Origin of the sequence: Pseudoalteromonas sp. MMG006, assembly GCF_018101025.1 — a bacterium.
GTDB lineage: Bacteria > Pseudomonadota > Gammaproteobacteria > Enterobacterales > Alteromonadaceae > Pseudoalteromonas.
In genome coordinates this window covers 1-57,671 of the sequence record NZ_JAGJEJ010000022.1, presented here as the reverse complement: position 1 = coordinate 57,671, position 57,671 = coordinate 1, and the positions used below count along the sequence as shown (strand labels likewise).

General features: G+C 39.1%; 23 protein-coding genes and 3 pseudogenes (1 of these 26 running past the window's edge). 12 read left to right on the top strand and 14 right to left on the bottom strand.

Annotated elements, in window-relative coordinates; genetic code table 11:
- From J8L73_RS16755 to J8L73_RS16740, 4 genes are all read right to left on the bottom strand, one after another.
- On the bottom strand, nucleotides 1–252 hold the beginning of the coding sequence (locus tag J8L73_RS16755; RefSeq protein ID WP_211018796.1) for a TraV family lipoprotein. Its footprint begins 468 nt before the window's first position; only the first 252 of its 720 coding nucleotides appear in the window; its start codon is at nucleotides 250–252; the stop codon falls past the left edge of the window.
- Nucleotides 253–258: 6 nt separating this feature from the next.
- Nucleotides 259–993 carry a DsbC family protein gene (locus J8L73_RS16750; protein WP_138533981.1) on the bottom strand — a complete coding sequence of 245 codons (735 nt, stop codon included), beginning with the start codon at nucleotides 991–993 and terminating at the stop codon, nucleotides 259–261.
- A gap of 286 nt (nucleotides 994–1,279) precedes the next feature.
- Nucleotides 1,280–1,588, bottom strand: a complete 309-nt coding sequence (locus J8L73_RS16745; protein WP_211018794.1) for a hypothetical protein — start codon at nucleotides 1,586–1,588, stop codon at nucleotides 1,280–1,282.
- 15 nt (nucleotides 1,589–1,603) lie between these two features.
- Nucleotides 1,604–2,755 (bottom strand): DGQHR domain-containing protein, encoded by a 1,152-nt coding sequence (locus tag J8L73_RS16740; RefSeq protein WP_211018792.1) that lies wholly within the window; start codon nucleotides 2,753–2,755, stop codon nucleotides 1,604–1,606.
- Nucleotides 2,756–3,048: 293 nt separating this feature from the next.
- Between J8L73_RS16740 and J8L73_RS16735 the strand changes: the two genes are divergently transcribed.
- From J8L73_RS16735 to J8L73_RS16725, 3 genes are all read left to right on the top strand, one after another.
- Nucleotides 3,049–6,504 carry a phosphoadenosine phosphosulfate reductase family protein gene (locus J8L73_RS16735; RefSeq protein ID WP_211018790.1) on the top strand — a complete coding sequence of 1,152 codons (3,456 nt, stop codon included), beginning with the start codon at nucleotides 3,049–3,051 and terminating at the stop codon, nucleotides 6,502–6,504.
- Between the two features lie 70 nt (nucleotides 6,505–6,574).
- Nucleotides 6,575–6,847, top strand: coding sequence for a hypothetical protein (locus J8L73_RS16730; RefSeq protein ID WP_211018788.1), 273 nt, complete (start codon nucleotides 6,575–6,577; stop codon nucleotides 6,845–6,847).
- A 17-nt stretch (nucleotides 6,848–6,864) separates the two neighbouring features.
- The gene (locus tag J8L73_RS16725; protein WP_175079680.1) at nucleotides 6,865–7,122 is read left to right on the top strand and encodes a hypothetical protein; all 258 of its coding nucleotides are present in this window, start codon (nucleotides 6,865–6,867) and stop codon (nucleotides 7,120–7,122) included.
- Nucleotides 7,123–7,187: 65 nt separating this feature from the next.
- Here the strand turns inward: J8L73_RS16725 and J8L73_RS16720 are convergent, their stop codons facing one another.
- Nucleotides 7,188–7,391, bottom strand: a complete 204-nt coding sequence (locus tag J8L73_RS16720; RefSeq protein WP_211018786.1) for a hypothetical protein — start codon at nucleotides 7,389–7,391, stop codon at nucleotides 7,188–7,190.
- 465 nt (nucleotides 7,392–7,856) lie between these two features.
- On the opposite strand from J8L73_RS16720, the gene J8L73_RS16715 reads away from it, so the two are divergent.
- Nucleotides 7,857–8,573 carry a hypothetical protein gene (locus tag J8L73_RS16715; RefSeq protein WP_211018784.1) on the top strand — a complete coding sequence of 239 codons (717 nt, stop codon included), beginning with the start codon at nucleotides 7,857–7,859 and terminating at the stop codon, nucleotides 8,571–8,573.
- 49 nt (nucleotides 8,574–8,622) lie between these two features.
- Here the strand turns inward: J8L73_RS16715 and J8L73_RS16710 are convergent, their stop codons facing one another.
- The gene (locus J8L73_RS16710) at nucleotides 8,623–9,714 is read right to left on the bottom strand and encodes a ParB family protein (RefSeq protein ID WP_175079678.1); all 1,092 of its coding nucleotides are present in this window, start codon (nucleotides 9,712–9,714) and stop codon (nucleotides 8,623–8,625) included.
- 2 nt (nucleotides 9,715–9,716) lie between these two features.
- A complete protein-coding gene (locus tag J8L73_RS16705) occupies nucleotides 9,717–10,928 on the bottom strand; it encodes an AAA family ATPase (protein ID WP_247659692.1) in 1,212 nt (403 codons plus the stop codon).
- Nucleotides 10,929–11,150: 222 nt separating this feature from the next.
- On the opposite strand from J8L73_RS16705, the gene J8L73_RS16700 reads away from it, so the two are divergent.
- Together J8L73_RS16700 and J8L73_RS19420 are read left to right on the top strand one after the other, a co-directional pair.
- Nucleotides 11,151–11,609: a hypothetical protein gene (locus J8L73_RS16700; protein WP_211018782.1), complete on the top strand. Its 459-nt coding sequence runs from the start codon at nucleotides 11,151–11,153 to the stop codon at nucleotides 11,607–11,609.
- A 327-nt stretch (nucleotides 11,610–11,936) separates the two neighbouring features.
- Nucleotides 11,937–12,168, top strand: a pseudogene (locus tag J8L73_RS19420) (IS30 family transposase); the annotation flags it as partial.
- 118 nt (nucleotides 12,169–12,286) lie between these two features.
- On the opposite strand, the pseudogene J8L73_RS16695 reads toward J8L73_RS19420, so the two are convergent.
- The 3 genes and pseudogenes from J8L73_RS16695 to J8L73_RS16685 all read right to left on the bottom strand — a co-directional run bounded on the left by J8L73_RS16695 (nucleotide 12,287) and on the right by J8L73_RS16685 (nucleotide 16,171).
- Nucleotides 12,287–13,326 (bottom strand): annotated as a pseudogene (locus J8L73_RS16695) (IS481 family transposase).
- Nucleotides 13,327–13,680: 354 nt separating this feature from the next.
- Complete coding sequence (locus J8L73_RS16690; protein ID WP_211018780.1) at nucleotides 13,681–14,475, bottom strand: 4'-phosphopantetheinyl transferase superfamily protein; 795 nt, start codon at nucleotides 14,473–14,475, stop codon at nucleotides 13,681–13,683.
- A gap of 467 nt (nucleotides 14,476–14,942) precedes the next feature.
- Nucleotides 14,943–16,171, bottom strand: a pseudogene (locus J8L73_RS16685) (IS4 family transposase).
- 327 nt (nucleotides 16,172–16,498) lie between these two features.
- Between J8L73_RS16685 and J8L73_RS16680 the strand changes: the two are divergent.
- Nucleotides 16,499–16,717: a hypothetical protein gene (locus J8L73_RS16680; protein ID WP_211018778.1), complete on the top strand. Its 219-nt coding sequence runs from the start codon at nucleotides 16,499–16,501 to the stop codon at nucleotides 16,715–16,717.
- Entirely contained in the window at nucleotides 16,704–17,822 is a 1,119-nt protein-coding gene (locus J8L73_RS16675; protein WP_211018776.1) for a serine hydrolase domain-containing protein, read from the top strand. The genes J8L73_RS16680 and J8L73_RS16675 overlap by 14 nt, the downstream gene beginning before the upstream one ends.
- Here the strand turns inward: J8L73_RS16675 and J8L73_RS16670 are convergent.
- From J8L73_RS16670 to J8L73_RS16655, 4 genes are all read right to left on the bottom strand, one after another.
- Nucleotides 17,798–18,556 carry a thioesterase gene (locus tag J8L73_RS16670; RefSeq protein ID WP_211018774.1) on the bottom strand — a complete coding sequence of 253 codons (759 nt, stop codon included), beginning with the start codon at nucleotides 18,554–18,556 and terminating at the stop codon, nucleotides 17,798–17,800. The genes J8L73_RS16675 and J8L73_RS16670 overlap by 25 nt on opposite strands.
- Before the next feature lie 99 nt (nucleotides 18,557–18,655).
- Complete coding sequence (locus tag J8L73_RS16665; RefSeq protein ID WP_211018772.1) at nucleotides 18,656–19,822, bottom strand: cupin-like domain-containing protein; 1,167 nt, start codon at nucleotides 19,820–19,822, stop codon at nucleotides 18,656–18,658.
- A gap of 26 nt (nucleotides 19,823–19,848) precedes the next feature.
- Nucleotides 19,849–21,105, bottom strand: coding sequence for an HlyD family efflux transporter periplasmic adaptor subunit (locus J8L73_RS16660; RefSeq protein ID WP_211018770.1), 1,257 nt, complete (start codon nucleotides 21,103–21,105; stop codon nucleotides 19,849–19,851).
- 11 nt (nucleotides 21,106–21,116) lie between these two features.
- Nucleotides 21,117–22,790: an ABC transporter transmembrane domain-containing protein gene (locus tag J8L73_RS16655; protein ID WP_211018768.1), complete on the bottom strand. Its 1,674-nt coding sequence runs from the start codon at nucleotides 22,788–22,790 to the stop codon at nucleotides 21,117–21,119.
- A 312-nt stretch (nucleotides 22,791–23,102) separates the two neighbouring features.
- Between J8L73_RS16655 and J8L73_RS16650 the strand changes: the two genes are divergently transcribed.
- The 4 genes from J8L73_RS16650 to J8L73_RS16635 all read left to right on the top strand — a co-directional run.
- On the top strand, nucleotides 23,103–35,954 hold the full coding sequence (locus J8L73_RS16650; protein ID WP_211018766.1) for a non-ribosomal peptide synthetase: 12,852 nt from the start codon (nucleotides 23,103–23,105) through the stop codon (nucleotides 35,952–35,954).
- The gene (locus J8L73_RS16645; protein WP_211018765.1) at nucleotides 35,942–48,391 is read left to right on the top strand and encodes a non-ribosomal peptide synthetase; all 12,450 of its coding nucleotides are present in this window, start codon (nucleotides 35,942–35,944) and stop codon (nucleotides 48,389–48,391) included. The genes J8L73_RS16650 and J8L73_RS16645 overlap by 13 nt, the downstream gene beginning before the upstream one ends.
- Before the next feature lies 1 nt (nucleotide 48,392).
- A complete protein-coding gene (locus J8L73_RS16640) occupies nucleotides 48,393–51,605 on the top strand; it encodes an amino acid adenylation domain-containing protein (protein ID WP_211018762.1) in 3,213 nt (1,070 codons plus the stop codon).
- Nucleotides 51,602–57,671: non-ribosomal peptide synthetase (locus J8L73_RS16635; RefSeq protein WP_211018760.1), on the top strand; the 6,070-nt coding region annotated here is incomplete at its 3' end. The genes J8L73_RS16640 and J8L73_RS16635, both read left to right, overlap by 4 nt.

Genomic DNA, 57,671 nt, shown 5'->3' with positions numbered 1-57,671 from the left:
GTAAATGACTTTCTGGTTTGCTTCTGAATTTGACTTTATTTCACCTTCGTTTTTTGCATATTCTGCAGTCATCATGTGCTCAAGGTGGTCTTGATTGTTGGTTAACTCATAAACCTCCATCGGCCCTTTACAGAGACCAAGTTCCGGTTTACCTGCACATGAAAATTCCTCTTCACCAATCGTAAATGCTGAACACCCAGAAAATAATGAGGCTATGGCTAGAATTGAGCTGATTTTAAAGATTTCTTTCATTGCTAGTTACTCCATCTCAAGCCATGCATCAAAATCGCTTGGTAGCCCATTAAAGGTTAAACCATCTTCACGAACTAGGAATGGGGTTCCTCTAGCCTCAAGCAATCCCATAACGATAGGTGCTTTTTGAACAGCCTTTGCATCGCAGTCTTCTCTCATTTCTGTTGCTAGTTTTGTCTTGTTCATAAGGTCGATGACAGCTTTAGATTTATCAACAGCGCAATTTAGGCGTTTGGACTCAAGTAAAGATTGGCTGCCCAGCATCGCTGTTAGTACAAAGTCGACATTGTACTTTTCTGGAGATTGCTGAATTTTATTGAACAGGGCGTGGCAGTATCCGCAATTAGGGTCAACGAATATTGTTGCTTGCTTAGGTATGTCTTGGTTACCAAATGATAGTGTTGCAAGCTCATCTAGTTTTACGCCCATTTTTTCAAGAGGAACACGGTGAGCATTCCTTGCTTCGCTCAACTCATCAATAGTTCGTCTAAACCATGTATCAATTAACTGCCCTTGAAAGACAAAGCGGCCATTCTTAGATACAAAATATGTTTGTCCTGATTTAGTCTTAACTAGCATTAAGTTTTCAACAGGGAGTTCTTGAATACCTTCGATATCACCTTTTTGAGAAAGAGTTTGTTTTAATTCTTTCGGATTAATTGATTTCGCCATTGAAGATACGCTTAAAAGACTTACAGTTGCTAATAGACCAATAGCCGTAATTTTTTTCTTTAGTGACATTGTGACTTACTCTTTAATTGACAGACATGTCATTGTAATCTTGGCTATAGAATGAAAAGGGGAGATTAATTACTGATTTTTGCTTTTTTTCATGGATTTGAGCAAAGCAGAGTTTTACTAGCTCGATGGGTGATATACTTGTTTAATCAACAAATTAAGGTGAATTTCGCATATTTAAAGCTCTAAATACTTAGTTTTAGGCATGATAAAGCCTTAGGTTGGTAAAATACTGATCTAAGGTTAAGGTTGATATATACCAACCTTAACGAATAAAGTTTGTCACATATCAATACTTCAAAATGACATGGTGTTGTCGAAATGAAACATCTTCGTAATCTTCCTCATCGAATGCATTACACCATGAATTTATGTGCTCACTTGTAATTGGCTCTTGTAAAGAACCACTTTCCAAAACTAACGGTAAGCTTCTATGGGCTATTCGTTGCATTATACAGCGTTCAATTGATAGATCGATGGTAATGATAGTGAGCTTTTCATTTTCACTATTTAGGAAGTCATCGAGTGTTTTATTAAGGTGGAGTGACGCAACAGGGAATCGAAGCGCCTGCAAGTCAACTTTAGTTTCTTGTTTCATATCTCTACCTTATGATCAAGCTGACAATTCAGGGCAAGGGTAAATTCTTAGTTTTCTACAGATCAATGACCCAATTCGCGTATCCGTATTCTTGATTATTTTTATTGTGCCTTTATCTTTCATAGTCACATTAGCTTCAAGCCAGAATGAATCACTTTTATCTTCTATAGGTATGCCGTTTAGATTGATTCGTTCCCATGCTATCGAATTATCTAATAACATTTCATCCATTAATGAACGACCTACATAACCCAGTGCATTTGCAAAAATTGCTCGTGTAAACATTGCCTTATCATGGTCTTGAGTGTTCGTAATGTTCTCAATTGGTAATAATCTGAAAATGCAGGTTAAATAGCTTCTGCATAAGTTAAGGGCATCTTCGTATTGAGCTTCATCTGTTATTTGTTTTGATGCAGTGCTATTTGTTAAGTTTAAGAACTTTTGCATCATTGTAGTGAATTGTTGGAATGTCCAAATATGACCTGCTTTTATTTTTCCATGGAGAGCAATTTTGCTTTTTAGCTTATAGGAATCTACTTGTAGTTCTAGACAGTCATTCATTAAACGACTTAACACAGTGCTATTGTCAAAATGCTTACTGATAGAAGAGTTCGGCTTAGTTAATTTCACATGATAGTCGGCAAAAAGTTGTCGAATAATTTGTACGGCTTTTGGGGTAGATAGACTTTCTGTTTGCGTTACTATTAATTTAAAACTAATAGTATGATCTTCAAACTCTGCATTGCTTTCATCAGATAATAACCAATCAATGAATGCTTGTCGGCCTTGTCCGTCTGCTATAAATCTATCTGCATTCCTTTCTAAGGTCGCTTCAATTATCAGCTTATTACCAACAGTTACTGAGTTTTTTAAAGAGAGGGAGTTAGCAAAAAGCGTTATATTTGGGAATACAGTCCCTTTGGATGTAGTCCAGTACTGCTTTAATCCATTTACTCGCTTTGAATCAACGTCACGTTGCTTCTTATCTACTTCCCCAATTTCCTCTGAGCCTTTCTCTGCTTTAAAGTGATCCACCAGCTCTTTAAAAGTCATGACACCTTCGTAACATTGAACGCCTTGTTGCTCAATACCCTCTTTACTTTTAAAAAGCACTACATGAAGCGGCTTGTTACAAGGAGAAGTAATAGTCTCGTTTTGATTATTCATTTCGGTTCTCTTTATGTTTCGATTAAGACCATAGTAAGTCCGAATCCATAACGCGCACTTTTGAGATAATTAACCTCGAATAAGTGGCGAATTCACCCTGAATAATTTGAGTCAACTTCATGTAAGCATCGGATAATAAGTGTTTTTTTTATGTTTTTTGGCTGGCGAATATTTAAGGTTTTCTATAATTTATTAAGGTTGGCTTTATGTTTTTCCGAGTTAATATTTTGGCGAATTCACCCTGAATAATTAAGTGTAAATATATTTTAGTTATTGTTCTGTATGACTTTTTTTTGAAAAATAATCGTGGAGAATATTTAGTTATCATTTCATTCAAAGCGCGTTCTATATCCTATGTGACAATAGTTACAAAGTTTAGGTTGGAGTGTGAAGTGAGTGTTTTCAAAGTTAATCCAATAGACATCATTGATAGCGTTGTTGTTGGAACAGTTAACCAAGTAAGTAGAGAGAAATTAGTTGCTCAAGCCTTTTCTTCATCTGTAGCTGATATAAGAGCTCTAATTGAAAATGAGCGAGCAATAATTACTTCTTTATGTTCTTTTGGGAAAGACTCGACAGTTACATTGCTAATTGTGATGGAGGCTTATCGCCAAGCTATTGCAGCAAAAACCATTGAACCAGAACGCCCATTGATCGTTTCGACAGTTAATACAAAAGCAGAAGCGATACCTATGCAAATGTTTGTTAACTATGCCAGTAAGAGAATGCTTGAATATGCTAAGTCTGTAGGTATCAATATTCAGTTTAAATTAGTCCAACCATCATTGAATAATGAATTCTTCATTAGGTACGTTGGTGGCCAGAAAATTCCAGCAACACCAACCCGCTCTGGTGATTGCTCAGTAATTTTAAAGGTTAACCCTAACGAACACTTTGTTAACTCTCTTGTAGAGTCTATTAGGCACTCAAAGAAGTATGGCAACTATGCTAGTTCACCAATTGTTTCTTGCTTAGGTTCTAGGGAAAAAGAGTCTTCGCGTAGGTCAAAGAATATGGAGCGCCATAATCTAAAAGGTAAGTCTGCAGAAGATTTAATGAACTCAATGACGTCACAGTCTGTTGGAAACTCAAAAGTCTACAATTATGCTCCAATTCGTGACTGGGAGACTGATGATGTATTTCTTTTGCTCAGCTTGGCTGGTTCAAAACCACTACAAAGATCTTGCTATGACATACCAGGTTTCTTATCAAACTTTGGTCTTTTAATCGAGATATACGGTAATGGTACAAGTGAGACTTGCGAAATTGCTACAGGGCAAAGTGGTGGGGCTGGTTGCAATGGCAAAGCACGCTACGGGTGTTCTATTTGTACTATCGTTTCAAAGCAAGATAAAACAGCTACTAACCTTGCAAAGTTGAAACGCTGGGAAGTGCTAGGTGTAGAAAATACATTAAGGCTAAGAGATTGGCTATTTAGAATTAGCTCTAACATGAGTGAGCGAGCGCTCCACGCTCGGGCGTTTGATCCTGTAGGGTATAATCGTGTTGCTTTGCAACCGAATACTTTAAAACCCAAGCATTTAGATAAAATTGTAAGGTACGCTTGCCAGCTAACACAAGAAAGCATTTCTCATTCAGAGCGTTTCAAATCTTTAGTAGAGCAGGGGAGAGAAGCTGAGCATGAAGGTGTTCAGTGTATTCAAAACGATGTAACTCTACCCCCTAAAATAAAGAGAGCTTTTTTAGAAATGTATAAAGAAGCTTTACTAAACCCTCAGAACCTTAACTACTACTTTAGTGAAGTACATGCCGTACTTTTATCTTTTCGGTGGTCTTTGGATGGTATCGGAGCAGCACCATTTAGGCCTTTAGCGATTTGGAAACAGATTAAGCAAGGAAAAGGGTGGATACCATACCCAAAATTGAATAGTGAGATGAGTGACGCTGATATCGGTAAAATTCAAGGTTATGAGGCTTTATCTGAAGCTGTGATGATGCCAGTGTTAAGAGATGAAGATGCCCATAAGCATGTATTTGATCACGTATCATTGATAGACCTTTGGACCCGCCCTTTAGATGCAAGTGATATTTTTGATGAAGATATGAATTGTAGTATCAAAAGAGGCTCAGACCATTCCGCTAATGTCACGGCTATTTATGACCTCAATATATCAGCGGGTAAATTAGATGGCGCTTTATCGACAGCACTGACGGTTGATGGTGTAGTTTCTTTACACAAACCAACAATCAAAAAGGTTCTATTTGAAGGAAAGGTTGTCTCTGGGAAGCTTTTAGAGCTGATATTGAATACCGGATTAGAGAATGAAGTTGATAGTTACTGTATTCAAAAATTCGAAAGTCTTTTGGTGTCGGTACCAGACTTTGAGCTTAATTTTGAAATGTTTAACAATCTTGTTGGTGAGAGAAAGTTAACTCGTAGCTTAAAGTACTTTGAGAAAACCAATTTAATTACCGGATACAGTGAAAGCGCTAGAAAAGTACCTGCAAAAATCAATTTTACTCAACGAGTATCTAAGGTTAACAGAAAAAAAATATCACGTGGCAATACAAGAATGGTGTTTTATCCATTAAGTGTAGATAGCCGGTATCATCAAGCACATAAGCAGGAAAAAGAGATGTTCAAGCTTTGCTTTGATACTCATACGCAAAAGCTGATATCAATGCATGATAAAGACTTCCTGAACAGTGATGAAGCGCGAGAAAACATCTTAATCTCACAAGAAACCGTTGCTTGCTGGAAAGAAGCTGGTGGACTTGATAGGGCGCTTGAGCTGCATAACGACTATATGCATAGATTAATTAAGTACCGCCATATTCGAAAGTCTAATAAATACGATGTTCGAAAGTACCCAGGCACGCAAGCAGCTGAGCTTTTGATTACAGAGGGTGGTGTTACTATTGAGCGAAAGTATCTATCTCAATTTCAATTTTTGCTAAAGCGTACTCAAGTAATGGATTCACTTTCTATGTTTAAGTACCAATCAATGCCAATTGACGTAGTCAAAGCCTCTGAAGGCGCTATAGCTATGAGCCAGCATAGAAGAGATAAAGCTGAGGTTCTTGACGTTATCCGTAAGTACAGAAACCAGCAAAGGGGAAATGTTAGATCAAACCTCCTAAGTTTTGACGTTAACATTGACGAAACTCTTAACGCTCTAGATGAAAGTGTAAGCATCGTAATCAATGAATCAATTCATAAGCAAAACCTACATCTTCTTAAAGCTGAGTTTAATACTCATTCAGTATCAATAAGAGATAGAAGTAATGCTGCAAAGCTTTGGCTTATGATGCATTTTGATGGAGTGAGCAAAATTGAAGACTTGTTTAGCAGAATTATGACCAGCAAGGACGTTAGTTTGGTCAATAACAATCCTAAATTAAAAGTTCAATTAACCACAAAAGCCATCAAGCGATTAAAGAAAATCAATAAAAGAATTTTGAAGGCTCAACAAGTTTGGCAGCCTGCTTTAGTAGCTTTAGCAGAATTCAATAACATGACCTTTAGAGATAAAGGGTCTGCTAAGTCCGAGTTCTCTCGTTTAGTTCATGGTGCTATTGGTTCTAATGTAGATAAATGGGTGTTAAATGAATGGAACCCGCGACTTGATACGCTCCTAAGCGCGTTTCAATCAGCTCAAAAGAATATTAATAGTACAGCTGCTTTGTTTGATGATGTAGTTACAACCATCAACAAGGTCAGTGATACCGGTGCACATAAGGTGGTAGCAAAAATGACTTTTGCCCAAAGGCTGGCATTGTTAAGTTAATTTTTCAAAATGAGCGCAAAATTCATCTGGTGATATTGTCGAAAAATCTTCAATTATAAAAGGTTTGAAAATGGCATCGACAGAAAAAGCTGCTGAATTAATGTTAGAGACAGGGGAGTTTTATACGGCCCAATCCCTCGGAAAAGCACTTTCTATTTCAGCAAATAAAGCGAGCGCACTCCTATATAACATCCGTACAACCAATAAGTATAAGACGGTTGATACTGGTGTCCCTAATCGTAAAGTAAAGGTGGTATCTATCTATGGTCGTAAATCCAGTATGAGAAGCCTACAAAACCAGGCTTTGCTTTTCACTAGACCACCTATGCTTGCTAATGAATGACCTATTTGGAGGACCTTATGTTATCAGTTAATGACGCAGCTGAATTAATGCTCGAAAATGGTGGATACTTCACAGCAAAAAAACTTGCTAAGCACTTTGATGTAAGTACCCGTAGAGCTTCAAGTTGGTTGGGGGTTATCAAGAGTGATGTTAAGTATCGTACAACAAATTGGGGGGAGTCGGTTAAATTGCTTGGCATTGGATCTCGTACAATTTGCATGTCTCAACTTCAGAATAATGCATTAATGTTTAAACGCCCTTCGGTTCTGTTATGAAAAGGGGGTATATTAATCTAAAGTGTCGTGGAACTTAACTCCATAGGCGCTTTAGATTAATTCCATTACTTATCTGACTTTCGTTTTGCATCTAGCTCGCGTTCAAGTTTATACACTTTGTTTTTAAGATCTCGACCAATACGTTCATGTATTTCATCTTGTCTTTGGCTTCCATCGGATCTATGGGCGTCATGATCTTCCCATTGCTCTAATTCACGCTTTGCTGACTCTAGGTCTTGCTCTAACTGTTTTATGGTTTTTTCTGACATATTTAACTCTCTTAAGAATGCTGAGCTATTTTCGAGGTGTGATTAGCTCTAATTGGTATCCTGTTTATTTATTGGGGTCAAATATTTAAATTCAACTGCCAGAACAAAACTAGGCTGTCTAATATTTCATTTATCGCTTGATTTAAATTTGCTTGGGTTACTTCAGCTGAATCCTTGTTTAGCACATAGTGTGAGTGCCCATATAGCTCAAAGCCGGATAAAGTATCACGCAGTAGAATAGAGGCTTAAGCTGGTTGCTATTGGCTATGTACAATTTGTAAGTCTCAATTTCTAAACGGAGGGCAAGGGTAGAATATAGCAAGCAATAGGGAACCTGACCTTATTGAAATGTGTTTAATTTGAACAAAAAATGGTCGAACGATGTTCAACCGGTACAAAAGAGACTTATATTGTTTGTCAAATTACATGCTGTATTTCCATAGTATTTATTAAGTGAAGAAGGTAATGAATTTCTCAGTTCCCAAACTTGAAAGTTATTTTAAATCCGCCAATGACTCTGAAGGTCTTAAGCTTTTGACAAACCTCATGACGAGTTTTGATAACATTAAAAATAAAATATCGATATTGCCAGATTATGTTATCGTTGATGAAAAATGCATTGATTTGTTGACTTTATTCAAGAGTTTGAACTGCCATTTGAATATGGATTCTCGCTTAAAGCATTCGCGACATATATTTTTTAGTATCAAAAATGAAGTTTTAGATTCTTTACTTTGCCTTATAAAACTTGATGGTATTAGTCATGGAATTAGAGTTGAGTTTATTAAATTCGCTTTTCTAGTTTTAGAAGGTACTTACGAAGACATTAAATTTGATGAATTAGTAAATGATGCATTCATTTTTCGTTTTCTTAAAAAGGAAGAATTGATTAAGCCGGGGAGACTTGTGAGGCATCGGCGTGTTCCAGAAATGCATACTCAAATAAACTCTGATAAGGACAAATCATTTGACCCATCTGACGATGAAATCGAACAGTTCTTTAAAGAAAATCGAACACAGTTCTTTAAATTGATGATGAGTGGTAAAGCAGAGAGCTTTAAAGATCCTATGGCCGATTTTGATAGCAAGAAATTTTATCATTACTATCTAACACTTGAAGAGCAAAGAAATATGATGAATAGTTCTCAGGCTGAAAAAACCTATTTAAACGTGGAAAGGTGAGAGGTCTTATAAAGCAGGTGAGTTACAAACTCACCTGTGTATGTGCTTTCTATTGTAAACTTTCACTAAGTATGTTTGAAATTGCCTCATCTAACTTCTCTTGAATATCCTTTGGAACTCGGCCAAATTCATAAGAAAAGTTTCTTCCTTTCACTTTTTTGCGAGCAAACTGATCTTTATTTTCAAATTTGAATAATGTCGTCACAACTGGTTTATCTGTTGTTGGCTTGAAGGACTTAGACTCATCAGCTATTAGTTTGCTGAGTTTGTCTTTAAGGTCTTCTTTGATAAAGCCACCGCTAACTTTTAGCTCATTCACTTTACTTTTTAGCTCTTCAGTGAAATCACTTAGTTGATCACCTAATAAAGCCTGTGTTGCCAATAGCGCTTTATAGTCACTGTGGTTGAGCAATGAAATATCTGGAAAAACAGAAATTAAATCACTATCGATTGTTGCGGCCTGTAGTGCTTTACTTACCTTTGATTGACTTAAGCCATGACGTTCCGCTAACTCAGCCTGGTTCAACTTCTTGCCATGTTCAGCTAAGTACGCCTCTTTGTCTCGCTCTAAGCGTAATCCAATTTCACGTAAGCTGTGCTCTTTAACTGACTGTAGTGATGTAGCGAGAGCTTTTGCATCGCTTAGACTGATTTCGTCATCAGTAACTAGCATTGAGAAAGTTTCTATAGCACCGCTTTTCTCAAGTACATAGGCGCGACGGCGTGAACCATCAAGAACGTCAATCTTGTTATCCGGCAGACGTCGACCAATTGCTGGGTAGAACTGTTGATTATCTAATGTTGATAAGTCTTGAAGCGACTCTTCTGTTAATAGTGATTGTTCGCGCCCATTGATTTCAAAAGTGACGACTGTATTTGATTTAAGCTGCTCATATGACAACGTAACCGGTGTGAATGTGGCTTCTTGGCCTGACTTTAATGTCCAGACTTTACTTTGACCTACGCTGACTACTCCCAGATGCTTAGAGAGCACTTCATCAAGTGGTGTTTCACTCTTTTCAGCTTCAATTCTCAAGCGCTTGGCCAAACTCTCAAGTTGGTTCTTATTGCTATCTGCAATAGCTTCTTCTGAGCCTGCTGTGTTGCCGAGTGGAGAGACTGTACCTCTTTTTTTAGCCATTTTTATTGCTCCTTCTCTTGTTCGCGCCACACTTTTTGAATATCGCGGTGTAGTTGGCTGGTAACTTCATATCCATTTTGTTGTGCATTCTGGAAAGTCATTTTGGTTTTAGGGTATTCACTTTTAGACATATCAAACATGGTTGATAGTAATGATGAAGCTTGTCTCACAGCTTCACTATTGTTGAACTCTGTTGAGTAAAGGTAAGTTGAAAAACTATCATAGAGGTTGTTCTGTAAATCAGTAGTGGTTGAACTCTCTTTATGATTTGTAAGTAGTATTTTCATAAAGTCATAACCAGGGTGTTTCGCATTTTTTAGCAGCGTCCATACTTGCGGGATATAACTAAAATATGAACACGTAGCATCAATATCATTTTCAGTAACAGATAATGGGAAAATAACACTCGTACCAGCGTAATACGCGTTGTATGTCGCGTAGCCTAGTGATGGAGGCGTATCTATGATAATGATATCGAATTCATCTTTAACTTGTTCAATGATGTCGTGCAGTATTGAATAAGGTGAACTTAGTTGTTGGTTGAATACTGCTTCATGGAACCAGCCCTCAATTGCTCGGTCTGATTGTGAGGCTGGTAAAATACGCAAGTTAGGAATAGTTGTCGGCAAAAATGCTTCACTGATAGCTTCTTTAAGCGTTTCGTTTTCATCAAGCTCATAGTTCCCCATAATTAAGTCACCAACAGATAAGCAGCCTTCTTGCGCTGACTCAGGAGCGTAATACATTGATAAAGTGCCTTGGCCATCCATATCAATTAAGCCAACACGATAGTTTTGATGAAACTCAGTTGCCAAACCCGATGCAGCTGTCGCTGCAGTAACAGTCTTACCAACACCGCCTTTTTGATTTTGAACAACTATAACTTGTAGGTCTTGGCTTTCACTGCGAACAAATGGTAATTGTTTTTTAAGTTCATCAGGAAGTGAATCTCGTACTTTGTAGACTTCTTCGATATCCAATAACCACTGACTCTCTTCATGTCTTCTTGGATTAATTTTTAGAGCTTTGCAGTACTTATCTAACGTTCTTGCATCAATATCTAAGTACGCCACTGCTTCAGCTTTAGTAAACACTCTAAGCTCTTTGCGGTGGTTATTTAGAAGGCGTCTATTACGGCGTTGGATGTACAGTTCTGAACCTTCTTTTAGCTCGTCAAACGAGATATCGGTAGCTTCTACTTTAGAGATAGTCATTGTGAACCTTACTGAATGTGTTTTTTTATAGTGTATGCTTTAATTTTTAGATGGTAAAGCAAAAATTAAAGCATGAGCTAATTTTTAATGCTTAAAATAATATCTCAAATTCTTCTTAAAAAAGCCTGTTTTTCTTATAAATTTTGATTTTTTCACGCTGTTTAGCGCGATTTACTGGATAGCATAGCATGGTCGTCAGTTATTAATTATCTGGTGTTTTCTATGGATTGTCAGCAATACTCAATGGCCGAGCGATGGCTTAATTTATTTGAGCTGTGTTTGGGTTTGATGTTTTTTAGTGCAGGAGCTTTCTATGCTTATCTGTTTTGTATGACAGGTAAAACTGATTTCATACTGCTTTTTGTGACGTTCATAGGCTTTGTAGCTGGTATAGCAATGATAGGGAGAGCCATCATTTGTATGTCTGCTTGGCACTCACATCACAATCAAAGGAGTTGTAATCGAATGTTTACTTTAAAACGAATTGGGCATGATGACGTCAAATTAAGTGATGTTAAGACGCTTGAAGATACAGTTAAAAAACTAGTTTCGTCATATGCGTCTATCCGTATTACTAAGAAGAGTGGGTTGAATAATGTTATCTTCGTTACCGTTGAAAATGGGGTTGTAAAGGATACATATACGGGAGAATTGATAGACTTTGAAGCATTGGGCAGTTAACACCATGAAAGTGTTTATATATTGGCTAATTCAAAACCCTAACATCTTAGCTATGATTTTATTAGCTTTCCTCTTACTCACCGCGATTATATTCATAATTTTATGCTTTAACTTTAGCCTGGCTTTAGGGTTGCTTTATTTAGTGTGTGAATACGCGGCTGTACGCTTCCTACTAATGCCTTTCATTAGTGAAGTGCTGCGCCCATAGCTAGCGCATTAATAGAATAGCTTGGTACGCTCCATGAGCATGCTAATAGCTCTAGACTCCCTGTTTTTAACTTTAGGTGATAGTAAATCTTTGAATTGCGCTGTTTCAAATACATGAACTTTTTTGACCCCCAAAGCCCTTGGCAAAGAGGCATAAATGAAAACACTAATAGCTTACCAGACTATACTTCCCGAAAAAGAGGTGTGTTTAGCCAAGCATTCTCAGAGTAGGTATAATGACGTGGCAAACCAGTTAAATAACCGTCCTAGGAAAATATTGGACTTTAATACACCATTACAGGCAATTGAAAAGGGTGTTGCGTTGACAAGTTTAATCTACAGAGTTTTTTAACAGCGCATTGTCGCTTTTTAGCTGTTTAACTTGTTTTTCTAGTTCTTGAATACGGATTGGTTCAAATATAAGTTGTAGTGGTTCTGACAGATACCAACTTTGATGGGTGTCTGTCAGATTAGGTTTGGGCTAAATTCTTTTCAGCCCAAATCGATTTACCATCAAGTAATGTTTCATTTGGCGTCCTGCCGCAGCACATTTTCCCCTGATGAGTTCTTTCATTGTTGTAGTAATCTAGCCATCCGTCCAGATCTGATTGAAGCTCATCAAGGCTAACATAAAGCTTTTTGCGAAATGTAACCTGATAGAACTCCTGCAATATGGTTTTATGGAATCGCTCACAGATGCCGTTAGTCTGCGGTGACCTGGCTTTGGTTTTCGTATGTTCAATATCATTGATAGCCAGATAGAGCTGGTAATCATGAGTTTCAGCCTTACCGCAGTATTCAGTTCCCCTGTCAGTTAATATCCTGAGCATTGGCAGCTCCTGAGCTTCAAAATAAGGCAAGATTTTATCGTTTAATATATCGGCCGCAGTGATTGGCGTTTTGGTCGTGTACAGCTAGGCGAAGGCGATTTTGCTGTAGGTATCAACGAAGGTCTGTTGGTAAATTCGGCCAACGCCTTTGAGGTTGCCGACATAGAAAGTATCTTGAGAGCCTAAATAACCTGGATGTGCAGTTTCAATTTCACCGCAAGCCTCATCATCCTGCTTTTTCGCTCAAGCGCTGCAACTTGCTCTTCGGTCAAAATGATATTTTCTTGTGCTACTTTCTCTTCTAATGCCTTAAGGCGTAACTTAAAGTTATGGAGGTTATGCCTGAGCCAAACCGAGCGCACTCCGCCAGGGGAAATAAATTGACCTGTCTTATGCAATTCATTACTCGCTCGAAGCTGGCCATGGGCTGGAAGCGCTACCGCATATTCAACAACAGCATTCTCGACATCAGGATCAACTTGATTCTTTTCGTTTGGAACTCGGCGAGACTGACTAATTAAATTATCAATTTTGCCATCTTCGATTAATTCCTGATACCGATAAAACGTATCTCGGGACAGGCCCATTACCTTACAAGCCTTGGAAACATTTCCAAGCTCTTCTGCTAAGTTTAACAAACCGACTTTGTGTTTGATGATTGGGTTGCTAGTATGAAGCATGAGAGTTACCTTTTTGTTTGATTTAAAGATTCGACACCTTTAATCAAAGTTGGTAACTCTCATCTTTTCAAATAGATGCGTCAGAACTCGTCCGTTCTAATTCATATAAGTGCACTCGCTTTTAACGTAACACCTTGTAGTTCTTTTCGGTATAGGCTTACCCAGCGTTGAATTGATGATAATCCTATATTCATCTCTGCTGCCGAATCTTTATTTTTATAGCCGTGAATAATGAATAGCTCCGCACATTCACGTTTAAATTCTACTGTTAATGTTTTTCTTTGGCATTTTGACCTCGTTACTTCGTGAAATTTTACCTCTAACAAAGTCTTTAGCTAAATCATACCGTTACTGTTATCGGTATAGTACACACCTTGTAAGAACCATCCCATTCTCTATCTGGTAGTGACAACTGATAGCAGAAGGTAAATCGTGCGCTAGTATAAATGCCGAGTCTAGCTTAAAATCTAGCCTAGCTAGCTTACTGTTAATATTTATCAAACAAGCTTTCTCAAATCCAAAATACTCCCCTACTTGACTAAATATTCCTTTAAATAAGGACTCTTTAGCAGAAAACAAAATTGTAGTTGCCACATGGTCTGAAATTCCGACAGCTTTTAATTGTTGAAGTTCATGAGTGTTATGCACCTGAAGAGCAACATCTTGCGCCTGGAGTGGGGTTAATATCACCTCTAAATCAATTCCAATACCATAAAACACATTTGCATTTCCCACTGCACATAAGGCGCAGTCAGAAGTGTGACTAATACTTCCCACAATGTTTTCAGGCCATAACGGTTCCCTGTGTTTTCCACTAAGAACAGTGTATGCAGCCATGTCTTGTTTCGATAGTTTTTCTAGTGCTTTAAGAGCGCAGTATCTTCCGACTAAGTACTCTGCTTGCCTCTTGTTAACCGCAAACTTTAAATTATCGCCTTTAACCACGTTGTATTTACGAAACAACCCTGTATTGTATTCGCTATAGTCAAACTGAGCCCCTACTACTGAAAGGCCTGTGTCACCGCTCCAATGCCCTATCTCCGTTATAAAATTATCTAATCGACAAACGTTGACCTGCTTCCAGTTACCATAACTCAAAAATAACTTTTGACTGTAGTTTGTGCTTTTTAAAATCGATTCAGTTCCCATAAAGCTATGATAAATAAAATTTTAATACAATTGTACCTTAAATAGTGGTGAAGACAATCCACAAACGAGAAAATAGCTACAAAATTCTCTTTTAACAAACTCTATAATCTAAAATCAGCAGTAAATTTATAATCTAAACAATAAAAAATTATTTAGATTTTTAGCAGTTTTCAAAGGTTTTTTAGCCTTCAAACTTTATTAAAGGTGAGATAGTTCCCAAAACGTCAAAATTTCGGTAGTTCAGCAATTACGTCTCACCAAGTCACCACGTAATTCATTTGGTGAATAATTATTACTTTAAAAGAAAAGCTGGTTTAAAGCCTGTCAATGATGTGAAGAAAAGTCATATCGTTTGGTTATAGCTGTTTATATGTTAATCCATGGTTATACAAGGAAACATTAAATGAAAAACTTAAAAATCATGACTATGCCAACTGATAAGTTAGCAGTAACTCATAGGTTGGACATTAAGAAGTAACCGGCTCTAATCCATATTGTAATCGACCGATTTCTTTATCTCTGTCTGGGTTCGCTCGTTTGGCATATTTCGACAGGAAATTAATTGTCCTTCGCCATGTTCGTTTTAATTTTGATAACGCACTATGCGTTATCGATTCCATTAGCTGATAAAACCAGCCGTGAGTATTTTTTGCCACCATAAAGGTCGATTACTCAATACATTTAAGCTGTTGAATACTGAACCCTATGCGTCGCTTAACCAGTTGCGATAACAAGCTAGCCCAAATCAGCCCCTCCATCATAGTGGCCTTACGTGTATTGAATTTCCTTAAGTTACAGTAAGATTTCCATTCTTTAAAAAGCAGCTCGATTTGCCAGCGTAAGCTATACAACTTGATTATCGCCTGTGCACTAAGCTGTTTCCTATCCAAGTTGGTAACCCAATACGTTGGCTTATCCTTACCTGCTGGCCAGCTAGCAATCATGCGATATCCCGTTTTACCCTTTACATCCATATCGACAACGCCACTGCGGCGAATATGCTTTTTAACTTGCTTCAGCTTCTTTTGTGTAAACCGTTTTAGGGGCTTGCCTTTACCATTAACCCCTGCCAACACCAGGGGATTACAGGTTTTCTTGGCGCGTACTACGTAAAAGCTGCCCGCCTGACTAATTGCTTCCAAATACGAAAGCTTAAAATAGCCCCGGTCTGCCATAAACAAGGTTTTCGCTTCCGGCAAATAGTTGTACTCCGCCTCGCTATCGGCACTTACTGCAATCTGCTCCGGATATCCTTGCAAGACATCCCAGCCTACATGAACTTCGATGGCGGCCGGACTGATGGTAGTAAAACGCCCCTTAAATGTTTCCTGCAAACCGTTATGTACCGCAAAGGAACTACCATCTTGCAGCACGATTCGCTTAAAAGCCGATAACTCAACCTCTGCGCCAAGAACCTGTTGTTGTTACTGACTCATTGCCATACCAACCTGGCCCTTCATCATATCGACAAACTCAGGTTCACTGAGTTGGTTATGAAACGGTTTGTACTGTACATCCGTTTCAGTTAGCTTAACAAAGTAGCGATGTAAATCAGTTAAGGCGTCAACCGATTTATCACCTAATGCTGTGATTAACAACACCACTAAGTCAAACGGCTTGATGATTCGTTGCCGAACACAAAACTTGCTACTTTTCCAATTTCGTTAATTTTAAATTCATTTAGGACTTCAGTTATTCGCTGTAACTCAGTATTCTATTTGGGCACGCTCTGTTTTGTTTAATTTTGATGATTGTTTGACGATAACCATCAGATCAAATTCAGAGCATGTTTTCAATCTTTTTTCTCTTAAGAACCAACCTATGAACAGTAACTAAATCACCTTCCCAATGTTCAACAGTCCTAGTCTAGGGGAAGAGCATAAATTAATAAAAAGCACCTAAAAAAGTCTCCAAGTTTATTTGAGTATTACACTTCTTCACTTGAGTCTACAGAAGCGCTTTAACAGCGCATTGTCATTTTGTATTTGTTCAAGGATTTTACATTGCATTTATGGGAATTTTCATGTTAAATAAGAATCTCTTTTTTGGTTTTCTTATTGTTTTTTTACTGCCCATGGATGAAGTTTTTAGTCATATAAAGATGCTAATCGAGCAAATGGAGTATTTTTCTTCTACTCATAATAATACTGTTGATTCTAGCCAATACTCTAAAGTGAATTTATCAGGGGAAAACACTGAGGATGCAATATATGAATTGATGAGAATCTATGAAAATAATTAACCTAATATTTGGCGTTTTTTTCTCATTTTCAATTTGTGCTGCTAATGTTGAAAATATTAGCGACTTAAAAAAAAGCACAGAATCAAAGATTGACGCTATATTTGCGCCAATGAACAATGGTTCACAGCCTGGCTGTGCTGTAGGCGTATTCGATAAAGGTGGTGTAGTTTACGCTAAAGGATTTGGTCTTGCCAATTTAGAGTTTGAAGTTCCTATCACGCCCGATACTATTTTTGATATTGCGTCTACATCAAAACAATTTACTGCTACCTCTGTGTTAATGTTGAATAAGCAAGGATTACTTTCTTTAAAGGATCCTGTTCGAAAGTACATTCCGGAATTGCCCTCAGTAACTGCAGATATCACTATTGAACATCTACTCCATCATACAAGTGGAATTAGAGATTATATTCGGTTGTTTTGGTATAACAAAAAAAGTATTAGTGATCTCGTTAAAAAAGAAGATATTTTAAAAATAATCGTTCAAGAGCAATATGTGGACTTCAAGTCAGGACAAAAATATGTGTACAGTAATTCAGGTTACTTTTTACTAGCATTAATTGTTGAACGAGTGTCTGGAATACCATTTAGTAGATTTGTTCAACAAAGAATTTTTACCAAGTTGGGTATGGATAAAAGCGCCGTTATTGAAGACCCTCGTGTTGTCATCGCTAACAGGGCAAATGCGTACAAAATGAAGAAAAATAACGCTTATTATAAAGATCAGTCTGATTGGTATTCTGTGGGAGATGGTGGGGTGTTTACCTCAATTAATGAGATTGCTAAGTGGGAAAAAAATGCTTTTCATCCAATAACTGAATTTACGGAAATCAATCAACAATTATTAAAAAAAGGACAATTAAATAACGGTAAGCAAATTAGGTATGCTAGAGGCCTGAAACATGGCCGTTATGAAGGATATGATACCATAAGGCATAATGGGTGGTGGGCCGGATATAAAACCCAATTATTACGTATTCCAGAGTTACAAGTTTCTACAGCTGTGTTTTGTAATTTTGAATCAGCAAATCCAGTAAGATATGCGCTTGAAATCTTTGATGTGCTATTTGCAGATATTTATCAGAAAGCAGAGGAAGATTCGTAACTTGGGGTGATTACTTTTGCTATTTCTTGCACTACAGAAGGCCCCTGTCGATCAATAAAGAAGTGATCACCATCGAACATAGTAGGTTCACCGCTAGATTCAAAAAACTGGAACCAAGATTTATATTCAGAGTGAGTAATTGCATCTTCTAGGCCTCCAAATACAAAAGCTCGAATAGGAAATTTACATTTCATATTAAATCTATAAGTGTCTGCTATTTGAAAATCAGCGCGAATGATAGGCAATATTAGCTGCATTAACTCGTCATTCTTTAGGATCTCGTTTGGAGTTCCACTTAGTTTTCTTAGCTCTTCTTTAAATTCATGTTCAGGAAGGTCAAAACTTGTCTTTTCTCTAGGGGCTTGATGAGGACCTTTGCTTCCTGAAGCAAAGAAATTTTGCGGTAATGGCAGTTTTCTTTGATGCAACTGATTAATAAGCTCAAACCCCACTCGACTTCCTAGACTATGACCAATAATAGTATAAGGTTTATCGATAAAAAGAGTAAAGTGGGCAAGCAAATTTGCGACTAAATCATGCATAGTCGTATATCGAGATTCGTTAAGTCTAGCGCCTCTCCCTGGTGGCTGAATAATGACAAGTTCAACATTCTCGGGTAAATACTTAGTCCAGTTATAGTAGGTTTGGTTTCCTCCTCCTGCATAGGGAAAACAGAATAATCTGTGTTTTGCATTAGGCTTTGGACACGGAAACAATAACCATTTTGAAATCAAAATTACCTCGGTTCAATAATTTGTTTTGAGATTGGTGCAGAAAAAAAAGGAAAAGATAAAGCACTAACGCTTTATCTTATACCGTAATAAAGGAAACTGTTAACTGTAGGCATCAGACAGCTCTTTACTATTTTTCCAATGATCGATTATACGATTTATGTCTTTAGTGATGGATTCACCTTGAAGAGGTGGTGTTGTTTTTCTGTATGCACCTATGACGTGATACTTAATAAGTTCTTGGTCAAAAGCGTATTGATCGTCAATAACGGCTTTACCACTACCATACTTTTTCACCAACTCTTGTGCAGAAACTATGTTTCTCTTACCTACTGACTCAGGTAATTCTTCATTGTCGTCAAGTTTTTCTAATAGTTCTGTTACCCTTCTCTTGAAGCCACAGCCAATAAGATTCACAAATAGGTGTCGAGCGAAAGATTCAAAGTTTCTTTCATTGGTGAGTCGTTGCCAGTACTCATCTTTACTTTGATCAAAGGACATAAAGTAATTGGCCGACACACTATCGGTTAATGAAGTAATTTGGTGAGCCCAAAACGCTGGGATATAAATCATGTCTCCTTCATCAAGTATAATATCGTAATATGGAGCGTCTTTGATTTTCGGGTGTGCATTTATCGATTCTTGATCGTCTAAGTCAACAGGAGACTGAATAGCGTACCCTTGGTTCAGATTGTAATATAAGCAGTTGTCATGTTCATTGGAAAACAAGCGTACTCTTTTTTTGCCGGTTACCATGAATATTAGGTTGTCCGCTGCATCTGAGTGATTAAACTCATAGTGGCCTTTCGGGCCTAACCAAAGCGCAGGGCCTCTTACTATATTATCAGTGATCATCACGTTTTTTAGATCTTCAAACAAGCTGTTGTTTTCATCGTCCTGATCAATGAGGCCTTTGTTCATTACCGTAACGTAGTACTGATGTCTTTTGTCGTAATCTGGAGAAGACGGGTAGTAATAGCGTTCAATAAAGTCAGCTGGCATTGGCACATAATTATGCACAATTTTGCCTAGTCGATAATCTGTTTTATCTTTTATATCACGCATATGGAAATTAGGCTTGATAGCTTTGAAATAAGCATTCATACCTTCCCAGTCCCACTTTTTATTGTCAAACTTATTTTTAAATGCCTGTCTAAATACCACGGCTTTGCCTGGAGTGTAATACTCTTCAGCAAACTTCTTGCAAAGCTCTTCCGAGAAATCTTCATTAAACTCATCCAGGCTGAGTTTGTTGGTTAATATATCCATAACAATTCCTTTATTTTTATAATTTGTTAATAAAGAAGTTTTTTGTAGAGGTAGTAGTAAACTGGCACAGTATTAGTGATTATTTCAGCATTAACTGATAGTCCAGGAGCTAGGTTCATTTCCGGTGAAAAGTGTTCAATTTTTATTTGTGTCTCTACGAAACCATCCATAACGGATTTGGTTTTTTGAACTGAACCTGTGATATAGCCATAATCTAGGTAGGTGTATGCATCTAAGGTAATTTGCACTTTTTGACCTGACTTAACATATTTAAGGTCAGACTCTTGGATTTTACCTATCGTATAAAAAACATTTTCCTGAGGCACTATTTCTAGTACGCGCTGTCCCTTTGGTATGATATTCCCTAATTCCTCATCGAAATTATTTAGTAGCATTCCAGAAAAAGGGGCTTTGATAACTAACCCATCGATGACTAAATTTAACGATTCTTGTTCTATTTTTAGCGTTGCATTTGTGTTACGAGTTTTACTGATTTCATTTTCGATGTTGTTTATTTTTATTCTGATTGAACCAAGTTGTTGCATTGATTTCACCGAATAAAGATGTTCTAGTTCAAGTCTTTCAATGGTATTTTTTAGTGCATTTATTTCTTTTTCTGTATCACTAACATTGACGTTGTAGCGAATTACACGTTCTTTAATTCGGTTGTAGTAAGACACCGATACATGGGAATTTTGTACAGAATTCTTAACCCCTTCAAGTATTTCACTTTCTCTTCTTCGCAAATCTAACAAGCTCGCCAGATGATTCTGAACATTTTCCAGCAGTATTTTGTTTTCTTCTATTTCTCGTGAAAGTAATTTGTGCTCTTTTTCATGAATAATTTCAGATGTACCCAGCTCGTCTTTGAGGAGTTGTTTTTGACTTTCAAGAGAACTAATCAGCTCCTCCCCAAGTGCTAACGTAGCGATATTGGACTCAAGCTTTGCCTGTAAAACATTACTTGAAAGGTTTGCTACAATATCGCCTTTATTAATAATTGAGCCGTCTTCGACTTCTAACTGGTAACTATTCAATTCTTCTGGGGCATAGTAGATAAAATCAGGAACGCTTGTTGCCAAGCGTGCGTCAGTCAAAACAGCGGTTTCTTTGATTTGATAAAAAAGTAATATTGGTATTACAGAGATTACAAGTGCCAAGATGATTGTTTTAAAAACTCGATATTTATTGCCCCAGACGCGTTTTAGGTTTACTTCATTGTTATCTATGAACTCCACAAAAGTCGGCGATTGTTTAGTCTTACGTGTCGCAGAAATAACCATTTTTGCCACCTTTATTCACTTTCTGTTTTCATAGGTTGAACTCGTTCAAAATCATTGCTGCGAACATCAAATACTGCAGTAGGGAACAATACTCTTGGTTTTTGGTGTGTGGTAAACAGGACAATTTTGTCTTTTATATCTGCAATCATTTGTTCTGCGGCAACGCGCCTATTGATATCCATGCCTCTAAATATTTCATCAAAAATAAGAATTTGTTTTTCGGAAAAATAAACTCTGAGGAAAAAGATAGTTTGCTTCTGCCCTTCAGACAGTTGTATGCCAGAGGTTCCACCTAACTTGGTATTCCAACCTTTGGGAAGAGACTCGATAAACCCTTTTGATTCTAACAACTCTAAAGCGGTAGTCAGAGCATCAATTTTTTCTGGACGTCCAAGAAATATGTTAAATAGTACAGAACCTTCAAAAATCACATCTCCTGGTCCTGTATAAGAGGTAAGCTCACTCATTTCGTTCGTATTACTAACCGCTCGATTATTGACGTAAAGAGTGCCAGAAGAAGACTTAGTCATTCCTGATAAGTACAAACAAAAGGTTGTTTTTCCTGCGCCCACCGCTCCTTTCACATGTACAATATCTTGACGATAAAAAGTTGCTGAAGGAAAACTTAACTCCTTGTTACTTGACACTTTTATTTTTACTGAGCTAACACCAATGCTGTTTAGTTTTTGTTCGCTTAATTTGTTTTTACCTGCCGTATATTCGAAATCTTTACTGTCTTTGAGGAAGTCATAGATTCTGCGAACTTGCACACCTTGTCTTTGTAGCTCAACTAAAGAAGTAAAAATTTGAGAAATAAATTTAAATATACGATCAGATAAAGCTAATACGGTTACGATTTTACCAATTGTTGTATTTAATCCAGTAAACATCAGATACACGAGTAAACATCTAACAGTATTCAAAGCAATAAATTGTATCGTGGCGACAAAGGCTTGCAGTTTTATTCTAAAAAAGTGAAGTTTGTTTTCTAGGTTTAGATATTGGATAAGGTTTTTAGCTGAGGTTTGATAATAATGCTCAGTAAGTCCTGATGTTTTTATTGACTGAATATTTTCGATAATAAAAGAGGCGTTTGTGAGGAAGTTAGAGCGTTTGTTGAATCTTTCTTCTTCTGTTACTTTTACGAAATTGGATGTGACTCTGTATGTTAAAAACAAAATCACAGATGAGACCATAACAACAAGAAACGCTTGCCAAGAAATGATTAAAATAACCAAAGAACAGCACAACATTGCAAGTAAATTAGACCAAAATTGAACAAAGAAAGTAACTAAATAATTTTTTACACTTTGCGTCTCATACATTCTTTGAATTAATTCACCTTTTTTATATGAATGTATGCTATCAACACTGCTGTAAATTAGCTTATTGAGCATTTCGAGCAGAAGTTTGACATTCAAATACTTAAAAAGAATGCCATTTATAACACCACTAAAATACGTTAGCCCAACTCTAAGGCTATCGTAAATCACGAAAAATAGAATAAAGATATAAAGTGCTTTGAGTTCACCATTTGGAATGACGCTATCAATTAAATATTGAACAAATAAAACTGCGAAGGAAGTTAATACAATAGCGCTAACACTAACTAAAAGGAGGTTGTAAATCAGTGGTTTGGCTTTTGGGTTGTTGATTAATATCTTCTTAATCACGGTACTTCTCAACGAATAATTCCTTTAATCGGGCAGCCATGCTACCAGAAAGATTTTGTTTTTGATAGAGGAAATTGGTGCACATTTTGTGTTGGGTAAATGTGTTTTTCAAGTTACACTGTTTCGATATTGTTACTGTTGTACTTAGTTGGCAATGTTCTTTTTTTGTTGTTTTAGTGTTAGTACGCAGTATTTGGATGCAATTGCCGTCTTTTTTGGTGGGTGAGTTAAACGAATTGATGCCTACATCTGTGTTTATTTATCATCATAGTGTGGGTGGTTGTTGATTATTGTAATAAACTTATAACACGGATGGCATAGACGTTGAAAAGAGTTGGACTGACACTTGCCCAGCAAGACATTTATTTTGATCTCCAGAAACACCCTCAAAGTTCGCAATATAATGTAGGAGGATATTTAGACCTTTTATCTGTTGATATTGACAAACTTAGGTCTGCACAGAAATCGCTTGTTGAATCTGAAGAAGTGTTTGGGTTGCGTATTCAAACTGATGAGGATGGAGTATATACGTCTGTTACCAAAGATCGTAATGACAGTCTTCCTCTGTGGGACTTTTCTTTTCACCATGACCCTGAAAAAGAAGTATTAGCTTGGATCAGAAGTAAGCAGTTAGTTCCTTTTGAATATGAAAATGTACAACTTGTCACCGCTCATCTGGTGAAACTAAGTGATGAGAGGTATTGGTATGTCGGCTTTGCCCATCACTTGGCTTTAGATGGGTGGGGGGTATCTAACTGGGTGACGCGTCTCAATGAAATATACGATGGTGAGGTGCCTACTTCAGCAGATTACACTCTGGCAGATGTCATTGATGAAGAGCAAAAGTATTTAGACAGTAGTCGCTACGAAAAAGATAAAGCGTATTGGGCTGCTAATTTAAACTGGCAAGATGTTAAGTTTTTACCGAAGAACTATGAACAACACAAACAGGAGCGTGAGGTACTAGGAAGCAATATCCTGCCAGTTAGTCATGAAAGACACTGTCAAATAGTGACACTTGCAAAAAACTTAAATGTCAGTATCGCACATCACTATATTGCGGCTTTTTTCTGTTTTTTTTCTAGGGTGTACGATCGCAGAGCTCTCGTCTTTGGCGTACCTATTCACAATCGAAAAACTCCAGCACAAAAATCTATGTTGAGTACTTTTTTGAGCATTGCACCTTTAGCGATAAATTTCGATGAAAAAGACAGTTTTGCCGATGTAACAGAAAAAGTGCTAATTAAACAAAAGAAGCAATTCCGTCATCAAAGGTATCCTTTCGGACATTTGTTACGTGATGTTGGTGAAGCAGGTAACGATGATTCGCCGTTTGATGTGATTATTAACTATTTAAAGCTAGAGTCGCAGCAACACTTTGAGCACAAAACTGACCTAGTTTATTTAACTAACGATAATGACCCAACGCCCCTAAATATAACGGTTTGGGAATATGGTGATGAGCCTAACGTTGAAATTAAATTTGATTATAACCAATCTTATTTCTGCGACCAAGAAATTGCATTATTGATACAGAGATTTGAACATTTTTGGAAGCAGTTGTTGGCATCTCCAAGTCGTGCTATTGCTGAATTGCAAAAACTTCCTGAGGCTGAATTACAGTTATTAAACCAAATTAACGAATCAAATGGTAGTGTAGGCGAAGACTCCACAGTTGTTGAACTTTTTGAACAGCAAGCTAGGCAAGAGCCAGATAAAATAGCAGTTGTAGCACATTCACAGGAGATATCTTACAAAGCGTTAAATTTGGCTGCAAATCAGCTATCGAATTTAATGTTGCAGTTGTATGGTTTAGGGAATTACAAAGTTGGAATATGCATTGAACGAAGCAATCAATTAGTTATAGCTCTTCTAGCTGCGTTAAAAGCGAATTACTGCTACATCCCTATAGATCCAGAGCTTCCGGAAGAAAGAGTTCGTTATATGCTGAGTAATGCAGGAGCGAGAGCGATACTGACTACTCGAAAGCAGCAAAAACGATTTGCCAAAACTGAAATGCCATTGTTAGTCATCGACGACTATGCCACAGAAAATGATATTTCAAACCAATCGACAGCAAATGTTGTATCTAATGAACACTATTCAGAACGAAATTTAGCTTATATCACTTATACGTCTGGCTCGACTGGGAAACCTAAAGGCGTTGAAATAAGTAATCAAGCTTTTTATCACTTCATACAAGCATCACACTCAGTTTTGGCGAGTTATGCAACTAAAAATTGGTTGGCGTTAACTACGATTTCGTTTGACATTGCCATGCTCGAAATTTTCTTGCCTCTGCTTTCAGGTGGCACGGTACACATGCTTGCCAGTGAAATGGCAAAGGATGCTAATGCTCTGACTGAATACATTGATGAGAATCAAATTGAAGTGTTACAAGCAACGCCGACAGGTTGGGAAGTTATCTGTAATAGCACTTGGACAGGAAGTCAGCGGTTATTATCTGTTTGTGGTGGTGAACAACTCAGAGCAGAGCTAGCCGCACAAATTAGGCGTATTTGTGGTCAAGGGGTGGTGCATTGTTACGGCCCAACAGAAGCGACTATTTGGTCTCACATGACACATCTTGCACCTGAGCAAGACAATGTAAGGATAGAGGGATTACTGCCAGGCTATCGCCAATTTGTCGTTAACGAGAAACTGGAGTTGCAACCCGTAGGTTGTGTCGGAGAATTGTTACTTGGTGGAACTGGCCTTGCGGAAGGATATGTTGGTAATAAACAGGCCAGCGAAGAGAGTTTTATAACTTTTTCTTCTGCTTCTAATGAAGTTGAAAGAGTATACCGAACAGGTGACATGGTAAGGGTAACTCACAGGGGACAGCTGGAGTTCATTGGCAGGAACGATAGTCAAGTTAAGATCCGAGGCCACCGCATAGAAACAGAAGAAGTTGAAAATGCGCTGTTGAAACTAAATTTTGTCAGAAGTGCAGCCATTATCGTTGAATATGCAACATCTGGTCAAAAGAGCTTGATTGGTTTTGTTACTGTTGAAAATTCTCAATTATCGGATTTGGAACCTAGTGAGATTCCTGAGCTTGTACGAGAACAGCTGACATTAAGTTTACCTACTTACATGATCCCCAAAAATGTTATTGTACTCAAAGAAATGCCACTGACGGCAAATAACAAACTGAATCGAAAAGAGTTGGCAAATTTAGTGACAATCAGTGTTAGCAAAGAAGCTTACACAGAGCCAAAAACTGAATTGCAAAGTAAGTTGTGTAGATTATGGGCTGAACTGCTTCAAAAAGAGCAGATAGGTATCCTAGATAACTTTTTTGAACTCGGAGGCGACTCCTTGCTTGCTGCAAAGTTAGCAGTAGAGATAAACAGTCGTTTTGGACTTAATGTTCCCGGTTCACTTGTTTTTAAACATGCCACTATTGAGTCTTATAGCTTCGCAGCAGCGAAACTAGCATCGCGACCCAACCGACAGCCGATTGAATTAGTTTCTAGAACAACGCCTCAGCGCTTATCTTTTGCTCAGCAATCACTTTTTATCTTACAAACTTCGAATAGTAATAGCGCTAATTACAACATGGTTAACTGTGTGCGATTACGCGGTTTGGTTAATATTGAATTGTTCCAATCTACACTGAAACAGCTAGTAGAAAAACACCAAGTATTAAGCAGTACAATTACTGAAATAAATGGTGCTTATTATCTGGCTTGTGAGGGATATCGTTCAGAGGTATTTGATGTCGTAGATTTACGCAATACTTCCTTTGGTGAGCAGCAACGACGCTTGTCAACACTACTGTATGAAGAAGCTAACCAAGCATTTAATTTACAAAAACAGTTACCGATTAGGGCTAGCTTGTATTTATTGGATGAAACAACATCAGTTGCTTTGTTTAAAGTTCATCATATTGCTTCTGATGGTTGGTCTAACGACTTGTTATTGCAACAATTCTGCGATAGCTATAACAGTGGTGGAGCAAATGATAATTGGTTAGAAAAACAGACTTTACAGTATATTGACTTTGCAGCTTGGCAAAGACAATGGTGTCAGCGGGAGGAGGCGGGGGCATGTACTCTATTTTGGCAGAACTATTTAACCGGAGCTGGAGAGCAGCACGCATTACCAGTTTTGCAACCGGAGCGAGCTACCCTAAGAAATGTTGCCCCAGAGCAACTGACAACAAGTTTAAATCATCGTTTAACTAAATCGCTGAAGGAACTAAGTAAACAGCATAGCGTAACGCTATTTTCCTTGTTAGAGACTACTTTTGCATTATTGGTTTGTAGATTAAGCAATGAAAGTGACATTGTCATAGGAACACCTGTTAGCAATAGACCTGCAGAGTTACATGATGTCGTCGGTTTGTTTGCCAATAGTCTCCCGATTCGCACTCAAGTACGTCAGGATGATGACTTTTCAACTTTATTGTTACGTAATTCATCGTCTATTAAAGATGCAATTCAGCACGGAACTTTGCCATTTGAAGAAATAGTAAGAGCTACGTCGAAACGACATAGCATTGAGCAACATCCGCTATTTCAATTATTTTTCACTTTTCAGCAAAAAACTGAACAATTTAAACTCAATGGACTGGAAGTTTCTGAACAGGCTATTTCACACAATTTATTGAAGTTTGAATTGGAACTTCACGCTTTTGAGAGCTCTACTGCGACAAAAGTTAGTACTACTAAGGAGATTGAGCTTGTTTGGCGATTTGATAGCAATCTTTTCAGTACTGAGTTTATCGATCAACTGACGAAATCTTACCAATTGTTATTGCAAGGGATAGTTGATGGTAAGCATGACAATGTTTGGCAGTTGCCAATAGCTAGAGCTGAAAGTGTTATGCTAAAAGGAGAGTTAAAACCGCACCCGCCTCATGAGCAATACAAAGCTATCCATACTTTAATTAGTGAACAGGCTCAGCAAACTCCCGACCACCCAGCTATTTATTTTAATGGTAGCGTCTTGAGTTATTCTGAGCTAAACACTCAGGTTAATAAATTGGCTAACTACCTTATCGATAGAGGAGTTGTGTCTCAGGATATTGTCGCAGTTTTTCTCCCTCGTTCAACTGAAATGATAGTATCAATTTTGGCCATATTAAAATCTGGTGCAGCGTTTTTACCTATTGATATCTCATCGCCATCAAATCGACTTAAACATATTTTGGATGATGCTTGTGCCAAGCATATATTAATCCAGCGAACTACAGTCAATTCGTTATCTCTGGACTTCTTTGGTAATAAAGAATTGATACATTTAGATTGCCCTAAAGTGGTTCACGATATTAACAAATGCGCTGATATTACCCCTGAAATTGAGTCATTTACACAACACAACCTGGCTTACGTTATTTATACCTCTGGCACAACAGGAACTCCAAAAGGTGTAGCGATTGAGCACCTTAGCTTGTCTAATTTGGTAGTTGCACAACATCCTATGTTTAAGAACAGGCTTTCTAGTCGAGTATTGCAGTTTGCAGCAATTTCTTTTGATGCAGCTGTTTCGGAGTGGGCTACAACTCTTACTCAGGGAGCTACTCTCTACGTTATTGAACCAAATCTGACCAAAGATCCTAAGGCATTGGGAACATTTATTTTAGAGCATGGAATAACTTGTACTACTTTGCCACCGAGTCTTGCTCCACTTTTATCGGATGATGCGTTAAACCAACTTTCAGTGCTTACACTTGCTGGAGAAAAGCCTAACTCTACATTTTTACAATACGCCAGCAAATTCTCTAATTTGAGTATTTATAATGCTTATGGGCCAACCGAAGCGACGGTTTGTACCACCTTTAAAGAGCTAACAAAAGGTGAGTATTCGAATAATCCTAGTATTGGAAAACCAGTGGCGAATACTTCACTTCTAGTATTGAACTCTCATCTTCAACCACAACCACAGGGCATATCAGGTGAGTTGTTTATTAGTGGTGTGGGTTTATCTAGAGGGTATTTAGGACAGCCTCAATTAACTGAAGAAAAATTCATTGAACTCCCTTGGAATGCTTACGGTTGCAATCGATGGTACCGCACTGGAGATCTGGTCCGAGTTAATGGTGAACAGGAGCTTGAGTTTATTAACCGTGTCGATAGCCAGATTAATCTTAGAGGTTACAGAATCGAACCTTCAGAAGTGGTAGAGCAATTATTACGTTTGCCTGAAATAGAAGACAGTGTTGTTTTACTTTCGTCTTCGCTAGAAACTCAAGAAGAAAAAGTATTGGTTGCTTATGTTGTATGTCATTGTAGCGAAGAAGAACAAAACTCTTTGTTACAGGTTTGGCTGGACGCTCTTAGTGTTCATTTACCTGAGTATATGATCCCTAGACATTTTGTTTTTCTTTCTCAACTACCACTTAATGTAAATGGAAAAGTCGATCAAGAAGCGCTCTTAGAAAATAGAAACTTCACTTTGATACGCAATGAATATGTTGTACCTGATAATCAGATTGAAGATGAAATTTGCACGGTGTGGGCGGATGTTCTTAAGGTTAGTCAGGTAGGGGCATCTGACAACTTTTTCTCCATGGGGGGAAGTTCTTTAGATGCCATGAAGGCTGCGGGGCTGCTCGAAAAGCGAATCAAAAAAGAGGTTTCAATTAGAGACATTCTTGAGACGAGAAGTGTTAGAAGTTTGGCTCAACGAATATCTTCTTCTGCTTTCAGTATATTAAACAAAATAGAGCCAAGAGAAGACCAGCAGCAAGAAGCGCCTCTATCTTATGCTCAACAACGTTTGTGGCTGCTAGATCAAATGGATGAAGTAGGCGACAGATATAATATTGCTACTGCCTTAAAGTTATCAGGTAAGTTGGATGTTGATGGAGTTCATTATGCGTTGACACAAATCGTAGAGCGTCATCAAGTGCTGCGCACTTATATTGTCGCGGAAGGCGACCAAGTGAAGCAACGCAGCCATGACAGTGAGCGCTTTTCAGTAAGCCAGAGCGATTTAAGTGCTTTGCCTTTGGACGAGCAAGAACTCCGTTTACAAGTGCTTATGGCAGAAGAGTCTGCGCGAAGTTTTGACTTGTCAGCAGACTTGATGATACGAGCTCGTTTATATCGCTTGTCAGCTCAAGAGTATGTGCTGCAAGTAACCATGCACCACATAGCGTCAGATGGTTGGTCGATGAAGATATTGGTCGATGAATTCCGACATTTTTACGCTCAATCAGAACGAACGGATAAAGCAGCGGCCCTATCATTGCAGTACGCTGATTATGCGAAATGGCAACGTGACTGGTTGCAAGGAGACGTACTGTTAAGACACCAAAACTATTGGCAACAACAGCTTTCTGACCTACCAACAGAGCATGGCCTAGCGCTTGATTTCCCACGCCCTAAAAAGCAAAGCAGCAACGGAGGTTGTTACCGAGACCAGATTTATGTCACGACAGGAGACGCATTACAGGCGTTGTGTCGTCGTCACGATGCCACACTGTTTATGGGGCTGCACACCGTATTTAGTGTGTTGTTAAGTCGCTACAGCCAGGAGTTGGATATTGTTGTCGGCAGTCCAGTTGCCAATCGTGAACAATCGGAAGTCGCAGAGCTCATTGGCTTTTTTGTGAATACTTTGGTGTTGCGTAGTGATCTTTCAGGAGAGCCTGATTTTGTGTCATTACTGGAGCGTAACCGTCGTGTGCTGCTGGATGCGTATGAACACCAGCAAATGCCGTTTGAGCAACTGGTAGAGTTGTTACAGCCTGAGCGCAGTTTAAGCCACAGTCCGTTATTTCAGGTGATGTTGATCTTACAAAATAATGATTCAGCAGAGCTGTCTTTACCAGAGGTTGAAGTGACGACACTGGAGCCTTTGTTGAATGTAGCGAAATATGACCTGACTTTGGTTGTAGAGGAAAGCGAACAAGGGCTAAGGCTAAATTGGGAATACAGCAAGGATGTGTTTACTGAGGCAACGATAACGCGAATGGCAGGTCATTATAAGCAATTGTTGGCGTCGTTGTTGGCTTACCCGAGTGAGAATGTGTTTGACGTTGAGATGTTAACACCGAGTGAACAAGCGGCGAGATACGACGCATTATTACCAGTGGAGCTTTCGGGGTTTTCAGATGTTTACTCTTTATTTTCAGAGCAAGTGCAAAGCAATCCGGATGCGGTAGCGCTTTGGCATAGAGGCGACTCGCTGAGCTACAGTGAGTTGGATAAGCAAGCGAAGAGTTTGGCGGTTTACCTACGAGAGGAGCATGAGGTTTCAGTAGGGGAAAGGGTAGGTGTATTTATACCTCGTTCCTTTGACACAGTGGTGGTGATATTGGGGCTGTTTAAGGCAGGCCTTGTTTATGTTCCGCTGGATGAAAGTGCGCCAGATAGTAGGCTGAATTATCAACTTGAAGATGCTGGGGTGAAGACGGTGTTGACGGACAGCAGTTTGTTAGCACGATTGCCTTTGGAAGTAAGAGGGATTTGTCTGGATGAAGAGACGGTAAAACGGGCAGTGATGGCGCCACAGGGGGTGTTAGAAGAAAAGGATTGGCCGTTACTCACAGCAGAGAGTCTGGCTTATATCATTTATACGTCAGGTTCAACAGGGCAGCCTAAGGGAGTGATGGTAGAGCATGGTCAGTTGAGCAATGTACTGAGTTCGGTAGAAGATGTGTTATCGATGTCAGCGACAGATAGATTAACGAATTTGGCATCGAGTGGGTTTGATATTTCGCTGTTGGAGCAATTGTTACCTTTATTATCAGGAGGGTCAGTGCAATTGCAGAGCAGTGCAGAAGTTCGAGATGTAGGACAACTGGTTAGAGAGATGCAACAGGTGAGTGTGTTGCATGCGGTACCAAGCTTGATGCGAGCTTGGTTAAATGAGGTAGAGCGACAGAGAGTCGATTATCCACAGTTGCGGTGTTTGTTGGTTGGGGGAGAGGCCGTGCCGAAAACCCTAGTTCAGGATGTGCGAGCGTATTTTCCGGATGTTCGCTTAGTGGAATTTTACGGTCCGACAGAGAATACGATTATTAGTACGTATCACGATAAAACGCAGATGCAATCGTCGATGCACTGTATTGGTAGAACATTTAGGCACGTACAAAGCTGTGTCGTTGATGGTAATGGTCGTTTAGCGACACCTGGTTCAGTGGGAGAGTTGTACTTAGGTGGTGGAAGTGTGAGTCGAGGGTACTTACACCGCCCCGAGTTGACAGAAGAGCGATTTATTAATTGTGACTTTTTAGGGCAAGGTGAGAGTCGTTATTATCGAACAGGCGATTTGGTGCGGTTGTTGCCAGATGGGACATTGGAATATGTAGGTCGTAATGACCAGCAGGTTAAAATACGAGGTTATCGTGTTGAGTTAGGTGAGATAGAAGAGAAACTACTTGAGTGCACAGGGGTAAAAGAAGCAGTAGTTAGAGCGCAAGATGTATCAGGGCAAGGAAATACATTGGTGGCGTATGTGACTTTGCTGGAGGAAGAAGGTTCGAGTAGGGGAGCAGAAGATAGGTTAAGGCAGTCATTATCATCGGTGTTACCAACGTATATGTTGCCAGCGCATTATGTGATGATGGCTCAATTACCGCGTAATGAAAATGGCAAATTAAGATTATCTGAGCTACCAGCGCCTGAATTGAAGGGAGAAGAAGGAGAGTATGTAGCGCCAGAGAGTGAGCTTGAGCAATGTTTGAGCAAGGTGTGGTCAAATGTGTTGGGTGTTGAAAAGGTAGGATTGAATGACAACTTCTTTACACTAGGCGGGCATTCGTTATTAGTTGTAGAAGCCATCTCGGCGTTAAAAGAATTAGGCGTAGAGGTATCTGTAGCAGAGTTTTTTGGTGCTGAAACGTTAAGTGGCTTAGCACAAAAAATCGACACTAGTAGCAAAGGTCTTATCAAACCAAAGCACAAGATATTGAGTGATAAGTCTGTTTCGGTAGACGAAAAACAAATTGCTCCGGTTAATTTAAATGAAGAGGAAGTCAAGTCTATAGCAGATAAAATCGGATGCGAAACAGAACAAATAGAAACAATTCTTCCTCTAAGTTCTATTCAAGAAGGCATTCTTTATCATCACTTGTTAAATCCACAAGAGGATATGTATGTGATCCCTGCACTTTTTAAACTGGATAGAAATGTAAGATTGCCCCAGTTTGTCAATGTATTAAATCAAGTTATCCAACGTCATGATGCCCTGAGAACTGTATTTATATGGCAAGGATTAGACTCTCCAAAGCAAATTGTCTTGCGAGAGGCAAAGATAAAACCTGTAAGCATATCTCTGACGGGGCATGGTAGTCCAATTAGCCAATTAAAAGCGAAGTGTAACAAACAGAGTTGTCTTAAAGAGCTTAGCCAAGCACCGCTGTTGGAACTATTTACATGTGAAACCGAAGAAGGTGATTTTGTTTTAATTAACATGCATCACTTAATTTCAGATCACATAGGGCTGGAAATTCTTCGTTCGGAAATTAATGCACTATTAGCCAATGCAAAATTGACATTGGTTCAGCCGACCCAGTTTAGTGACTTTATAACTCATAGCCACAACCACTCCCAAAAGAGACTGGCAGAGTACTTTTTTAAAGAAAATTTTGTGGATTTTTCAATAGCGTCAATGCCTTATGATATGACTCAAGTTAACTGGGATGATCTTGAGTCTAAAGTGACACGAGTAAAATTAACTGAATCGTTAAGTCAAAGTATTAGAAAAGCTTCAGCTTTGTTAATGATGAGCCCCGCAACATTGTTTCACAGCGCATTCGCTTTGGTGATTAGCAAGCTTTGTCAATCTGACGATGTTGTATTTGGAACGGTACAGTCTGGTCGACTTTCTGGTCTAAAAGGCGTAGAAAATATTATGGGCGTATTGATAAATACGCTACCTATTAGAATTAATCTCAGAGATCAAGATGTACTAGGATTACTTACCGAAACCAATGACTTTTTGAGAGAGCTTGTCGCTTTTGAACAAACTTCACTTGCTGAAATACAAAAGTTAAGTGGGATTGAGTCAGGCCAGCCACTGTTCACATGTTTAATGAACTATCGTCACTCTTCGACACAAGATAGTGCATTATCAGGTACTACCAATTACCTAGAGTTTATTCACTCTGTTGATAGAACAAATTACCCGGTAAACGTTAATGTGGATGACTTGGGTGAGCTATTTTCAGTCGAAGTACAAATAGACAGTGAATATAATGTAGAGCTCTTTGTGTCTTATCTGACTGAATCACTTATATTTATTAGTGACGCCTTGCATCGAGATATTTGTCGTCCAGTTGCTAATTTGGGACTTCTCTCTTCTCAAGAGCTGCTTTTACAGCACTCTTGGGCTGAAGGGGAAAAAGTTAAATTTAGCTCCGATAATTTGGTACTGCAATTTTTGGATCAAGTGCGGCGCAATGGAGAAAAAATAGCTGTACAAAGTGGAGATTTGCAGCTTACGTATCAACAACTCTACAGCCTGGCTATTCAGTTATCTGCCAGATTAAAAACTGAAGGTCGTTGCGGTAAAGGCGACCGTGTTGGTCTATGTTATGTACCTTCGATAGAAGGGCTAACATCAATTTGGGCAATTATATTATCAGGAGCAAGCTTTGTTCCATTAGATCCAGATTCGCCAACCACCAGATTAAATTACATTGTTGAAGACGCAGATTTAAAATGCATTATCACTGGGACTGACTTGCTAAGTTTATTCTCTGATTATCAATACAAGGTTGTGACTTTTGACTATACAAATCTGCCATTACAGCAGGTTGAGCCAAGTGTTGAGCAATTTGATAATGATAATAACGAAGAGTTTTTCTACCAACCAGCCTATATCTTGTTTACTTCTGGCTCCACTGGTAAACCTAAAGGTGTTGTTGTTCCTTGGCGGGGACTGCAAAACTATACAGAATTTGCAGCTCAAAATTACTATAGCAACTGTGAAAAGGCTGTTGTATCTGGTTCCTTGGCTTTTGATGCCACTATCACTTCAATATTTGCTCCTTTGTGTAGTGGTTCAACCTGCCAATTGTTGCCTCAACAGGGACTATTTGAAGCCTTATGCTCTGAGATAAGTGAAGCGACTCCTAAAGTTTTTAAGCTAACGCCAGCACATCTTAGTGTGGTTAATGATTTGTACTCACGGCAGTTTGGTTTCCCTTCAGTGGTATCGCAGCACGTATTTGTTGTGGGTGGTGATAAGTTAAATTCAGCCACGGTCAGAGAGCTAAAAAATATTTGCCCTATGGCAAGAGTGATTAATGAATATGGGCCTACTGAAACAACAGTTGGATGTTGTATTCATGAAATTAAAGAATTAACTGAACAAGTCTCAGAAATTGCCATAGGTAAGCCGATTCGAAATACCCAATTATATGTCTTAAATCAAGATCAAGAATTAATACCATTGGGGGCAACAGGTGAACTGTATATTGGTGGCCATGGTTTAGCTCATGGGTACTTAAATAGAGCAGTGTTGACTAATGAAAAGTTTATTACCCCTCCTGCTTCCGTAACAGAGCGGTTCGACACAGAAAATAACCTACTTTATCGAACTGGAGATTTGGTGAAATGGTTACCGAATGGTGAATTACAGTTCTTGGGCAGAAAGGATACTCAACTGAATCGAAATGGTTATAGGATAGAGGCGGGAGAAATTGAGTCGCAACTGGCAAAAGTGCCAGGGGTTATAAATAGTTTTGTATTACAAAGTGAATCGACTAACGCTGGAACTAGAATTGTTGCCTATTTTGTCGCGCATTCCGAACATATAGATAGCGTTCTGTTGACACAACATCTTGAACAAGTTCTGCCTGGATTTATGGTGCCAGACTTACTGATCAAAGTAGAGCACTTACCATTAACTACCAATGGCAAAGTTGACACAAAACGACTGCCTACTCCTGAAGTTATTGCCAACAATAAAGTTGTTATTCAACCAACATCAGAGATTGAAAAGACCTTGCATGAGATTTGGTGCGATGTACTCAGCACACAAAAAATTAGCTGTGACGATAACTTCTTTGACTTAGGTGGGCACTCGTTATTGGCTACTCGTGTAGTGGCCAAAGTGAATCATTACTTCAATCTTAGTTTGAGCTTAAAAGAAGTAATATCACAGCAAACTATTACAAAGCTTGGCAAATATATAGAACAAGAGAAGACGTTGCACAGCAGTCTTCTAACAAACGTTGAATTAGATAGTGAAGATGAAGAAGTATGGGAATTATAGATATTAGGGAAAGATTGCTTTGTATTGCAGAGTTGGGGATCAAACTTCAGGTTGCAGAAAATAAGCTTCGCCTTTCGGGAAATCTTCACGCACTTGATGAAGAAGCAAAGCAATTTATAAAACAAAATAAAAGCGCAATTATTGAGTTGATCAATAAGAAAAGTGAGCAGATTGTCAAAATAGAGCCAAGAGAAGACCAGCAACAAGAAGCGCCTCTATCTTATGCTCAACAACGTTTGTGGCTGCTAGATCAAATGGATGAAGTAGGCGACAGATATAATATTGCTACTGCCTTAAAGTTATCAGGTAAGTTGGATGTTGATGGAGTTCATTATGCGTTGACACAAATCGTAGAGCGTCATCAAGTGCTGCGCACTTATATTGTCGCGGAAGGCGACCAAGTGAAGCAACGCAGCCATGACAGTGAGCGCTTTTCAGTAAGCCAGAGCGATTTAAGTGCTTTGCCTTTGGACGAGCAAGAACTCCGTTTACAAGTGCTTATGGCAGAAGAGTCTGCGCGAAGTTTTGACTTGTCAGCAGACTTGATGATACGAGCTCGTTTATATCGCTTGTCAGCTCAAGAGTATGTGCTGCAAGTAACCATGCACCACATAGCGTCAGATGGTTGGTCGATGAAGATATTGGTCGATGAATTCCGACATTTTTACGCTCAATCAGAACGAACGGATAAAGCAGCGGCCCTATCATTGCAGTACGCTGATTATGCGAAATGGCAACGTGACTGGTTGCAAGGAGACGTACTGTTAAGACACCAAAACTATTGGCAACAACAGCTTTCTGACCTACCAACAGAGCATGGCCTAGCGCTTGATTTCCCACGCCCTAAAAAGCAAAGCAGCAACGGAGGTTGTTACCGAGACCAGATTTATGTCACGACAGGAGACGCATTACAGGCGTTGTGTCGTCGTCACGATGCCACACTGTTTATGGGGCTGCACACCGTATTTAGTGTGTTGTTAAGTCGCTACAGCCAGGAGTTGGATATTGTTGTCGGCAGTCCAGTTGCCAATCGTGAACAATCGGAAGTCGCAGAGCTCATTGGCTTTTTTGTGAATACTTTGGTGTTGCGTAGTGATCTTTCAGGAGAGCCTGATTTTGTGTCATTACTGGAGCGTAACCGTCGTGTGCTGCTGGATGCGTATGAACACCAGCAAATGCCGTTTGAGCAACTGGTAGAGTTGTTACAGCCTGAGCGCAGTTTAAGCCACAGTCCGTTATTTCAGGTGATGTTGATCTTACAAAATAATGATTCAGCAGAGCTGTCTTTACCAGAGGTTGAAGTGACGACACTGGAGCCTTTGTTGAATGTAGCGAAATATGACCTGACTTTGGTTGTAGAGGAAAGCGAACAAGGGCTAAGGCTAAATTGGGAATACAGCAAGGATGTGTTTACTGAGGCAACGATAACGCGAATGGCAGGTCATTATAAGCAATTGTTGGCGTCGTTGTTGGCTTACCCGAGTGAGAATGTGTTTGACGTTGAGATGTTAACACCGAGTGAACAAGCGGCGAGATACGACGCATTATTACCAGTGGAGCTTTCGGGGTTTTCAGATGTTTACTCTTTATTTTCAGAGCAAGTGCAAAGCAATCCGGATGCGGTAGCGCTTTGGCATAGAGGCGACTCGCTGAGCTACAGTGAGTTGGATAAGCAAGCGAAGAGTTTGGCGGTTTACCTACGAGAGGAGCATGAGGTTTCAGTAGGGGAAAGGGTAGGTGTATTTATACCTCGTTCCTTTGACACAGTGGTGGTGATATTGGGGCTGTTTAAGGCAGGCCTTGTTTATGTTCCGCTGGATGAAAGTGCGCCAGATAGTAGGCTGAATTATCAACTTGAAGATGCTGGGGTGAAGACGGTGTTGACGGACAGCAGTTTGTTAGCACGATTGCCTTTGGAAGTAAGAGGGATTTGTCTGGATGAAGAGACGGTAAAACGGGCAGTGATGGCGCCACAGGGGGTGTTAGAAGAAAAGGATTGGCCGTTACTCACAGCAGAGAGTCTGGCTTATATCATTTATACGTCAGGTTCAACAGGGCAGCCTAAGGGAGTGATGGTAGAGCATGGTCAGTTGAGCAATGTACTGAGTTCGGTAGAAGATGTGTTATCGATGTCAGCGACAGATAGATTAACGAATTTGGCATCGAGTGGGTTTGATATTTCGCTGTTGGAGCAATTGTTACCTTTATTATCAGGAGGGTCAGTGCAATTGCAGAGCAGTGCAGAAGTTCGAGATGTAGGACAACTGGTTAGAGAGATGCAACAGGTGAGTGTGTTGCATGCGGTACCAAGCTTGATGCGAGCTTGGTTAAATGAGGTAGAGCGACAGAGAGTCGATTATCCACAGTTGCGGTGTTTGTTGGTTGGGGGAGAGGCCGTGCCGAAAACCCTAGTTCAGGATGTGCGAGCGTATTTTCCGGATGTTCGCTTAGTGGAATTTTACGGTCCGACAGAGAATACGATTATTAGTACGTATCACGATAAAACGCAGATGCAATCGTCGATGCACTGTATTGGTAGAACATTTAGGCACGTACAAAGCTGTGTCGTTGATGGTAATGGTCGTTTAGCGACACCTGGTTCAGTGGGAGAGTTGTACTTAGGTGGTGGAAGTGTGAGTCGAGGGTACTTACACCGCCCCGAGTTGACAGAAGAGCGATTTATTAATTGTGACTTTTTAGGGCAAGGTGAGAGTCGTTATTATCGAACAGGCGATTTGGTGCGGTTGTTGCCAGATGGGACATTGGAATATGTAGGTCGTAATGACCAGCAGGTTAAAATACGAGGTTATCGTGTTGAGTTAGGTGAGATAGAAGAGAAACTACTTGAGTGCACAGGGGTAAAAGAAGCAGTAGTTAGAGCGCAAGATGTATCAGGGCAAGGAAATACATTGGTGGCGTATGTGACTTTGCTGGAGGAAGAAGGTTCGAGTAGGGGAGCAGAAGATAGGTTAAGGCAGTCATTATCATCGGTGTTACCAACGTATATGTTGCCAGCGCATTATGTGATGATGGCTCAATTACCGCGTAATGAAAATGGCAAATTAAGATTATCTGAGCTACCAGCGCCTGAATTGAAGGGAGAAGAAGGAGAGTATGTAGCGCCAGAGAGTGAGCTTGAGCAATGTTTGAGCAAGGTGTGGTCAAATGTGTTGGGTGTTGAAAAGGTAGGATTGAATGACAACTTCTTTACACTAGGCGGGCATTCGTTATTAGCCATTAAAGTGTGTAACCAACTAAAAGACTTACTGCAAATTGATATTCCTATCAATGTTATTTTCGAGAGTGACAGTCTAAAGACCACTGCGCAAGAGATAGCTCAAAAAAGCGAAGGCAGATCAGTACCTCTTGTTGTTCGACAAGACCAAACTTCTCTGGCTCCTGCATCATATGGACAAAGAAAACTTTGGTTAGCTGATAAAGTTGCTGAAACCAAATCTGGTTACAATATTACTGAAGCTCTACAACTAAGAGGAACACTCGATAAAGAAGCGTTAAAGCGTTCATTGGCAGTTATAACAGAACGTCACGAGCCATTGAGAAGTAACCTGATAACACAGGATGACTTGCCTTATATCAAGGTGAGCAAAACAATTGACCTGCCATATGAAGAAATTAGTGTAGAGAAACTCGATAGCGCAGAACAACAGCTACGAGTTAATGCAATCAGAACTGACTTGTCTCACAAACACTATAACTTGGCTGAAGATATACTCTTTGATGTGGTAGTTATTACCCTAAGCGAAGATTTACATGTATTAACTTTGAGCTTTCATCATGTGATCACCGATGAATGGTCTACTGATATATTGATCAAAGAGTTACAACAAATTTACGGTGGTTTAGTCAAAGCGCAAGCTACCGAATTTGAGCCCCTTAGTGTTTGTTATTCTGATTATGCAAGTTGGCACAATAACCTAGTTGAAAGCTCTAATTTAGATCTCTCTTACTGGGAAAACAAACTGGGTGACTTACCAGAGCTACATTCACTGCCTGTTGATAATGTCTGCCGTGCAAAGGATAAGTTAATATCGAAAGAAACTATTGTTACGGTTGAAGGCCCGACATCAGTAAATTTAAAGAAATTGATGAACAGCTTAGGCGTAACTGAGTTTGTATTTTTCCAATCCTTATTCAGCTTATTTATAGCTAGGATATCTGGCGAAAGCGACATTGTGATAGGGACACCAATATCCGGACGCATAGATTCAAAATTGGAAGCTATGGTAGGGATGTTCGTGAATACCCTAGTTATTAGAAACAATATTGATTTATCGGTTGGGTTTTTGGACTTTATCCAACACAACAAGCAAAACGTAATTGAAGCGTTTGAACATCAAAATGTGCCATTTGAAAAGCTGGTTGATCATATTAATCCAAACCGAATAGCAGGAAAACATCCACTCTTTCAGATAATGTTTGCAGTCAGACAAGAGCAGTCCGTTGATTTTTGTTTACCAGCTCTTAATGTGGAGAGGTTGGCCCCTGTTAGTAATGAATCGCTGTTTGACTTGTCTTTGAATGTGAGCACTAGCTCGGAAACTTTCAAGTTTGCTTGGGGTTATGACCCAAGCTTGTTTACTGAAGCTACGATAGCCAGCTTTGCTGGAGCCTTTTTGCAGTTGTTAGAAAGTGTGGGTAATAACTCCAATTTGCCGCTAAGTGTGATTGATATACTGCCGAGTGAGCAAAAAGACCGTATTATGGCGCGACAGCAAAATAACTTCAATGGAGTGGACGAGCAGCCAAAAACTATTGATTATTTCATTGTTAAATATGCAAATCTAGAGTCATCAGCAGTTGCATTGTCTTACCAAGAACAGACGCTCAATTATGCTGAACTAAATAATAAGGTGCAAAAGACGGCGCTTCAATTAAGCAGCAAAGGTGTCCGAAAAGGAGCAATTGTTGGCGTATCTGTTTTAGCTGCATTGGACAACACTATCTTGATGTTGGCATTGTTCAGATTAGGGGCTACTTATTTACCTTTAGACCAAGACTTCCCTCAAGACCGACTAGCGTATATGAGTCAAGATGCGGGAGTAACATTCTTGATTTCTGAGCCTCATTTTTCGCTCAAATTATCAGAGCAAAATATCATCCGATTGACCCCAACAGAATGTTTTAGTGATGATGTTACTTTGTCTGATGAGCTGCCGTTATTACCTCCGCAAGAACTCTTACATGAAACGGCTTATATTATTTATACATCTGGCTCTACCGGCCAGCCTAAAGGTGTTCCTATTAGTCAGTCGCAATTATTGAATTGTTTGGTTTCAGTGACGAAATCGTTAGATATTAAGCCTTCTGACATTATTGCGAACATTGCATCACCAGCCTTTGATATTGCAATACTGGAACAGATAATACCGCTAATTTCTGGTGCTACTTCACGATTGATTAATAGGCAAAAAAGAACAGATTTAAATTATCTAATTGATGCCACACAAGATGTAACTTGTTTGCATGCTGTACCTACTTTGATGGCTGAGTGGCTCCAAGCGACCAAGCAAAGACAAGATAGACCATACCAAAACCTACGATATTTATTTGTCGGCGGAGAGGAAGTTCCAAGAAAACTTATCACTGATTTGCAACAGTATTTTTCAAACTCTGAGTTAGTTGAGTTTTACGGCCCAACCGAAAACACCATTATTTCAACTTTTGATATTAAGTCTAGCTCGGAAAAATTGGTTAATAACTGCATAGGTAAAGCATTTGAGCACATAGAAACCTTTGTTGTTGACGAATATTTACAACCTGTACCTGAAGGAGTGGTAGGAGAATTACTGCTAGGTGGTAGAGCTTTAACGAATGGCTACATCAACCAAACGGAACAACAAGCCTGTAAATTTGTTTCTCTACCATGGTACTCAATGGCTAACAGATTTTACAAAACGGGCGATATGGTAAAACTTGATGCTGTCGGTAAGTTGCAGTTTATAGGTCGTAAAGATGAACAAATTAAGATCCGAGGCATCAGGGTTGAACTCACCGAAATAGAGCATTGTATAGAGCAGTTACCACTTGTAACAAAGGCCGTAGTAGTTAAGAGTGCAGTGGGAGAAAGCTTATCTGCATTTGTGCAGGCAGAAGAGCAATCGCCGCAAGATAATAAAATGAAGCTATTGGTGTTGAATCATATTACTGAGCACTTGCCTCATTATATGGTACCTAGAACAGTTGACTTTGTTACTGAGTTTCCAACTACTAGCACTGGTAAGCTAAATAGAAAGTTTCTTGCTAGTAAAAAAATGACTGCTGGTGACTCAGAAGAGTATGTAGCACCGAAAAATAAGTTACAGCAATGGCTTTGTTCTGCTTGTTGTCAATTGTTAGGCCTTGATCAGGTTAGCATTGACAGTAACTTTTTCGAAAGTGGTGGTAACTCTTTATTGGCAATGCGTTTTATCAATCAACTCCAAGAGCTGTTATCAACTCCTTTAAATACCAGAGTGATATTTGATTACCCAACGATAAGAATCTTATCTCAGGTATTATCGCAACAGTTTGCTGAGAAATTGATTGAGCTCGAGCTACTTAATCAAAATCTTGTTGTTGAGCAAATTAAACAATCCAGTATATCAACGATAGCACTAAGCGCTCCTGAAGCTTCTTCTTTACCAGAATTAGTGATCTCAGAGAATAAAGACGAAATTCCGCTGTCTTATGCTCAACAGCGCCTTTGGTTTATCGACAATTTGCAAGATGGCAGTGCACATTACCATATGCCTGCAGTCTTGCGGTTACAAGGCAAGCTTGATGTAGCAGCCCTAGGAAGAGCATTTAAAGAGATTGTTTGTCGTCATGAAGCGCTGAGAACTGTTATCAAAGATACAGATACTGGTACAAAACAAGTTATTCAGGAAGCAGACAATTTTGCGCTGACTTTCTATGATTTTACTGATTTGAGCGAGGAGCTCAGGAGTGTCAAGTTATCCAAGTTAGTTACTGAAAATGAGTATACAGCATTCGACTTGAGTCAAGACTATATGTTGCGAAGCTCTTTGGCTAAAGTTGGCGAGGATACCTATAAGCTGCTCTTTAATATGCATCACATTTCCTCTGATGGATGGTCTATGGGAGTACTAATCAGAGAGTTAGGCATTTTATACAATGCTTTTATTCAAAGTCAGGAGAGCCCCTTATCTGAGTTATTGGTGCAATATTCTGATTATTCTCATTGGCAAAAAGAATGGTTACAAGGGAAGTTGTTTGATCGACAACTCCAGTTCTGGCTAAAGCAGCTTGACAATATGCCGCTATTACACAATTTGCCACTCGATTACCCGAGACCAATGAAACAGGGGATTGCAGGAGAGCAATATTGTCAGTCTTTAGATCAAAACCTTGTGGCAAAGCTTAGTATTTTATGCAGTCGCTACGAAGTCACGACATTTATGTTGTTGCACAGTGTATTTGCACTGGTGCTTTCTCGTTTTAGTGGTGACAATGATGTGGTTGTAGGCTCGCCAGTTGCAGGACGAAATCACGAAGGTTTAGAGCCATTGATCGGCTTTTTCGTAAATAGCCTAGTAATGCGTACAAAGATAGATCCTAAAGACAGCTTTGAATCTTTGTTACTCAAGAACAAGTTGGAAAATATTGATGTATTTAATCATCAACACTTTCCTTTTGATTTACTTGTTGAAAAGTTAAGCCCAAATAGAAGTTTAAGCCACCATCCTTTATTTCAGATTGCATTTGCAGTACAGAGTAATGACTTACCAGAGTTGGCACTCAAAGATGTTGAGATTGATCTTGAATACGCGACAAATCGTTACAGTCGATTTGATATGGCTCTTAATGTTGTAGAGCAAGATGACAAGCTTGAATTGAATTGGTGTTTTAATCAGGAGTTGTTCGCGCAAGATACGATTTTTCGATTAGCAAAAGCATTTGAAACATTGGCGAATGAAATATGCCGAGATCCTAAGTTGAATGTTTATAAACTTATGCTGACCGACGAGCCAACAGCACCGCCACTTAGTTTGATAGAAAATAAGTGGGCTCCTCAATCGTGCATACATCAATTAATTGAAACACAAGTAGAAAAGGCTCCTGATAACGTCGCGTTAGTTTATGAGGACATTACTTATACTTATGACGAGGTTAATAAAAAAGCCAACCAACTGGCTAGACTACTTCGTAATGCCGGGGCAACCAATGACAGTGTGATTGCTCTATGTTTGGAACGTTCTGTAGAGATGGTCGTGGCTATTTTGGCTGTACTAAAATCTGGTGCCGCTTACTTGCCAATTGATCCAGAATACCCAGTAAAACGAATTAATACGATTTTGTATGATGCGAAACCTTTGCTCCTTATCAAGCACCATGATCTTTTCCACGGCGATGGTATTGCCGGGATGCAGCTTCTTGATTTAGACGATAAAGAAACTCAAGAGGGAATAAATAAACAATGTGATACGAACTTACAGCAAGTGAACTCAACTCCTGATGATTTGGTTTATGTTATCTACACCTCAGGTACAACTGGTACGCCGAAAGGAGTAATGGTTGAGCATAAAGCTTTGCTTAATCGCATAGACTGGATGCAACAGCAATATCAATTAGATAACAATGAAACTGTGTTACAAAAAACGCCTTACAGTTTTGATGTTTCAGCTTGGGAGTTTTTCTGGACCTTAAGTTATGGAGCTAAATTGGTTGTAGCAGAACCTGGAGGCCATAGAGATCCGGTTTATTTGTCTAATTTGATGGCACAAGCTGAAGTTTCTATCTGCCACTTTGTACCGTCAATGTTAAATGCTTATTTGACTGAAGAGGTAGCAACATTCCCTAAAAGCTTAAAACGTATTTTCTGTGGTGGTGAAACTCTCGACATCCGTGCAGTTGAGATGCTTGCTGAAGCAGCTCCATGGATTCAAGTTGACAACTTTTATGGACCTACGGAAGCTGCTATTGGCATCACTTGTTTTCCATGCTCAGAACTCAGCAAATATCGCACTATACCTATAGGTAAGCCTATTCAAAATGTTGAAGTACTGCTCTTGGGCGAAGAAGGGGGACCAAGTCCAGATGGTGCAATTGGTGAGCTTTATATCGGGGGCGCACCATTGGCGAGAGGTTACATCAATAATGTCGCTGAGACAGAGGCCAAATTTGTATGGCTTACTCACCCAGTCACAAAAATTAATACGCGATATTATCGAACGGGGGACAAAGTTCGCCGTTTGTTTGATGGCAATCTTGAATATCATGGCAGAGTTGATGATCAGGTTAAGCTACGTGGAGTTCGTATTGAGCTGGCGGAGATTCGGAACACTTTATTAAGAATTGATGAGTCAATTAGTGGTGCTCACGTACGCATAGTCAGCCCTGATGAACAGAACAACGGTGGTGAGCAACTGGTGGCTTACGTAACACCTTCGCATCAAGTGATGACGGGCTCCACAATAGACACAGAAGAAGGCTGGTGTCGAGATTGGGAAGCTGTGTTTGATGCTGCGCATGAACACGAAGTTCCAGTAGAAATTGATTTGGATATTGGTTGGTGGACAAGCAGCTTAACCAATGAACAAATTTCTCGAACTGAAATGAAAGCTTGGGTTGAAGCTACAGTAGCAAGAATCACAGCTTTAAAGCCTGAGCGACTGCTTGAGGTTGGGTGCGGGACTGGCATGCTACTGTATCGTTATGCTCCGCAATGTAAAGAGGTCAGAGCACTAGACATATCAAAGACTGTACTTGCTCAGGTACAGTCTGAGTTAACTCGGCGAGAAATAACTAACGTTCAACTGCAGCATGGTGATGCATTGTCGGTAAAAAATACTCAAGCTGAATACTACGATACCGCAGTGATAAATTCAGTTGTGCAGTATTTCCCAAGTCAAACTTATCTTGAAAAAGTTATTGAACTGCTTCTTACAAGCGTTTGTCCTGGAGGTCAAATTTTTATTGGCGATGTTCGTAATTTAGATTTACATGAACATTTTCTATTGGCAGTGTCAGAGCTAAAAGCATTGGATAATGGCTGGAACATTGATGAGTTACAAAGGCAATTATTACTATTGCGAAACGCTGAGGAAGAGTTGCTTATCAGCCCAGCCTATTTTTCTGCGTTAGCTGAAAAATATAAGAGCATTTCCCACGTTGATATTGAGATTAAGACAGAGTTTGGTGATACCGAAATGGTTCGCTACAGATATGATGTAGTTATACATAAAACCTCAGAAAGTGAGATCTCAGAAAAAGTAAACACTTGGTTCGAATACAACAATTTATATGAAGCTGAGCGCTTGCTTGAAAGAAGCAAACTCGATGTTTTCGGCGTGTCGGGAATTCCAAATGACAGGTTGTACAGAGAACAGCAGCTTATCAATAGGATGTATCAATGCTCACCTGGTGAGTCATCTGAGATATTCTTTTCTAGTGTAACTAAACCTGACACTGTATCTCCATTGGATGCGTTAAAACGTCAAGCTGAATCTCAGGGATATATTTGTTATCCAACATGGTCGGTAGATAAGACTTGTATAGATCTTATTGTTAGCCGCATAGGCAAACCCCAGATCTTACCTAGAGAGTCTTACAAGGTCACAAGGTTGACAAATTACCCTCAACTGCAAAGCATTTCAGGAGATTTAATCAACAGATGTAAGTCGCTACTTGCTGAAGCGTTACCAAACTTCATGCAACCGGTTCATTATTTTGTATTGCCTGAATTACCTGTGACTTTAAACGGTAAAGTAGATAATGATCGACTTCCTAGAATAACTGCTTTAGTCACCCCAGCTAGTTCAATAAGTGAAGCGGTAACGGAAACTGAAAAATTACTTTGTCAGATTTGGCAAGAAATTCTTGATCGAAGGTCAATTGGGATAGATGACGACTTCTTTGCTTTAGGTGGACACTCTTTGTTGGCCATTCGTGTCATTAGCCAGGTACGTAATCGACTAGGCATTGAAGTGCCGCTGAAATTATTGTTTAAAAATGCCACCATTAGGTCGTTTGCTCAGGGTCTACAAGACATTACTCAAGATTCGCTACTGCCTCCGATAACGCCGGTAGAGCGCGAAGTCTATATGGCCCCATCATTTGCCCAAAAACGTTTGTGGTTTATTGATCGAATAGAAGGCAACAGCGCTCATTACAATATGCCTAGCGCACTGAAATTCGAAGGCGAATTAGATGTAGCCAAACTGCAGCAAACGTTTGCGAAAATAGTGAGCCGTCACGAAGCTCTGCGCACAAATTTCGTGGAACAAGAGGGGGATGTTTATCAGGTCATCTCAGAGCAATCCAATTTTGAAATGCGAGTTGAAGATGTGTCGCATTTGAATGGAATAACAAGAGATAATGCAATTCATCAGCTAACCAATGACGTTGTCACTCAGGAATTTGATTTAGCTAATGACTCTTTATGGAGAGTTCTATTGATTAAGATTGCTGAGTTGGAGTCTTTAGTCGTGATCAATCTGCATCATATTGTGGCAGATGGCTGGTCTATGGGCATCCTAATTGGAGAAATCAATCACATATACAAGCACTTAACTCAAGGTGTAGACGATGAACTGGCTCCGTTGGAAGTGCAGTATGCCGATTATTCTCATTGGCAAAATCAGTGGATGGCAGGAAAGGTTCGAGATGATGAACTTAAATTCTGGAAAAAACAGTTAAATAATGTTCCTGCCTTACATAGCTTGCCGCTAGATTACCCTAGACCTGCGGAGTTAGGCGTTAAAGGTGAACGTAAAGTAGCCACTATATCGTCAGAGTTGTTAACAAGGATTAAAGCGGTTTGTGCCGAGCAGGAATGTACTTTATTTATGTTTTTGCAAACAGCTTTCGCTTTGCTTCTATCACGCTGCAGTAATGAAAATGAAGTAGTAATGGGGACGCCTGTAGCGGGACGAAATGATACAGCTTTAGAGCCTTTGATTGGTTTTTTTGTTAATTCTTTAGTACTGAGAACCGAGTTCGACCAAAACGAGACATTTACTCAATTACTAACGCGGAATAAAGGTGACATTCTGTCGGCGTTTGAAAATCAACACGTACCTTTCGAATTAATTGTTGAGGAAATAAACGCACCACGCAGCCTGAGTCATCATCCTGTCTTCCAAGTTTTATTTTCACTACAGAACACAGAAAAGCAATTATTAGAGATTGATAATGTAGTTTGGAATCCATACAATTTAGAAAATGGGAACATAAAGTTTGATCTCGAATTGACCGCAACAGAAAAAAGTGGACAGATTGAACTGATTTGGTGTTACAACCTCGACTTGTTTAAAGAAGGTACGATTCTGCATCTTGTTGAAAGTTATATGGCCTTACTTAACAGTATCTTAGATAATCTTGATACTTCGGTACTTTCTTTAAAGCTAATTGAGTATGAGCAAGAAGTCGAATCTACAGAGCACTCCATAAGTAAACAAATAGAAACGGAATGGTAAAATGGAAATTACGCAACTTATTGCGTTGTTGAAGGACAACGGTATTACACCTTATTGTGTTGATGGAAAGCTAAAAACGCGTTCAGATGAGGTTATCACCGATGAAAAACTAATCTGTTTGATTCGAGAAAAAAAGCAAGCTTTGATGGCATATCTGACCAAGTCTAATGGTGAAGGCACATCTGAAACGGCTGATTTTGCTGTTAAGTCTTTTAAAGAAAATGTCAAAACAAGACCTGATGATGATGCGTTAGTAGTAAATGACAATCGCTTCAGCTATTTAGAAGTAGATGAGCGTTCTAATCAGTTGGCAAATTTCTTATTAAAAGAAAAAGTAAAATGTGGAGATAGAGTCGTTGTTGCACTGGACCGAACTGAGCATTTGGTATTTGCACTGTTAGCGCTCTTTAAAATTGGTGCTGTATATGTTCCTGTTGATGTGAGACAGCCACAATATCGACAAAAATTGATTGTCAATGCTTCGCAAGCCAAGGTTGTTTTGGTGGATAATACTAACTGTATACATTTATCAGACGTGGTTTCCGTAGCTGTCGATGACACTTCCACGATTTCTGCAGTCAATTTGCAATCTCCAACCTTAGCCGGTACCACAGAAGTCACTCAGGATAGCCTTGCCTATATAATGTTTACTTCAGGTTCTACGGGAGTGCCAAAGGGAGTAAAGGTAAGCTATCAGGCGTTTAATAATTTTGCGGCCGGAGCTATTGAACGGAGCAAACTTTCTCCGCAATCGAAAGTATTGTCTCTTACTAATATTTCCTTTGATATTTCGATGCTGGAACTATTGTGTCCCTTGATTGCGGGCAGTTGCGTGCATTTAATCCCTGGCACTTCACTATTTGACAGTTTTGGTATTTCTCAAATAATTCAACAACAAGGAATCAACTGGATTCAGGCTACACCTAGTGGTTGGCGTTTGTTACTGGAAAACGGTATTCCAGAGACTTCTGAGCCCATTATTGCAGTTTGTGGCGGTGAAGCTTTACCCGCATCATTAGCACAGCGAATATTGTCGCTATGCTATGGAGGCTTGTTGCATTGTTATGGACCTACAGAAGCAACAATTTGGTCGCATATGAATTGGGTATCACTAGCAGAAAAAAAAGTATATATCTCGCATTTGTTACCAGGTTATTTGCAGTTTGTCGTTAACGATAGAATGGAACTCCAGCCTAAAGGAATGGTTGGGGAGTTATTACTCGGAGGTCCATCTATTGCGTCAGGTTACTTAAATAATCTCGAATTAAATCAGAATAGTTTTTTTATCAATCCATTCGGTAAAGATAAAAATGATAAGGTATACCGTACTGGAGATCTGGTTATTGAGAGAGAAAATGGTGAGCTGGAATATATAGGCAGGAAAGACAAACAACAAAAGCACAGAGGCTATAGAATTGAACTCAGCGAAATTAGTCACCAGATCGACCAACACTATGACGTTTCTAGTAGTCACGTCAAGTTAGTCACTTCAAACCGATCACAACAACAGCTTGTTGCTTATGTTTGCCCTAAACAAGAAGTGCTTAATCAGCCCACGCAGTCGGAAAAACATGCAACATTGAATCAATGGAAAGAGGTGTTTGACGATGTTCACAATGATAATCAAGTTGATAACTTAGAATTTGATATCACCTGTTGGAATAGCAGCTACACCAAAGAGTTAATTCCTGAGACTCAGATGAAGCAATGGGTCGATAGTACAGTTTCTCGCATTAAATCACTGAAACCAAAAAAAGTGCTAGAGATTGGCTGTGGTACTGGTCTACTTTTATTCCAGTACGCGCAAGATTGTGAGCAAGTTCATGCAACCGATATTTCTCCAAATGTACTCACGCAAATAGCTCAGGGAGTTAGCGCAAAAGGTTGGGATCATATTAATCTGCATAATATCGATGCTTCAGATTTAAACCGATTTAAAGATGAACGGTTTGACACCATCATTATTAACTCTGTGATTCAGTATTTTCCAGGTCATGGTTATCTGGAGCAACTTTTAAATGATTTACTTTCGCTGCTCACTGATGATGGGCGTATTTTTATTGGTGACGTGAGAAACTTTCAACTATTGGATTGTTTTAGTTTGTCAGTTGAAATTGAAAATTGGCGAAATGAACCACAGGAAATTTCTATTGGAGAAATGAAGCAGCGAGTTATTCGTCGTTCACTGGGCGAAGAAGAATTGTTGGTTAATCCTGAGTATTTTGAATCTCTGGTTGAGCGACGAAATGATCTTTGTAGCGTAGATATAGCGCTAAAAAATGCCAATGCAAAAAATGAAATGTCTTGTTTTCGTTATGACGTAACCTTGCATAAAGGCAAACTTAAAGAGACTCAGATAGCTAACGAAGCTTGGTATAAATATGACTCAGACCAAGGACTTGAGCAGCTAATTTTCAATGCAGAAAAAGATGTATTTGGTGTCATGGCAGTGCCAAATAAGAGGTTAACCGATACTCATTACTTGCTAGATATTCTTGGAGAACAAACACTAGACTCCAAATTCAGTGGAGAGGTTCCTGCGCAATACACATCTATGTATGAGCAAATTTCTCAACTAGAGAATAAAGCAACAGCAGCAGGGTATGAGTGCTTTTGTACTTGGAATAACTCAGATACTAGATTGATGGATATTATCTTTGTTAAAAAAGGACAGAAAAAACCAGCTATTAGGCCTTTCGATAGCGGGGCTTCCCAAAAGTGGAGTAATTTTCCTCAACTGGGGTTAGCTTCTCGACGATTGCAAGCGGAAGTTAAAAAATTGCTTATTTCGCGCCTACCAAATTACATGATCCCAGATGTTTTCATATTTTTGGATGTATTTCCTTTGTCAGCAAATGGAAAAATTGATGAGGCTCAACTTCCTACGCCACTGGATTCGGATATTCAAAGAACACCTTATAAAGCCCCTAGGAATGATATTGAACAGTGTTTATGCAGCATTTGGCAGCAACTTCTCAATATTGAAAAAGTAGGAATTGAAGACAGGTTTTTTGATTTAGGTGGACACTCTTTATTAGTGGTAAAACTGGTTAATGAAATAAAGAGTGAATTTGCTATTGAGTTAACGATTAAAGATATATTTTCACTGGAAAGAGTGTTCGAAATAGCTCAGAAAATCGATGTTCTGAGAACAAAACAGGATCTTGCAGTTGTGCTTGGTTCAAACGAGAATGTAACAGAAGGGACGCTATGATTGCGCTAGAATTAATTAAATCTGCCAAAGAAGCAGGTATTTTTCTATTTGTTGAGCAAAACCAATTAAAATTCAAACTAATATCAGATGTTTTTCCGCAGCGGCTAAAAGAAGAAATCGTTGCAAACAAGCAAGAGATCATTGCTTTACTTTCAAGTGAGCAAGCGCGCAATACTGATATTCCAACATTGCGAAAAGCTGCTGTGAGTAACTCGTTTACTGACTTGTCCTATTCCCAGCGTCGTATATGGTTCATTGAAGAAATGCAACCAGAAAACGCGGTTTACAACATGTCTATGGCTTTGGATATTTCAGGTCGTGTTGATGCTATTTTGATAGAACAAACGCTACAAAAATTAATCGAAAAGCACAATATATTACGTACTGTCTATTTCCAAAAGGAAGGGCGGCCTTACCAGCAAGTACAAAAATCATTTAACTTTTGTCTGGAGTTATTAGACTTGTCAGAGGTTAATACTAACAAGCTGCAAAATAGTATTGATGATATTTGGCTGCAAAGGCAGCAAATGCCGTTTGATCTTAGTTCCGATTTGATGCTCCGAGCTTGTTTGCTTAAGACAGATGAACTTGGCTTGACCAATACACTCATTATTGATATCCATCACATCGCATGTGATGGCCTATCAATGGAAATTTTACTAGCTGACTTTGTTGGTATTTATCAGAAATTAGAAAGCGGTGCAAAAGTAGAGGAAGACAACGATGAAGTACAATATTCCGACTTCATTCATTGGCAAAAAGACTGGGTAAACAGTGGTGCTTTAGATGCAGAATTGGATTATTGGAAAGGCAAGTTAAAGAATGCACCAGTAAAGCACTCTTTACCGAGAGCACCGGGTAAAAAAGAAGCTATAGTGGGGGCCGGTAAAGAATTTCGCGCTCCTTTCTCTGCCAGCCTAAGTGAACAAATTCGCATTTTAGCTCAACAAGAAAATGTTACGGTATTTATGTTGTTACACGCCGTAATTGCCTATGTTTTTTGTCGCCATGCTAACTCTGAAGAAATCTTAATTGGTACACCCGTTGCGAACAGGTTAGATAAATCTTTGAATTCAGTGGTTGGCTGTTTTATTAATACAGTTGTATTGAGAACGCACACTAACTTTGATCGTTTTGATGAATATATACAAGCTGTAAAAGATACTCATTTAGACGCTCAAAACCATCAGGCGCTGCCTTTTAATTATTTGGTTGATAACTGTGATGTCAAACGAAGCGCTGAACATACACCACTTTTTCAAATCATCTACAGTTCTAGTGGCAATCAACAGCAACCACTTCATATACCAGGTCTAAAAATATCTGAACGTTCACGTAAAAGTGTTAGTATTCAATTTGATTTGGACATTACTTTTCGTGACAACAATGACGAAATAGCGTTAGATTGGATTTTTGATGAAAGTTTATTTTCGAGTGACAGAATAAAGCAATTTAGTTGTCACATCGAAAATGTATTAAATGAGATAATACTATTACCAAAAGTTCAGCTTAAAGATATATTGATGCTGAGTCAGGATGAAGTTGTTCATCAAACTCAGCAATTAAATGCTGCTCATGCTGTCAAGCCTTCAAGCTCAACAATTGACCAGATGATCGCACGTCATGCTGCTGACAATCCGGACAATATAGCTGTTGTCGCTAATAACGAGTCTCTAAGTTACGCTCAGCTTGAAGCTAAATCAGATCTACTTGCGCAAACATTAACTGAACAAGGAGTTAACTCAGGGGATATTGTTAGTGTTTGTCTTACTCGTAATGTAAATGTTGTAGTCGCCTTTTATGCAGTACTAAAAGCCGGTGCTGTTTACTTGCCTATTGATCCTTCGTTACCAACAAATCGGATCCAATACATTTTAGAAGATGCAGGAGTTGACTATCTTGTTACAGATACTGATGTTGAGCGCTCGTTTACCACACAGATGGCACTGCAAGTTACCAACCTCAGTGGTTTCTTTAATAAAGGATTGGTCGCTTCTTTTTCTCGGAAGAAGAACCTAAGTAAAGATTTAGCTTACATCATCTATACCTCTGGAACGACTGGTAAGCCTAAGGGGGTAATGATAGAGCATGGATCAATTGCCATACAATTTTATGCTTGGCAAGAGGCTTATGAATTGTCAACTAAGTCTCGAAACCATCTGCAAATGGCGAGTGTTGGTTTTGATGTTTGTGTTGGTGATTTTGTAAGAGCATTGTGCTCTGGCGGTAAACTTGTTCTTTGCCCAAAAGAGACTTTGTTATCGCCGTCTGAATTATTGACATTAATACATGATGAACAAATACAAATAGGCGAGTTTGTACCAGCGGTTTTAAGAGGCCTATTGGGCTACACTAGAGAAGCTGGAATCGCCTTTCCAAATTTTAGTTACTTGATTGTCGGCTCGGATTCATGGTCATTAGAAGAGCACGCTAATGCTCAGTCTTTATTAGCGAAGACGACAAAACTAGTCAATTCATACGGTGTCACTGAATGCACTGTTGATAGTACTATTTTTAATAGTACTGATGTTTCGCCTGAGTCATTTAAGGGAGCTAATATTGGCTGGCCTATGCATACCGCAAAAGTATTGGTTTTGAATGAGTTTGGTCTATGCCAGCCTTTGGGAAGTGTTGGAGAGCTTTGCATCGGTGGACCGACTGTTTCTAGAGGCTACCTGAACAAACCACAGTTAACAAAGCAAAAGTTTATCGATTTTCCACATCCTAGTCTTGGCGTAGAAAGATTATATCGTACGGGAGATTTGGCTCGCTTTTGTGATGATGGCAGTTTGGAATTTTTAGGCCGTCAGGATGATCAAGTTAAAATCAATGGTTTCCGTATTGAGTTGGCCGAGATTGAACATCATCTCATTGAATGCTCAGGAGTACATTCTGCATTGGTGATTGCAAATACAGATCCAGATACATCAACAACTAGGTTAATTGCTTATGTTAAAAAGTTGGATGCGGATATTGGTGAGATTGAGTTTGAAGAGAGACTTCACAATAAGTTAAAAGACCACCTAGCACCCTACATGTTGCCTAGCGTTTATTGTTTCTTGTCAGAATGGCCATTAAATGGTAGCGGTAAAGTCGACAAGAAGGCACTTCCTTTACCTACGATAGCAACTCAAACTAGAGAGCTTGTGTTGCCGCGCAATGAAACTGAATCCAAGTTAGTGGACGTTATTGCAACACTGCTTAACAAGCCATTAGAGCAAATTAGTGTCACCGATAACTTTTTTCAGCTAGGTGGCGACTCAATTCTCTCAATACAGTTGGTTTCTAGGGCTCAGCAAAAAGGGTTATCAATTACAGTTAAACAACTGTTTAATGCTTTAAATATTGCACAGCTGGCGGCTGAAAGTAATAGTCAAATTGAAACTTCTGCTATTCAGGAGTTGATTGAAGGTGAAATGCAGTTGCTGCCAATTCAGCAATTGTTTTTTGCTGACGAGTCTGGGCTTAATCATGATAATCAAGCGGTAGCATTGAATTATCCTGAAGATCTAAGTGTCGAACTATTAACAGAGTTTGCTACTAAGATAGTGTCTCGACACGATGTACTAAGAACTGTGTTTTTCAACCGAAATGGTGAGTGGCAAGCTAAATTCAATGAAAACATTGAACAGATTGTACAGGCTTCTGTGTTGAAGAAACGCTTTGTTAATGAAGATACAGAGGAATTTGCTGCTTTCATACAGCAAATGCAAAGCTCCTTGTCTCCGCTTGAAGGTCAATTGTTTAAACTGGTTATGTTGCAGTTTGACAATGGACAAGCAAAATTACTACTTATCTTTCACCATCTTGTGATTGATGGTGTTTCCTGGCGTATCCTGCTCGAAGATCTGCAATCGCTTTACCAACAATACAAAGATGGTAATGAGTCTAGGCTTGCAGCAAAAACGTCAGCATATAAGCAATGGTCCGAGTTTCTTTCTAGCTATAACGAGGCTATCGATGGCAGTGAGATTGAGTTTTGGCATCAAACTGCAAATTTACAAAGTGAATGTTTTACTGAGCTGGAAACTACTAAATTGTTCAACCATGAACGCATTAGTGGCACTTCAATTAAGTTAGATAAAGTAGTTACAGATACTTTATTGACTCAATGTAATCGCAAATATAGAACAGAAATAAATGAGTTACTTTTGTCAGCTCTTTGTTTTGCTGTATCAAGCAAGTTTGGTCAAGGACTGTTTAAAATCGATTTAGAAGGCCACGGTCGTGAACCGTTAGATGACAAGCTTGACTTGACCCAAACCATGGGTTGGTTTACTACTATTTTTCCGTTTGCTTTTACAGCATCTGAAGTCAATATTGAACAGATCATTATTGATGTTAAAGAGAGATTGAGAGCAATTCCTAATAACGGTATTGGCTATGGTGTATTAAAATATTTTGGTAAATCATCAAACCTTCGCAATACTAAAAATAGTGAACTTATTTTCAACTACCTTGGGCAGTTTGATCAAGTCTCAGATGATGAGCGTTATTTTAGTCCTGTTGCCTTAAATACTGGTATTAGTGTTAGTCCTGAAAGAGTTCGAACTCATCCATTGAGTCTAAATGGCATGATTGTCGGTGGACAATTAGAGTTCAATTTAACTTTCCCAACAGATGGTTATTGCGAAGCGAAAATGTCGGCTTTCATGGAGTTGTTCCAACAAGGTCTTCAATTGGTTGTATCGCATTGTTCAGACGGTAAATCAGGGCGGTTAAGCCAATCAGACTTTCAGTATGCAAACTTAGATGCCGAAGATTTTGCCGCAGATTTTCAAGATGAAAACATCGAAGATGTTTTTGTTGCAACAGGTATGCAGCAAGGAATGTTGTTCCATAGTCATTTGGGTGATGAAAGTTATGCGACGCAGACTAAATTAACTTTTGGTTCCATTGATACTCAGTTGTTTAGAACGGCGTGGCAGCAATTGATCAAACGTCATCAAGCGTTGCGTTCTGGGTTTGTACAATCAGTTAACGGTGAATTTCATCAGGTCGTTTATAAAAGTATTGAACCTACATGGCGATGTGTAGACTTAAGTACTAGGTCTGTCGTTGAGGCCAAGAAGGAACTACTAATTCATGCAGAGCAAGAGAAGCAACTTTGTACTTCGGAGCAACAGATTGTTCCATTTAGATTTTTAATTGCAGCATTGAGCACTGGGGAATATGAGTTTATCTGGACAGCTCATCATACTTTGTTAGATGGCTGGTGTTTGCCAACGTTGTTTTCTGAGTTAACCGAAATTTATGGTGCATTGTGCCAAAATAGAATGGTTTCCCTGCCTGCTCCTGTTCCTTATAGTGAATATATTCGTTGGTTAAGCAATCAAGATTTAAAAAAAGCGTCTGAGTTTTGGCTGCAACAAGTAAGTGCTATTACAGACGTTACCCCAGCTCCATTGAAAGGGAGTACTTTAACCCGGCTTAAAAACAGCCCTTTACAGCAAGAGCAGATAGTCCATAAGTTCGAATTAGATTTGGAGCAAACGCTCAAGTTAAATCAATTTGCGCAGCAGAAACGAACAACGATTAATGTTATTGCTCAAGCTGTTTGGTCAGTTCTATTAGCACGGCTAGAAAATACTTCAAACATAACTTTTGGAGCGGTGACGTCGGGAAGGCCAACTGAATTAGCTGGTGTTGAAGATATGATTGGACTGTTTATTAATAGCTATCCAGTCCATGTTTGTGTCGACAAAGACCAACGAGTAAGTGATTGGTTAATTCAGCTTCATACACAGCTAATTGAAAGAGAAGAATTTAACTTTGTCCCTCTAAATGCCATAAATAAACTTTCAAACTCTCAAGGCAACTTGTTTAACTCTTTGCTGGTTTTTGAAAATTATCCAGTTAACGAAGAAATCGGAAATCAACTCAATGACATTGGCTTAGATGTTCGAAACGTAGAAGCGACAGAAAGTAATAATTTCCCACTAACCATTTCGTTCCTATCAGGTGAACGATTGCAAATTAAGTTCGATGGCAAAAGCTCTTTATACGATGCCAAAGAATTACAGTATTTAGGTCAGTGTTTGACGCAGCTTCTTATCGACATTTCAG

What these genes read in the sequence shown, in the direction of transcription:
- J8L73_RS16700 (WP_211018782.1), top strand. Translation starts at nt 11,151, where the DNA reads ATGGATTGTCAGCAATACTCAATGGCCGAGCGATGGCTTAATTTATTT.
- J8L73_RS16720 (WP_211018786.1), bottom strand. Translation starts at nt 7,391, where the DNA reads ATGTCAGAAAAAACCATAAAACAGTTAGAGCAAGACCTAGAGTCAGCA.
- J8L73_RS16665 (WP_211018772.1), bottom strand. Translation starts at nt 19,822, where the DNA reads ATGGATATATTAACCAACAAACTCAGCCTGGATGAGTTTAATGAAGAT.
- J8L73_RS16640 (WP_211018762.1), top strand. Translation starts at nt 48,393, where the DNA reads ATGGAAATTACGCAACTTATTGCGTTGTTGAAGGACAACGGTATTACA.
- J8L73_RS16660 (WP_211018770.1), bottom strand. Translation starts at nt 21,105, where the DNA reads ATGGTTATTTCTGCGACACGTAAGACTAAACAATCGCCGACTTTTGTG.
- J8L73_RS16725 (WP_175079680.1), top strand. Translation starts at nt 6,865, where the DNA reads ATGTTATCAGTTAATGACGCAGCTGAATTAATGCTCGAAAATGGTGGA.
- J8L73_RS16750 (WP_138533981.1), bottom strand. Translation starts at nt 993, where the DNA reads ATGTCACTAAAGAAAAAAATTACGGCTATTGGTCTATTAGCAACTGTA.
- J8L73_RS16715 (WP_211018784.1), top strand. Translation starts at nt 7,857, where the DNA reads ATGAATTTCTCAGTTCCCAAACTTGAAAGTTATTTTAAATCCGCCAAT.
- J8L73_RS16730 (WP_211018788.1), top strand. Translation starts at nt 6,575, where the DNA reads ATGGCATCGACAGAAAAAGCTGCTGAATTAATGTTAGAGACAGGGGAG.
- J8L73_RS16680 (WP_211018778.1), top strand. Translation starts at nt 16,499, where the DNA reads ATGTTAAATAAGAATCTCTTTTTTGGTTTTCTTATTGTTTTTTTACTG.
- J8L73_RS16745 (WP_211018794.1), bottom strand. Translation starts at nt 1,588, where the DNA reads ATGAAACAAGAAACTAAAGTTGACTTGCAGGCGCTTCGATTCCCTGTT.
- J8L73_RS16675 (WP_211018776.1), top strand. Translation starts at nt 16,704, where the DNA reads ATGAAAATAATTAACCTAATATTTGGCGTTTTTTTCTCATTTTCAATT.
- J8L73_RS16710 (WP_175079678.1), bottom strand. Translation starts at nt 9,714, where the DNA reads ATGGCTAAAAAAAGAGGTACAGTCTCTCCACTCGGCAACACAGCAGGC.
- J8L73_RS16645 (WP_211018765.1), top strand. Translation starts at nt 35,942, where the DNA reads ATGGGAATTATAGATATTAGGGAAAGATTGCTTTGTATTGCAGAGTTG.
- J8L73_RS16690 (WP_211018780.1), bottom strand. Translation starts at nt 14,475, where the DNA reads ATGGGAACTGAATCGATTTTAAAAAGCACAAACTACAGTCAAAAGTTA.
- J8L73_RS16705 (WP_247659692.1), bottom strand. Translation starts at nt 10,928, where the DNA reads ATGACTATCTCTAAAGTAGAAGCTACCGATATCTCGTTTGACGAGCTA.
- J8L73_RS16740 (WP_211018792.1), bottom strand. Translation starts at nt 2,755, where the DNA reads ATGAATAATCAAAACGAGACTATTACTTCTCCTTGTAACAAGCCGCTT.